Here is a 57,671-nt window from a genome sequence, read left to right as displayed (position 1 = left end):
CGTCGACGCGGGCGAACCCGGTGATGATGTTGCGGCCCGCGGTCTCGCCGACCTCGTGGAACGCGCCGTCGTCGAAGATACGCAGCAGGATGTCGTGCATGTCGTACGCGGCGTTGTCGGAATTCGGGATCATCGAGTTCAGCTCGAGGTCGCTGTCCGTGAGCTCTGGCTCCAGACCAGGGTTCACGATCGGCGCAGGCTCCTGGCAGCTGGTCGGCAGGTAGCTCAGATAATCCCGCACCCACTCGAACGCGGCGACCTCGTCCTTGGCGACGTGGTGGATGTTGCCGTATTCGGCCTGGCTGCGCGCGCCGCCGAGCTCCTCCAGACTCACGTCCTCGCCGGTCACCTCCCGGATCACTTTCGGCCCGGTGACGAACATGTACGCCTCTTCGGTCGCCACCACCACGTCGGTGTTGATCGGGGCGTAGACGGCACCGCCCGCGCACTTGCCGAGGATCATCGAGATCTGCGGGACCAGACCCGACAGCGGCTCCTGACGCCGCCCCAGCTCGGCGTACCACGCCAGCGAGGTCACCGCCTCCTGGACGCGCGCGCCGCCGGAGTCGTTGATGCCGACCACCGGGCAGCCAACCTTGGCCGCGTACTCCAGCATCCCGGCCACTTTGCGGCCGAACATCTCGCCGACCGAACCGCCGTAGACGGTCTGGTCGTGCGAGAACACCGCCACCGGTCTGCCTTCGACCAGGCCATGGCCGGTGACGACGCCGTCGCCGTAGAGCGCGGCCGGATCGCCCGGCTTGCGTACGAGCGCACCGATTTCCACGAAGGTGCCCGGATCGAGCAGCATGTTGATCCGATCGCGGGCGCTCGGGATACCCTTCTTCGCCCGTTTGGCCACCCCCGCCTCACCCGCCGGCTCCTGCGCCAACTCCAGTCGCTTGCGCAGGTCGGCGAGTTTCTCGGCCGTAGTGCTCACTTCACCCCTTTCGCCTCGATCACGGCGAGTTTCGCGGTCAGGTCGGCCCCGATCTTCCCGATCCGCGGTTCATCGATGATCTGCAGGTGATCACCCGCGATGTGGATGATCTCCAGGTTCGTCAGATAGTCGTCCCAGCCGCCGTTCGGCACCCGGTCGCCGAAGCGCGGCTCGAGCTCGATCATGCCGTCGTGGTAGCGGTCGGCGAGGTAGAGCACGACATTGCCGTCGTAGTGGGACGGTTGGGTCCTGGCGAGATGACGGCTGTCGATCCACGAGGTGCGCTGGTGCTCGAGTACACCGCCGGGAATCTTCGCGCCACTGATCTTGATCAGATCGCTGATCATCTTGAACTGCTCTTCGTCCGAGGCCCCGGCCAGCGTTTCCAGCTGGTCACGATCCAACTCGCCCTCGACGCCGTAGGTCTTCTTCGCGAAAGCCTGGTAGCGCTCGATCCGGCGCACCCGCTCGTCAGGGCTGCTGTCCTCCCCCTCGGTCGGGATGGCGAGATCGATCAGGCCGACCACCCGCACATCCGCGCCCTCGGCACGCAGCAACTGCGCGGTCTGCATGGCCAGCACCGCACCGAGCGACCATCCGTAGAGCACGAACGGACCGTCACCCTGGATCTTGCGCAGCTCCGGAAGGTACTGGCGAGCCCGCTCGTCGATGGAACCCTCGACCCGCTCGAAGCCGTACATGGGTGTGTCCGCGGGCAGGCGCTTCAGCAGCGGCTCGTAGACCAGTGTGTTGCCGCCGGACGGATGGAACACGAAGACCGGCACCGCAGTCGAGCCTTCCGGCCGCGCACGCAGCGGACGAACGAAACCGTCCACATCGGCGCCACTGTCCTCCAGCTCGCGCACGATGTCGGCCAGCTGCTCGATGGTCTCGCAGTCGAGCACGTCGTCGACGGTGACCTCGGCCTTGACCCGCTCACTGAGACGCGCCGCCAGCCTCTCGGCGGTGTCCTCGTCCAAGATCGGCAGGGTGTTGAAGATCCCCCCGGCCGACTTGCCGGTCACCACCGCCCAGGTGGCGAAGGTCAGGCGTTCGGCGGCGTCGCGCGGCGGGACGTCGTCCTCATCGGCAGGCTGGCTGCCGCCGAAGACCGCGGCGGGCGTGGCCGGAGCCGCTGCCACCGCGGGAGCGGGCTGTGAGACCAAGCCCGAGTCGGCTTCGGGCGCAGCGCTTTCCGGCGCCGCGGCAGCGGTGTCCGATGCCGCGGCGGCCGGGTCCGCGCCGGTGGCGAGGGCAGCCCTGGCCGCGGCCATGAAATCGCCGTCGACGGTCAGCTCGCCCGAGCCACCCGCGGCTTTGTCGGCGGCCTGCTTGTCAGCCATCGCCTGCACCTCGTCGCGGTGTTCGATGGCGTAGCGCAGCACCTTGCCGACCTCGTGGAGGCTCGCGTCACGCACGGCCTGAATCTGCAGCTGCGGGATGTCGAACTCGTACTCGACCCGATTCTTGATGCGCATGGCCATCAGCGAGTCCAAGCCGAGCTCCATCAGCGGGATCTCCATCGGCAGGTCCTCGACCGCGTAGCCCATGGACTCGGCGACGATCAGCGCGAGCCGGTCCTCCACGGTCTGCGTGCCGTTCGGGTCCCACCGCTCGCCGAAGGTCTCCACGATCTCGATGTCGGCATCGCCCTGCTGCACCGTAGTGGCGGCCGGGACCGACTCGGCCACAGCGGGTTCCGGCAGCGGCACCGGGTGGATGGGCTGACCCGAAGTGACCACCGCGTCGAACAGCAGCCGGAATGCGGCGCCCTCATTGGCGTGCACCTGCACCGACGCGCCGCCTGGGTGTTGGGTGAGTGTCGTGGTGAGCGTGCCCGAGGCCGGGATCGCGCCGCGCGGGATCGAGGCGCCCGGCGACACATCGCTGAGCACCTGCGCCGCAGCGGAGTTCACCAGCGCTACCAGATCGGTGACGGACGACGCCCGCACCTCCCAGACATGCCTGCCGTCGGGCAGCGCGACGTGCGCTCCGGGCAACCGGCCGGTGCCGCTCGCAGACATCTTCGCCTTGGGCCAGTATTCCTTGCGCAGGAACGTGGTTCGTGGAATGTCGGCGTAATCGCCCGTGGCCAGCAGCGAGGGCAGATCCACCGGGTGGCCGTTCACGTAGAGCTGAGCGAGTGCGGCGATGACACCCGCGGACTCGTCCTCCTTGCGCTTGAGCGTCGGGATGAGCTGCGCGTCGTGCACGCCCGCCGCGAAGGTGGTACCCAGAACCTGCATCAGCGCAACGGAATTCGGCGCCAACTCCAGGAATGTGGTGTGCCCGGTGTCCACCGCGAGCCTCACCGCGTTGGTGAAGTACACGCTGTGGCGCATGTTCTTGACCCAGTAGTCCTCATCGTGGACGGGGTCGTGACCGGGACGGATGTACTTCTCCTTGTGCACGGTCGAGTACAGGCCGTGCTTCAGCTTGGTCGGCTCGATGCCCGCCAGCTCCGCGGCCAGCTCGCCGAGCAGCGGATCCATCTGTGAGGTATGGCCCGCGCCGCGCGTCTGCAGCACGCGGGCGAACTTGCCCGCGGCCTCGACCTGCGCGACGATCGCCGCGACCTGGTCCTGCGGACCGCCGATCACGGTGTTGGTCGGCGCCGCGTACACCGCTACCTCGACATCCGGGTAGTCCGGCAGCAGCTTCGCGACGTCCTCGGCGCTGTACTCGATCAGCGCCATGTTGCGCACATCGTCGTCGCTGATCATCTGCTCGCCCTCGCCCATCAGGCGGGAACGGGCGCAGATCACACGAACCGCGTCCTCCAGGCCGAGACCGCCCGCGATGTAGGCGCCCGCCACCTCGCCCATCGAATGGCCGACCACGCCTTGGGGTTCGGCACCGTGCGCGCGCAGCAGCGCGGCGAGACTGATCTGGATGGTGAAGATGCCGACCTGCGAGGTGCCGACGTCGTAGTCCTGGCTGTCGTCCAGAAACATCTCGCGCACCGAGTATCCGGCCTCGTCCTGAACCAGCTCGTCAACCTCGTCGACGGCCTTCGCGAAGATCGAGTTCTCCAGGTAGAGCTGCTTACCCATCTTGCGGTGCTGTGCGCCGAAACCGGCCAACACCCACATCGGACCCATCGCGGCCGGGGCGTCGGCGGTGAACACGCCGGGGCCCGGCTTGCCCGCGGCGATGGCCCGCAGTCCGGCGATCGCTTCCTCATGCGTCTTGGCGAGCACCACACCGCGTGAGCGCCAGTGGCTGCGCTTGGCCAGCGAGCGCGCCACGTCGGCCAGCGGGGTCCGCGAGCCCGCCTCGGACTCCAGCCAGTCGGCCAGCTCGGCGGCGGCGCGGCGACGACGCGAGGGCAGGTAGCCCGACACCGGCAGGATCATCGGCAGCGGCTCGGTGCGCTCGGTGGTCCATTCGGCGACGGACGAGGCGGTCTCGGCCTCCGCGACGACGGCGGCGGCTTCCGCGACCACGTCGGTGGTCTCGTCGTCCAGCGCGACCTCGACGTCGGCGACCTCGGCCACCGAGGCGGGCGCGGGGGCCGCGCCGTCGGTCGCACTCGGCGTGTACTCCTGCAGCACGACGTGCGCATTGGTGCCGCCGAACCCAAAGCCGGAGATGCCGATGGTGGCGGTGCCGCTGTAGCGCGGGAATTCGGTCGGCTCCGTGACGACCTTCAGGTGTGCCTGGTCGAACGGGATATAGGGGTTCGGCCCCTCGTAGTTGATGTTGGGCGGCAGCACGTTGTGCTGCAACGCCATCACCACCTTGGCCAGGCTCGCCGCACCCGCGCCGGACTCCAGGTGACCGAAGTTGGTCTTCGCCGAGCCGAGCAGTGCCGGCTTGTCGGCCTCACGGCCGCGGCCGACCACCCGGCCGAGCGCGTCGGCTTCGATCGGGTCGCCGAGCAGTGTGCCGGTGCCGTGCGCCTCGATGTAGTCGACGGTGGAGGGCACGACGCCCGCGTCCCGGTAAGCCCGACGCAGCACGTCGGCTTGGGCGTCGGGGTTCGGGGCGAGCAGGCCATTGGAGCGGCCGTCGTTGTTGACCGCGGAGCCCTTGATGACGGCCATGATCCGGTCGCCGTCGCGCTCGGCGTCGGCGAGTCGCTTGAGCACCACCAGCCCGGCGCCTTCGGAACGCACCATGCCGTCGGCGTCGGACGAAAACGCTTTGATCCGACCGTTTTTCGCGACCGCCCCCACCGAGTCGAAGCCGAGCGTAGCCATCGGCGCGAGCAGCATGTTCACGCCGCCCGCCAAGGCGACGTCGGCATCGCCATCACGGAGCGCACGCACCGCCTGGTGCACCGCGACCAGCGTGGACGAGCACGCGGTGTCGACGGCGACCGAGGGGCCGCGGAAGTCGTAGAAATAGGAGACGCGGTTGGAGATGATGCCCGACGAGCTGCCGGTCAAGCCGTACGCGGCGGCCGACGCGGGCGCGGACGGGTCCTCCTCGCCGAGCCCGAGCGCGGCGATCAGCATGAAGTCGTTGGTCGAGGTGCCGATGAAGACACCGACCGGCTCGCCCTTGAGGTCGCTCGCCGGAATCCTGGCGTGCTCCAACGCCTCCCAGGTCAGCTCCATCATGAGGCGCTGCTGCGGATCGACCCGCTCGACCTCGATCGGCGACATCGCGAAGAACTCCGCGTCGAAGCCCTTCACCACATCCTGGTCGAGATAGCCACCGAGGCTATTGCCCTCGGCGATCGCCTTCGCCGCCACCGGGTCACTGGAGAACTCGGCCCACCTGCCCTCGGGAAGCTCGCGGATAGCGTCACCGCGTCCGATCAGGAATTCCCAGGTCGACTCCGGCGTGGTGCCCGCGCCGGGCAGCCGGGTGGACATACCCACGATGGCGATGTCATGCGCAGCGCCCGGCGTGTAGCCCGCGGTGTAGAAGGCGTCGTCGGACGATTCCTCCGGCGCCTCCGGCTCACCGTTGATGATCCGCTCGGCGAGCGAGGCGATGGTCGGATGCTGGTAGGCGACCGTGGCCGTCAGCATCACGCCGGTCAGTTCCTCGATGTCACCGGACAGGGCGATGGCATCGCGCGAGGCGAGCCCGAACTCCTCCATCGGCCGGTCCACGGTGATCTGCCCGATCGGCTGTCCGGTCGCTTCGGAAACCCACCGTCGCAACCACTCGCGCAGCTCCGCCACCGACAGGTCGGTCTGCGCGCCGTCCTTCGTGGACTCGGCCGAACCCCCGGCTGCCGCGGGGGCGGGTGCTTCGGCGGGTAGGGTCTCGATCGTCTGGGTGGGCGTGCCCTCGTTGTCAGCCATCAATTCCTCAAGCTACCTGTCTGCGTACCGGGCGTACCGTGAATTGTCGCTCGGCGCGTGGGAGGGTCGGCGCCGAGCATCGATGGTCGGTCCGAGGCCGCCCTTGGCAATTACTCTTCCGGTGCATCGGGAAACGCCTGCTGGGCGTAACCACCCCGCAGTGTTCCCTCCAGATAGGCGGCCTTGCAGGCCCGCCGGGCGATCTTGCCGCTGGATGTGCGCGGAATCGAACCTGCGGGTACCAGCAGGACATCGCGAACGGTCACGCCGTGGCGCAGCGAGACGGCGGCCCGCACCGCGTCGGCGATCGGCAACGGGTCGGCCTTGCCCGCACCCGGTCCGCGCTCGGCGACGATGACCAGCTGCTCGGAGGCGTCGTCGGCGTCGAACTTCAGACCGGAATGGCTGCCCTGCTCGAACACCTCGGCCGGGAGCTGGTTGGCAGGCACCGAGAACGCGGCGACGAAGCCGGGCCGCAGCGCCTTGCTCGCCTCCTGCGCGGAGAACTCCAGGTCCTGCGGGTAGTGGTTGCGTCCGTCCACGATCACCAGGTCCTTGACGCGACCGGTGATGTAGAGCTCGCCCTCGAAGTAGACGCCGTAGTCGCCGGTGCGCATCCAGTTCGCGTCCGGCTCGGTGCCGTCGGTGTGGCTGCCCTCGGTCAGACGCTGGGTGACCTTGTTCCGGAAGGTCGCCGCGGTCTCGTCGGGACGACCCCAATAGCCGATGCCCATGTTGTTGCCATGCAGCCAGATCTCGCCTACCCGGCCGTCGGGCAGCTCCTGGCCGCCGCCCTCGGCGTCGACCGACTCCGGATCGACGATGGCGGCCCACTGCGAGAGCGCGACATAACCGCAGGACACCTGGGCGATCGCGTTCTCGACTGTCGACTCGACCTTTACCATGCGCCCCGCGTTGAGCTCATTGCGGTCGACATAGGTGACCTTGGCCTCGTCTTCGGCCTTGGTGGCGGAGACGAACAACGTCGCCTCGGCCATGCCGTAGCACGGCTTGATGGCGGTCTTGGGCAGACCGTACGGGGCGAATGCCTCGTTGAACTTCTTCATCGACGAGGTCGTGACCGGCTCGCTGCCGTTGATCAGGCCGATGACGTTCGACAGATCCAGCGACTCGCCGTTCTTCGGCAGGCCGCGCGCGGCCGCGTGCTCGAACGCGAAGTTCGGCGCGGCGGCGAAGGTTCCCGCGCCGTCGTTAGCGGCGGCCAGCTCCTTGATCCAGCGATAGGGGCGGCGCACGAACGCGCTCGGCGACATGATGGTGATGTACTTGCCACCCACAGCGGGCAGGATCACCGTCAGCAGGCCCATATCGTGGAACAACGGCAGCCAGGTGACGCCACGCGAGTTCCAGTCCAGGTTGATCGCGTCGACCATCTGCAACAGGTTGGTGCCCACCGCACGGTGGGTGATCTCGACACCGGCCGGCACCCGGGTGGAACCCGAGGTGTACTGCAGGTAGGCGATGTCGTCGACCGCGACGTCCGGGCGCACCCAGCTCTCTCCGACGCCGTCCGGGATCGCGTCCACGGCGATGATGCGCGGGCGTTGCGCGGCGGGCAACGAGCGGAAGAACTGCCGGACCCCGGCCGCCGAGGAGCTGGCGGTCAGGATGGCCGAGGGCTCACAGTCGCCGAGCACAGCGTGCAGGCGATCGGTGTGGCCGGGCTCGTCCGGGTCGAACAGCGGCACCGAGATGGTGCCGGCGTAGATCGCGGCGAAGAAGGAGATCACATAGTCCAAGCCCTGTGGAGCGAGGATCGCGACCCGGTCGCCCGGGTTGGTCACCTGCTGTAATCGAGCGGCCACCGCGCGCAGCCGGATACCGAACTCACGCCACGTCAGCTCCTGCGCCTCGCCGTCGCGCTCCCGCGAGTAGTCGATGTAGCGATATGCCAGGGTGTTCGCGTCGTTCCGGGTGTGCTTCTCGACGTGATCAACCAGGGTGTGATCCTCGGGAATGCGGATGTTCCCGGTTTCGTCCAGGTAGTCGTCGAAAGTCTCTTCCATTCCTTCTTCTCCTCCGAGGCACACGCAGCAAGACGGCGAGATCGCCGCTGTTACCTGTGTGGCCCCGACTCGCTTTCGCCCGCGGGTTGCTCCAAGTGCAGAGCCGGCCTGCAGATTTTGTGCGGTCTGCGCGGTGACCGCTATCGGCTAGATTTACTCAAACCAGAGTCATGTTACAGAGAAGACCGGCTCACTCGTCCCGCAGCAGGGGAATCACGGGGGCGAACGCGTCCATCTGAGTGGGAAATACACCCACGTACGACATCGAGGTGAGGTCGCGCACACGTCGGATCTGCTCGGCGATCTCTTCGAATGTGCCGATCGCCACATAGGGGGAGTTCAGGATGTCCTCGACGGACAGCTGAACGTCCACCTCGAGATTCGGGTGCAGCCCCCTATCCAACGCCGAAAGCGCCATCTCCGCGGTCTTCTCGCGATCGTCGGTGATCACGACAGCGGTGATGGCCCAGTTCAGCTCGATGTCGGCGAACCGGTCACCGGCGGCCTCCTTGATCAAGTTCACCTTTTCCACGGCCTTCTCGATGGTGATGCCGGACAGCAGGCCCTTGCCGTTCTTGGTGGTGACCGGAACGACGGAGACGATGTCCGCGTGCTTGGCTGCCAGCCGCAGCATCTTCGGACCGCCGCCGCCGGTACAGATCGGCGGGCGCGGACCCTGCCGCGGCCGTGGCGTGCCCTTGATGCCGCGCACCTGGTAGTGCTTGCCGTCGAAGGTGCACTCCTGGCCGCGCAGCAGCACGTCGAGGATGGTCAACGCCTCGTCCAGCTTCTCCAGCCGGATGCCTGGCGACTCGTAGGGGAGGCCCGCGTTCTCGAACTCTTCCTTGATCCATCCCGCGCCGAGACCGACCTCGAGCCGGCCCTTGGACAGCACGTCGATGGTGGCCAGGTCCTTGGCCAGCACGACAGGGTGCCGGAAACCGTTCGCCAGAACAGAGGTTCCCAGGCGAATCTTCTCGGTGGCCTGGGTGAGTGCGCCTAGCGCGGCGATCGGTCCGATCTGCTCACCGAGGTGGTCGGGCACCACGAAGGTGTCGAAGCCGTACTCCTCGGCCTGCTGCGCCGTCTGGACGAATTTGCGGGCACCGCCCTCCTGCTTGTTTCCCTCGCCCGCCGCCGCGAAGCGGAACGGGCGCAACGGAGTACCCAGCGCGGTCAACGCAGCATCCGCTTCACGGCTCGCCGTGGTGGCCGGTGCGGTGCCGTTTCGAGCGACCCGCAAGCGATCGCTAGCGGCGGCATCTGTCATGAACTCATGCTCCTGGCTGTGGGGAAAATCGGGCGCGACGCCGGTGCGTACGGCGTTGCCCGGCGTCGCGATCACCAGCGCACTTTACAGCGTGCTGCCCGACTCGAGTTGCGCTTGTCACGCCATCCGCCTGCGGGGTATCTCACGTGCTGTGAATTCTCACGGATGCGGCGGATGCGGCGCTGTCTCGATGAGACCGTCGACCCAGCCGGCCGTCCACTGTGTCGCGGTGGTGCCGTCGACGTCGACGACGAAGCCGTTGTAGAGGCTGTGCACCGGATTGCCCACCGCGCGGACCAGGGTGTTCAGGCTGACCACGACGTTCCACGGGCTCAGCGCCTCCCTCGGTGCGTCGCAGATCAGATCGCCTGGCGCGCAGATCGTGTAGGTACGGTCGGCCAGCGAGCCGAAGCCCCCTTGACGCGGACCGGTCATCGTGATGCCCGGCACGTTGAGCCCATTCAGCGCGACTTCGGCACCCACGCCTGGCGGGGGCGTGCCGATCTGGATCGCCTGGCCCGGCCCCGTGTCGCCGGTACGCCTGCCGTCGGCGATCAGCATCACGCCGAGCACAAGGTCGGCGGGCACCGGGCCGTTGTCCGCACCGATCTGCGCGGCGATATCGCCCGCGATCACCGCGCCCTGGGAGAACCCGGCAATCACATAGGTGGTCAGCGGGCACTCCTTGTTGCGGGCGACCATCGCGTCGACCATCCGCTTGGTTCCCTCGGAGCGGCTGTTGTTGTAGGACTGCTGGCCGTCCGGCGGAATCGCGATCGGGTTGGAGAACTGCGCGACGTACGGGACGGTGTACACGTCCAGCCGCTCGTGCGGGAACTGCTGCGCAACCGGATCGGAGACGTTGAGCATCAGCGACAACGGGTTCGCGGCCGGGTTGTGCGGATCGTCGTAGCTGTTCGACTCCCAGGTGCCTGGCACCGAAACCATCTGTACGTCAGGACAACTCGCAGGCTGTGAGGTCGGTCGCTCCGGCGGCTTCGGTCCCGGCTCCGGCGGCCGCAACCGCCCCGCGAGCAGATACCACAGCAGCAGGGCGACAAGGATGATCAGCACGACGACGCCGATCAAGATCAAACATCCCGCCCGCTTGGACCGGCGGGACGTCGAACGGCTGCGCACACTCACTGGCAGTACGTCGCCTTGGCGGCGGAGATGTAGATCTGCCCGGCCCGCTCGACCGGCATCTTCGCCGGATCGAAGGACGGGTCCGAACCGGCCATCGCGGTGACGAAGGTCATCAGATCCTGATCAGACGCGCCCGCCGCGGTGCCCTGGCAGACATACGCGCCGATACTCAGCGCGATGTCGGGCGTGGCGGGGGTGATGCCCTGCTTCTGCAGCTCGTCGATGAACCTCTTGTCCTTGTCGGTGAGCTTCGAGGTGTCCGCGGGCGGAGCGGCCTCGGTAGGCACCGGCTGCGGCCGTTCCTGCGCCTCCGTGCTCGTGGGCGGCTGCTCCGGCGCGGGCTCTCCGGTGGCGATGGCGGTGGTCGACGAGGTGGCCTGCTGCGTCGCCGTCGTCGTGCGGGACGGCGTGCTCGATACGGTCGAATCATTGTCACCACACGCGGTGAGCAGGCCGGTCGCTGCGATCGCGGCAACCACGCCGACTACCTTTCCACGGGTCCGATGCATGAATTCTTGTCCTCGATCTGTTCGCGAAGCGGGTCGGGTCGACCACCAGGCTACTGTGTTTGATTTGCCGCGCCTTCGGCACTGCGTGTTCGCGGCTGTGTTTGATTTGCCGCGCCTTCGGCGCGGCGTGTTCGCGGCCCCTTCATGGCTCGCGTCCGAGCGACCGCCGCTGGCGACTTCGTCGCGGACGCGTCGGCCGCTCGGACGCGAGCCGGGCCGCGAACGAGCAATGCTCGGTCTCGCTGCGCTCGGAATTGGGAGGCCGGCCGAGTGGTCGCGCTAGCAGACGATCGTTTCGGTGGGACTGACCGCCCGCGCAGCGCTGCGTGCTCGCAAACCCATTACCGCTGACGACTAGGTCGCGAACACGTGGGCCGCCTAGACCCGGGCCGGCCGCGAACGAGCAATGCTCCGTCTCGCTGCGCTCGAAACGGGGAGCCCGGCCGAGTGATCGCGGTAATAGTGGGGTGGGCTACGCCGGACGGCGCTGCGTGTTCGCGACCCCCTTGCGCCTGCGTTTGTGCAGCTGCCACTGGCGACTGGGTCGCGGGCGCGTCAACCGCCCGGACGCGAGCCGGGCCGCGAACGGGAAATAGCTCGGTCTCGCTTCTAACGAAAGTTGGGGTGATCGGGGCTGGCGACCGCGGTTCGGGGTGCCGCCCGGATGGTTGGTGGGTGGCCGTTCCGAAGGCGAGATCGAGGCGCGATTTTCAACCTTCACTGAGGGCGGCGAAGCACCCGAATGCTTGATTCGGGAGGACGATGCGGTGCGTAGGGAATAACGCGATATCGACTCGCAGCGGCGGGTGATTGCAGCTCATGCGTGCTGGCCATTTCAGAAGCGCATCTCATCCTTTAACAGACCGGTCTGTATTCAGATGCTGTGAACTTCCGGTGCGCCGTCGCGCACCGTGATGAATCCGGCTTGGAAGTTCTGCTGCACACCGCCAGGAATGGGGAACTGGTCGCTGATCGGATACCCGAGCTTGCCGTTCTCGTATCCGGCGTCGCGCCAGGCGTCCAAGATCGAACCGTTCTGCACGGCCCAGGCACCCGATACCGGGCTCCAGTAGACGTTGCCGCCCTCGAAGCAGCTGAACCGGCCGAGATTTTTCAGCGGCTCTTCCTCGGCGACCGGGAACCCCAACCAGCTGTTCTCATAGCCCATTTGGGCGTACTTGCCCAGGATCAGGCCCTGGACGCGATGCACACCGGTCTTCTCGCTGTAGTAGAACGGGCCGTTCTCGAAGGCCTGCACCGCGCCGGCGTTGTTCGGCGTCTGGACCTCCGGTGCTATCGGGTAGCCCGCAGGGCCGCGCTCGTAGCCCTGCCTGCCCCATTCCTCCAGGATCGCGCCACGCACCGCCTGGACGCCGGTCTGCGGCGTCCAGTACAGCGAGCCGTTCTGGAAGGTCTGCAGCCTGCCACGGCCGTCCGGCAGCGGGCGCTCGTCGCCGGTGGGCAGCCCGAGCAGCCCGGCCGGCCCCATGGCGGCCTGGTACCCGCCGCCGATCATGCCGCCCACCGAGTGCGCGCCGCTGCCAGGCGAGAAGAACACCCGGCCGCCCTTGAAGTCCTGCGCCACCCCACCGGCCACCTGGTACTCGCCGGTGAGACACTCGCCGAGCCAGCCGTTCACGGCAGCCGCCGCGTCGATCGCACCAACCGCCACGCAGGCGGGCTTGCCCGGGTCGACACCGAGCGCGGCCGCGGCATGTGTCCAGGACTGGCGCATTTCGAAATCCCAGTACGGCCAGGAGTGCGTGCCGGACGAGCGGTAGTTCACCTGGGCCGGAATAGCCAGCTTGCCCAGCTTGGTCACAAAGTTCTGCGAAGTGAGTCGGGACAGGAGCTCCAGGCCCATACCCGCGACGTTGGTGCTCAGCCCGGGGATGCCGGAGGCATGGTCGTAGGGACCGGTCGCGCCGCTGCCACTGGAGATGTAGAGGCTGACCCCTTTCAGCTTGTCGGCCAGCGTGTACGGGTCGTGTCCCTCCCACTCCGAACTCGTCGGCGGACCCCACATGGCGGCCGAGTCGAATCCGCCCGCGTCGCGCATAGCGAACTGGATAGCCTGCGGCATGCCCAGTGTCGTCGTGGTCAGGAAACCTGAATACGCGGCGGCGTACCTCACGAAGCCGGGATTGCGCGCGGCGAGGAACATGGCGGCCGTTCCGCCCATCGACAGGCCCTCCATGCCACGCACCTCCGTTGCCCGCCACTGGCTCTCGAGCAGCGGAGGAAGTTCCTTGGTCAGGAAGGTTTCCCACTTGTAGTTGTGGCCGTTGTTCGGCTCGAGCCAATCGGAATAGAAGCTGGCCTGGCCTCCGACCGGAAGCACGACGGTGACGTTCTTGTCGGCGAAGAAGTCGACCGCGCCCGCGTCCTTGGTCCAACCGCTCTCGTCGTTGGCGGCGCGCAGGCCGTCAAGCAGGAGCAGCACCGGGAATCTGGCGTCCGGACGGGTGTTCCAGTCTCTTGCCAGCAGCAGCTGCACCTGAATCGGCGACCCCATGGACGGCGAGGTGACCCACAGCGAGACCCTCCGGTCGGTGAGCCACACGACCTTCTCCACAAGCGGCGGAGTGGAAGTCACGGTGGGCTGCGCGGCGGCAGGGGCGTCGACGGGCAAACCCGCGGCTAGCAATAACACCATGGCGGTGGCGAGCAGCATGAGCCGCCCGCGGGCCGGACGAGCACCGCGACGTCCGCGCCTTTCCCTATTACCGCATGTAATCCCTGCCACAAGAGCTTTGTACTCCCGCACTGGCGTTGTTTCGGGAAGACACGCGCTGCGAGCAGACCGCGTTGCCTGATTTGCTGGGCAAGGAATCCGCGTGCTCGTGCCGAAGGCTATCGAGCAGGTTCGATCGAGCCTGCCCCGAAACGCGATTCAGGCCGCACCGAAACCGGTGCGGCCTGAATACGCGAAGCGGCGAACTAGGTCACCAGCCGCCGGTGGCGTCCAGGATCATGTTGCGCGAGGCGAACAGCTGACTCTCCCAGTACTTCCAGGTGTGGGTGCCCGCGGCCGGGAAGTCGAACCGGGCCGGGATGCCCAGCGAGTTCAGACGGGCCTGGAACGCGCGGGTGTTCACCAGTGAGAGGGCTTCCAGCCCCATCGCGGTGCTGGTGTTGAACACGCCGACCGCCGAGTTCGGCTGATCATACGGACCCGGCAGGCCGCTGGCCGCCGAGATGTACATCGGCAGGCCCCGCAGCTGCGGCGCGAACACGAACGGGTCCATCCGCAGCCACGCCGGGCTCCACGGCGCAGCCATCGAGTCGACGTTGAAGCGGCCCGCGTCCAGCATCGCGATGCGGATCGCCTCGCGCATGCCCGGCGCGGAGATGTTCAGGTAGCCGGAGTAGGAGGCGGCGAACTTGAACTGGTCGCGGTGGTAGGCCGCGAGGGCCAGCGCCCCGCTACCGCCCATGGACAGACCGGCGACCGCGTTGTTGGTGCGCGAGACGCCGTAGCCCTCCAGGAAGGTCGGGAGCTCCTTGGTGAGGAAGGTCTCCCACTTGTACGTGGTCTTCTGGCCGTTCAGGTTCGACGGCGCGTACCAGTCGGTGTAGAAGCTGGACTGGCCGCCGACCGGCATCACCAGGGTGATGTTGTCGTTGCCGAACTGCTGCATCGCGTTGGTCTCGAACGACCAGGCGTTGCGGTCGTCGCGCGCCCGCAGACCGTCGAGCAAGTAGAGCGCCGCGTTGCCGCCACGCGAAGCCCACTGCACCTGGACCTTGATCGGACCCATGCTGGAGGGGACCATCAGGTCCTCGTAGCCGCCCGCGGGAGACCGCAGCACCGGCGCGTGTGCCGACGGCGCCGCGGTGGCAACAGTCGGGATCACCATCCCTGCGGCGATCGGTAGCGCCACTACAGCGGCACCAACAGCCAGAATTCGATTACGCCAACCACGAGGTGCGCGTCGCCGTCCCGATTTGGTTCTCTTCGGCGCGGCCGCCCTGCCGAAACGCATGAATTCTGCTCTCTTTCTGCTGTCGTGGTGCCGCTCGCCACTTCGAGGGGCGGAAGCACCCGTGCTGCCAACGAGACACACGTCACGACGCACCGGATCCCGACATTCCGGTACTAGCGACGGCGCTACAACGTTCTGGTCACACTTGCGCTCGGTGGACGATATTCGACACCTCTCGCCTAAGCAAGGCCCGGGGCTTTCAACTGCCGAAATCCGCCCGTTCGCAGTATGTGATGGTGCGGTGACCCTATCGCGTTCTCGCGGTGATGTCGTGTTGGAACCCAAGATATTCCATTCACGGCGGGAACGGTCACTTACCCCAGGATTCGCACTCAGGTCGGACAGCATCTCGAACATTGGTCCTGCGTGGTCCCGCTCCGCTGGAGCACCGACGCGACTTCGCAGGATTCATCGGCCTAGTTCCGGTTCCGAGCGAAGTGAGACCGAGCTTTGCCCGTTCGCGGCCCGACTCGCGTCCGAGCGACGTAGCGCATGCGACGCAGTCGCCGGTCTCGATCGCTCGGACGCGAGCCAACAAGGGCCGCGAACACGCCGCGCCGAACGCGGCCAATAACTCAGCCGATGTTGGCGGATAGATCCGGGAGCATCCTGAGGGCCTCTTCGGACCAATTGTTCCAGGCGTGGACGCCGTAGGACGGGAAGGAGTAGACAACGTTGCCGCCACCCAGCGTCCCCATTCGAACCTGGAACGCGCGGGTGTTCGCCAGCGCCAGCGCCTCCAACTCCATGCCGTTGAGGGTATTGAAGCTCGGCTGGTCGGTGGCACCTGGCAGACCGCTCGCCGCGGCGATCCACAGGCGCGTGCCGTTGCGGACCAGGTTGGGCGCGAAGACGAACGGGTCCATGTGCAACCACTGCGGACTCCAGGGCGGCGCCATCGAGTCGACGTTATAGCCGCCCGCGTCCATCATGGCCATGCGAATGGCCTCACGCATGCCCGGCGCGGAGTTGTTCAGGTAGCCGGAGAACGAACCGGCGAAGCTGAACTGGTCCGGATGGTAGGCGGCCAGCGTCAGCGCGGCGCTGCCGCCCATGGACAAGCCGAAGGCGCCGTTGCGGTTCGGATTGAACCCGAGCCGGTCGCGCAGGGCCCAGCGCAGATTGTTGGTCAGGAACGTTTCCCACTGGTACCGGTAGCTCTTGCCAGGCCCGCCGGCGAACCCGTCGAGCCCGCCGGAGCCGGTGCTCGAGCCACTGCCTGCCGGGACGCCGAAGAACTCGCTCGGCGCGTTCCAGTCGGCGTAGAAACTCGACATTCCACCGACTGGCATGACCACGTTGATGTTCTGGCCGGCCAGCACCTCGGGGATGTTGGTCTCGATCTCCCAGCCGTTCAGGTTCTCCGGTGCCCGCAAGCCATCCAGCACATAGACGACGCGGTTGGTGTTGCCATCCGCGGCACGCAGGACCCGGGACTTGATCGGGCCCATGCCGGAATCGACCCAGAAGTCGAAGGCCGCCGGGTTGAACGCCGCCGATGCGGTGGCGCCGGTGCCCATGACGGTCGCGCCGAACGGCAGCAGCATCGCCGCCGCGATACCGATAGCCGATCGCCGCAGCCATGAACCTGTTGACCTATCGAGCCCGCGTCTCCCGCGCGCACTGTGCATCACACTCGACCCTTTCGCTCAGGCGGCCGGGTCGGCAAATTTCTAGCGATCTCCACCGGCCCCTCATCGGACACCGAAATCCCGACGTCCACCAAGAACGGACGAAACGACCTCGGTGCATGTTCTTCGTGTATCAATCGAAAACGGATGCCTACATGTTGCTAGATGGTGATCCCTGCCACAACTACCGAGAGGTCTTCCGCTTCATATTCGTTGTAAACAGAGTCGCGGACGACTGTGGAATACGAAAGACCGCCCGATGCACAAGCACACACCGAACGTTCTTTCTCCAAACACCGACCAACTCACACCGTCGGGTGCGCGCCTTACGAGCACGTTTGCGGCATGTTTCTCGAACCCTCGGTCGCAAGCCGAAAAGGCCGCCGAACAACGCGCCGAAGGTGCTGCAAAACAAACACAGCGTCCTACAAGCACGTTCGCGGCCCGTTTGGGGTCCGAGTGACCGAAGCGCATGCACCGCACCTGTTGGCCTCGGCCGCTCGGACCGAGCCACAAAACGGCTGGAAGGCCACTGCGGATATTCGAAAGACCGCCCTGCACACAAGTACACAGGGCGGTCCTTCACGGACGGCGCCGACCAACTCAGCCCCGTCGAGTGCGAGTCTTACGAGCACCGTTCGCGGCCCGTCTCGCGTCCGAGCGATCGAAGCGCATGCGACGCAGTCGCCAGTCCCGATCGCTCGGACGCGAGACTTCCCGGGGCCGCGAACACGCAGCGCCGCAGGCGCTGCAAAATAGTTCAGCCGATATTGGCCGACAGATCCGGGATCATCCGATACACCTCGTCGGCCCAGTAGTTCCAGTTGTGCACTCCGACGGCTGGGAAGTCGTAGGTGATGTTGCCCGCACCCAGCGTCAGCATGCGGACCTGGAACGCACGGGTGTTGGCCAGCGCCAGCGCTTCCAGACCCATCGCGTTGACGGTATTGAAGCTCAGGCCGTCCGCCCCGCTCGGCAGACCGCTACCCGCGGAGACCCACAGCCGGGTGTTGTTGGCCTTCAGCTGCGGCGCGAACACGAACGGGTCCATCCGCAGCCACTGCGGACCCCACGGTGGCGCCATGGCGTCGATGTTGTAGCCACCCGCGTCCAGCATCGCCACGCGGAGCGCCTCGCGCATGCCCGGCGCGGAGATGTTCAGGTAGCCGGAGTACGAACCGGCATAACGGAACTGTTGAGGGTGGTAGGCGGCCAGCGTCAGCGCGGCGCTGCCGCCCATGGACAGGCCGAATACACCGTTGCCGTTCGGGTTGAACCCGAGCCGGTCGCGCAGCGCCGAGCGCAGGTTGGTGGTGAGGAACGTCTCCCACTTGTAGGTGCTGGACTTGCCCGGGCCGCCCACGGAACCGGTCAGCAGACCGGAGCCGGAGTTCGCCGAACCGGTCGACGAGGAGCCCGCGCTGCCGAGACCGAAGAAGTCGCTCGGAGCGTTCCAGTCGGCGTAGAAGCTGGACGGGCCGCCGACCGGCATGACGACGTTGATATTCCATTTGGTCAGCTCGCGCGCGACCTCGGTGTCGATCTCCCAGCCGCTGAGGTCGTTGCGCGCACGCATGCCGTCCAGCGCGTACACGACGCGCCCGGTGTTACCGTCGGCCGCGCGGAAGACGCGCGACTTGATCGGCCCCATCTCGGAATCGACCCAGAAGTCGAAGCCGTCCGGATTGAGAGCGGCGGACGCCGGAGCGGCAGGGCCTGCCACCGACACCCCGAGCGGTAGCAGAACAGCCAGCGACACCAGCATCGAACGCTTGAGCCGGGCCCCTGCTTTTCGAGTATTCAGACGTCTGATCACGCCTCGCATCAGTTTCGACCTTTCGTTCTACGGCGACCGTGGCAGCCGTCCACACGATAACCCGCCGATTCCCACGATCAGCGGACGCCACAGCTGAGGCGTACGCATCGCAGCCTATCGCGGCATCGATGCCTGGACGTTATCAAAACGAAATAAAGCGGTGCACGCCACTTTATCGGATTCGTCAATGGAACCGCTGGGCCCACCGTGAACGGTGAGCCCAGCGGGGTCCGGATCAGCGTGGCACGACCGGCTGGGGAAACGGATCGACCAGCCCGCAGCGCTGAATGTCGTACTTCGGCACCCGATCCATCCGGTACTTGGCGAATCGCAGCGAATTGCGCAGATTGTGCTGGAAGCGCTCGAACGTGAGCGGGTCGCGGTAGGAGATCATCAGCGCCTGGGTGCCCGGGCAGCCCATCGCGGTGCGCGCCTGGGTCACCCACTTCTCGTCCAGGTACCAGGGCATCCACGGTTTCCTGTCCACCATGCCGGTGTCCACGACGACCCAGTCCGGGTACAGGCTCTTGTCGTGCCCGATCCGGCCGTCGGTGAGCCGGTCGGTGTGCGCGGCCAGCGGGTAGGCCAGGCCCATCGGATCGATCACCTGGACGTTCAGCGGAACGTTCATGCTGGTCATCCCGAGATTCAAGAAGTAAACCGAGTGGCCGACGCCGCCGACGGGGATGGGCTGCGGCGGTGGAGCGACATACCAGAACATGAAGGAAGGCGAATTGAGCAACAGCCCGCCGTTCGGGGTGGCCGCGATGTCGTCGACCATCGCGCGGATGCGCGGGTAATCCAGGTAATCCTCCGCCAGGATCGGATGGTCGTGACCGGTGTTGAGGACGTAGTAGACGCGCTCGTCGACGATGCCGGTCGAGGTGATCTTGGTGCCGGTCTTGATCGCGGTGGTGCCGGCGGCGAACAGCGCCCAGCCCGCGGTGCCGACGAGCGCGAACAGGATCACCGCGAAGGACCAGTCAGCGGCCGTCGCCCCGCGCAAGCCGCCTTCCGGCAGCCGGATCGGGATCACCGCGACCGGAAGCAGCAGGAGGAACAGCTGCGGAAGCAGCATGCGGCCGTGCATGAAGTCGCCGCCGACGCGCAGCGCGTAGACGGTCAAGATGAATCCGCTGAACAGCACAAGCGTGACCACTGCGCCCGGCGAGCGCAGTCGTTCCCGAACCCGCTGCACCGACCAACCGCGCTCTTCGTCCGCGGCGTGCTCGGACGGCGCCCCAATTCGCTGGGAACGGGCGCGCGCCGCGACCACCCCGCCGATCAGCAGCACCAGCAGCGGTACCCACAGGAAGTAGGGACCGACCAGATTCCAGAGATAGGTGAAGCCCTGACTCCACTTAGCGCCGCCCGCGTCCTTCGCGACCGCGGTGTTCGGATAGGGCAGGCCGTAGTAGCCCATTCGCCAGATCTGGTAGCCCAGCGGAACCAGCCCGGCCACCGCGACGATCACCACGCGCAGCACGATCGGGCGAATCCTGCTCTCCGGCATGGGTGCAAGGAAGATCATCAGCAGTGCCAGTGCGCCGACGAGCGTCATCTCGGGACGGATCAGCGGCGCGAGCCCGGCGAGGAAGACCAAGCCGAGCAAACCGGGCAGCCGAACCGATTTCGCCTGGCTCCACCGCATCAGCTGCCACCAGAGCAAGCCGATCCAGCAGATCACCAGGCCGCTCTCCAGGCCGGAGGTGACGTAGTCCCTGGCCGGGGGTAGCGCGATGTAGACGAGCACCCCCGCGGGCAGCAGCAGACCCGACCCGGTCCCGCCCCACAACCGGGACGAGCCGAACATGGCGAACGCCACCGCGGCCAGCGACACCGTCAGCGCGACGCCGAGCACCACGTACTCGAGTCGCGCCTGGGTCAGCCAGCTGAAGAACCAGACGAGGTAGGTCCATGCGGTACTGGTGTTGGTTTCGACGCGCTCGCCCTTGTTGAAGACTGGGCCGTTGCCCGCAAGCAGATTGCGAACAGTCCGCAACACGATGAGGCCGTCATCGGCGATCCAGCGCCGCTGCCAGCCACCGACCGCGAAAAGGACAACGGTGAGCGCGATCCCACCGACGAACGTGGCTTTGGATAGACGTGCGAACCGCAATGCGGAGGGCATGAGCTCATCAGCCGGCCGCTCCCCCGCGTATTCCGTTCGCTCCGCTACCAGCATCTCGTCAGGTGAGATAGACAGCGACACCTACCGCTCCGATCCAGGCAATTGCGAGGAACTGGAGGATACGGTCCCCCAGCGCGATCTCTTCGGGCTCACCGGCCTCGCCACCATCGACGTCGACCGCGTAACGCAGGATTGCGATGGTAAACGGAATCATCGAGATCGCGAACCATTCGGTGTGATTCTTGCCGTCCTGCTCGAACGCCCACAGCCCGTAGAACACCACCACCGCCGTCGCGGCCAGGGTCCAGATGAAGCGCAGGTATGTCGGGGTGTAGTACTCGAGCGACTTGCGGATCTTCGCGCCGGTGCCCAGCGCGATCTGCAGTTCGGCGTAGCGCTTGCCCGCCGCCATGAAGAGCGAACCGAAAGCCATGATCAGCAGGAACCACTGCGAGAGCGGGATGCTCGCCGCCGCGCCGCCGGCCACCGCGCGCAGCAGGAAACCTGAGGACACAATGCAGATGTCCAGCACGGCTTGGTGCTTGAGGCCGAAGCAGTAGGCCAACTGGATTCCGATGTAAATGGTCATCACCACGGCCAGATGCCATGAAGCCAGGAACGACCCCGCGATCGCCCCGGCCAGCAGCACCGCCGAGAGCAAGTAGGCCAGGTTCACCGGGACGATGCCGGCAGCGATCGGCCGGAACCGCTTGGTCGGGTGCGCCCGGTCGGCTTCCACGTCGAGCGAGTCGTTGACCAGGTAGATGCCCGACGCCGCCATGCAGAACACCACGAAGGCGATGCCGACATGGGCGAGCACGTCCACGTCGCTGGCCGTGCCCGCGGCCAGCGGCGCTGCGAGCACCAGGACGTTCTTCACCCACTGCCGCGGCCGGACAGCCTTGAACAGACCGCCGGCCAGCGTCTTGGGCGGACCCTTGACGGCGGCCTCGGCTAGGTCGGCGCCGGTCGGCTCTTCACTCATGTCAACCAAAGCTCTTTCTTGTGCGGTCACTATCAAGTCTCTTTTCGGCGGCAAGCAGGGCAGCGGCGGACGCGGCACCGAGCGCGGAACCGGCGAGCACGTCGGAGGGATAGTGCACCCCGAGAACCACCCGGGATAGCAGCATCGGGGGGACGAGCACCGCAGGCAAGGGTAGCCCGGTCAATCGGCCGAGCAACACGGCCGCCGCCGTGGTCGAGGTCGCGTGCGAGGACGGGAAGCTAAGTTTGCTCGGGGTACCCACGTTGACCTGCACCGATGGATCGTTCGGGCGAGGCCGCCGGACGATGCGCTTGATGACGATCGAGGCCGCGTGCGCGCCGACCGCGCCGACCGCGACCCCGGCCCACTGCCTACGCCGTGGTTTGTCCACCAGCCAGCCCGCGGCGGCGATGCCGACCCAGCCGAGCGCGTGCTCGCCGAAGTGCGACATGCCGCGCGCCGCGGAGACCACGGTGGGTTTGCTGCCGAGCGCGGCCTGCACGGCGTTGATGACGGCGACCTCGGGTGATACCTGCTCGCAGCACGCCGCTGGTACCGCGGACACCGGGCCGCCGTGGCCGTTCGCGCTCTGCGGCGGCCGGACCGCCGCCGCGTCGTCGGCCGCGTTCGCTCCGAGGCTCACCGCTGTCCACCCTTCGTGTCGTCGCCGATGCCGAAGACCTTCTCCCAGGCCGCCGTGCTGGTCAGCTGCGGATGTGCGGCACGGTAGCGCTGCTGCATCTCCGGGAAGCGAGCGGCCAGCTCTTTGCGCAGGCGCATCGCCTCCTTGAACAGACCGAGCGCTTGGCGCGGATCACGTTTGCGATAGACCACGCCTCGACCATCCGCTGTGGTGACAGTGACGCCGTCGACCTGCGAGAGCAGGAACCAGCGTGCGTCCAGCGTCGGCACGTTCAGCTGCGGGGTCTCGTGATGTTCAGTGTGGGCCGAGCGGAAGTTGTGCACTACGCCCTTGGCCAGCCGGACCACCTTGGCGATCGGGTTGGCCGGCTCGCCGACCGCGCTGACGCCGATGTGACTGGCCAGCGGCAATTCGGTGGACGAAGGCAGGATCACCGCATCCGGGTATTGCTTGCGCAGTTCGTGCACCGCGCCGAGCGCGCTCGGCAGCAGCTGGAACAGCCGTTCGGGGCCCGCGAGGAAGTCGCGGATGGCCAGGTTCTGGATCGCGACCGTCGAATACTCCAGGCACAGTAGGTGTTTCAGGGTCGCCTTGATCGTGTTGACGACCATCGCGCGACCGCTACCTGGCAGGTGCAGCGAGGCTACCACCAACCGGTTACGCAGGTGGAAGTACGCCTGCCAGTCGATGGCGTCGTCCTTGTCGCTCCAGGCCATGTGCCAGACGGCGGCGCCGGGCAGGGTGACGGTCGGGTACCCGGCGGCGCGGGCGCGCAGGCCGTACTCGGCGTCGTCCCATTTCAGGAACAGCGGAAGAGGCTGGCCGAGTTCCTCGGCGACCCGGCGTGGGATGACGCAGGTCCACCAGCCGTTGAAGTCGACGTCGATACGCCGGTGCAGCAGCTTGGAGTTGTCCCGGTCCTTGAGCGGGTACTTCGAGAAGTCGTGGTCGTACTCGACGTTCGGCGCGGCGGTCCACATGAAGATGCCGCGGTCGACGACCTCGCCCATGACGTGCAGGTGCGAACGCTCCTGCAGGTTGAGCATCTGGCCGCCGACCAGAACCGGCGACTTCGCGAACCGGGCGAAGGCCAGTGCGCGCAGGATCGAGTCCGGCTCGATCTCGATGTCGTCGTCCATGTAGACGATGTACTCGGCGTCGGTGGTTTTCAGCGCCTCGTACATGACCCGGCTGTAGCCGCCGGAACCGCCGAGGTTGGGCTGGTTGTAGATGGCCAGCCGATCTCCGAGCGCCGCGGACGATTCCGCGAAGCCGGGCTCGTCGACCACCTTTTCGGTGCCCTGGTCCGGAATGATCACGGCCTTGATCTTCTCCAGCACCAGCGGGTCCGAGCCGAGGGCGGCAAGGGTTTTCACCGCGTCGGTGGGCCGGTTGAAGGTGGGCATGCCGACCGCGACGCTGCCTTCGCCCGGCGCCTCGACCGGCGCGTACCAGCCGCCGGACAGCAGCGTGACCGCCGTATCGGTGGTGATGTCGAACCAGATCCAGCCGCCGTCCTCGAATGGGCGGAGGTCGGCCTCGAACTCGACGACAACCGAGTCGGTACCCGCCGCGACCGCGAACTCCTTGCCCTGCACGTGGATTCGCGAGCCGTCGGCCTTCGAGCGGTACACATCCACGCGCCCGTGTCCGGCCAGTTCCAGCCGGAGCACGACCGACTCGAGGATGCTCCAGCGCCGCCAGTAGCTCGCGGGCAGCGCGTTGAAGTAGGTGCAGAACGAGACCTCGGATTCCGCACCGACCGACAGCGACGTGCGGGTGGTGGCATGCGCACGGCGGGCGTTGGTCGCCGACTCCTCGACGTAGAGGGTCCGCACGTCGAGCGGCTCACCCGGCCGGGGCAGGATGATGCGCTGCAGCAGCGAAGTCGCACGGGTTTCGATGGTCATGTCTTCCAAGATGGATTGGGAGGTCATTCTGCTCCTGCATTGTTGCGGGATGCCCGCACCCGGACGGCTTCGGTGCGCAGGGCTCGGTGCGTGTGGCTCATCGTCCGGTGACTCATCTGGCCTCCTGGTCGTCCACGAGCGGCGCCCCGTCTTCCAGGTGCGGCCGCAGCACATTGTCGAACGTGCTCAGTGCGCTACCGATCGCCATGTGCATATCCAGGTACTGGTATGTGCCGAGGCGACCGCCGAACACGACCTTCGCCGTCGCGGTCTCGTTCTTGGCCAGGTCGCGGTAGGCCAGCAGCTTGGCCCGGTCCTCAGGGGTGTTGATCGGGTAATACGGTTCGTCACCGGTCTGCGCGAACCGCGAAAACTCCCGCATGATCACGGTCTTGTCGGTCGGGTAGTCGCGCTCGGGGTGGAAGTGGCGCGGCTCGATGATGCGGGTGTAGGGCACGTCCGCGTCGTTGTAGTTCATCACCGAGATCCCCTGGAAATCGCCGGTCGGCAGCACCTCGGTCTCGAAATCGATGGTGCGCCAGCCCAGCTCGCCCTCGCTGTAGTCGAAGTAGCGGTCCAGCGGGCCGGTGTAGACAACCGGTGCGTCCGGGCTCTCGGCCCGCAACTGGTCACGCACCTCGAACCAGTCGGTATTCAGCCGCACCTCGATCAGGTCGGAGGCGGCCATGTTCTCCAGCCACTTCGTGTAACCCTCGCGGGGCAGACCCTCGTAGATGTCGTTGAAGTAGCGGTTGTCGAAGGTGTAGCGCACCGGGAGGCGAGTGATGTTGCCCGCGGGCAGTTCCTTCGGATCGGTCTGCCACTGCTTGGCGGTGTAATCGCGCACGAACGCCTCGTAGAGCGGGCGGCCGATGAGCGAGATGGCCTTCTCCTCGAGGTTCTGCGCGTCCTTGGTCTCGATCTCCGAGGCCTGCTCGGCGATCAGCTCGCGCGCCTCCTCCGGTGAGAAGTAGCGGCCGAAGAACTGGGAGACCAGACCGAGCCCCATCGGGAACTGGTAGGCCTGTCCCTTGTGCATCGCGACGACGCGATGCTGATACCCGGTGAACTCGGTGAACTGGGTGACGTAATCCCACACGCGCTTGTTCGAGGTGTGGAACAGGTGTGCGCCGTACTTGTGGATCTCGATCCCGGTTTCCGGATCTGGTTCGGAGTACGCGTTACCGCCGATGTGATGGCGGCGGTCGATCACTAATACCCGTTTGCCCAGCACGGTGGCGGCGCGTTCGGCAACGGTCAGCCCGAAGAATCCGGAGCCGACGATGATCAGATCGAACTGTGAGGTGGAATTGACGGAGTTACCCGGGGACGATGCGACGGTCACGGGAGCCCAGAGTATCCGAAGTCTCCGCCGCGTCCGGGTGGAGTCGGATGCGGCGGTGGGCGGCGCTGCTCCGGCGGACGGTTTCGCACCGGGGGCATCCAAATTTCGCCGGATGTTTGCCGAACATTGTACCGGCCGCCTGTGGGCGGCGGTTTACTGCTCGCCCCAACTGATCGCACGTCGAGTTCGCGGCCGTCCGGGATGCGAGCCGGCGGCCGATCATGCCGCCCGCACCGACTGGATCGCCGTGCTCGACTACGGGCGCGGATCGCGAAATTCCGCCCGCACGCCGCCACTGGACCGTTGGCCGCTGTGGGCAGCGGTAACCTCACCTGGTCGCACACCCGAATCGTCGAGGCCACCACCCATATCGCTCCCGGCGCCTGGCGCCGCAACCTCGCCCTGATCCTCGATGGACTGCGCGCGGTGGCTGCCCACCCGCTGCCGGTCCCCCCGATCACGGAAAACCAACTGATGCACGCACTCGGACGCGGCCCCTCCGGCGACGACCGATCATAAACGGCGGCCACGGTCGGGCACCGCGTCGAAGCGGATGAGTCCGTCTGCGAGATGTCACCGGTGCGGTCGAGGCCGCGGCGCCGATGGATGGTGGCCACACTGCGGGAAGGCGAGAGCGCTTGCGGGGCGGCCGAGTTCGTCGCCGACGATGCCGAAAGCGAGCGCCGCTGGGGGTGCGGAATGGCCGTCGGCCGGTACGCGTCCTGTGCGTACCGGCCGACGGCCAGGTGCGGTCTAGAGTCGACGCTCGGCGTAGACCTTCATCGCGTCTCGCACGAACTCCGCGGTGCCCGCCCCATACACGTCATAGTTGGCCGCGAATCGCAGGTCGGCGACATACATCTCACCGAGACCGACGAAGGCCTCCTTGACGACAGGGCGACCCTGCCAGCCGATCCCGATCCAGTCGTGATGGCGCTGGGCAATGGCCTGCACCTCGCCGCTGTCGGGCGCGAGCCCGGCGGCGTGCGCCCGGCCGTAGTCGGCGGCGATGTCCAGGTGGGTCTGCTGGAACGTCTTCTTGTCCGCGTCGGAGATCGAGCGCCACCAGCGGTCGCCGCTCTCGTAGGCGTCCTTGCCCCAGCGTTCGATCACCTCGTCGCTGTATTCGGTGTGATCGAAGCCGTCGAAAACTTCTGCTGCCACGAGTTGTTCACCTCTTTCCGTCTTCTGCAGCGTGATGTGGACCGACTCGATCCGGCGCCGGATCCGATCTTGTTCCTGCCGAAGCAGTTCCAGGTGTGTGCGCAGCGCGGCGGCGGTGTCCTGTTCTCCGGCAAGAACTTCGGCGATGACCGGAAGGCCGAGGCCGAGTTCCCGCAGCAACAGGATGCGTTGCAACCGCACGAGGGAGCCCTGGTCGTAGTAGCGGTACCCGTTGGCGCCGACCCGGCTGGGCGGCAGCAGCCCGAGCTGCCCGTAGTGGCGCAGCGTGCGACTGGTGGTACCGGCCGCCTTCGCCAAGTCCTGAATGGACCATTCTCCGGTGACCGTGGCCATGACCGTGTTCTCCCTTCTGCTCTCGTCGGTGCAATCAGCATGCAAGTTGACGCTACGTCAAGGTCAACCTCTATTTCGGATGCCAGCGCATCGGAACAGGCGCGGGTGTGACCGGCTCCTCGGGCCCCCACCGATTGGCCGAGCATGGTGCCGACGGGTCGAACAAGACCTCAGGTGGTTCTTCGACGAGTTCGACATGATTTCTGGGAGTTCGACGTGCCGGCCACACTGCGGCGATCCGGCGCCGACGACCTCACCGCGGGCGCGCAGCTCGAGGTCGCCATGGCGACCGAGGGCGCGATCACCAACCGGATCGGTCGGCTCGAGACCAAAAGCCTCCGCCGGACCGACTTTCCTGCGATGAGTGGCACATCGCTGTGGCAAACGTCGAGAGATGCCTCCGTGGTGTGCCGCTCGTCCGCCAGGCGTCAGGGGTGGTGGGCGGGTCCCATGGAGCTGGAGGGGGTCGGCCGCGCAGCACTGGGCGAGACCGCGCTGGTGGGCGGCGTCGCGTCACTTTGCGTAACCGAACCATTGGACGGGATCGCACCAGCAGCCGTAATCGAATTAGCAGAGGACGCACCAACCGGCGGCACCCCACCAACCGGCGGCACCCCACCAACCGGCGGCACCCCACCAACCGGCGGCACCCCACCAACCGGCGGCACCCCACCAACCGGCGGCACCCCACCAACCGGCGGCACCCCACCAACCGGCGGCACCCCACCAACCGGCGGCACCCCACCAACCGGCGGCACCCCACCAACCGGCGGCACCCCACCAACCGGCGGCACCCCACCAACCGGCGGCACCCCACCAACCGGCGGCACCCCACCAACCGGCGGCACCCCACCAACCGGCGGCACCCCACCAACCGGCGGCACCCCACCAACCGGCGGCACCCCACCAACCGGCGGCACCCCACCAACCGGCGGCACCCCACCAACCGGCGGCACCCCACCAACCGGCGGCACCCCACCAACCGGCGGCACCCCACCAACCGGCGGCACCCCACCAACCGGCGGCACCCCACCAACCGGCGGCACCCCACCAACCGGCGGCACCCCACCAACCGGCGGCACCCCACCAACCGGCGGCACCCCACCAACCGGCGGCACCCCACCAACCGGCGGCACCCCACCAACCGGCGGCACCCCACCAACCGGCGGCACCCCACCAACCGGCGGCACCCCACCAACCGGCGGCACCCCACCAACCGGCGGCACCCCACCAACCGGCGGCACCCCACCAACCGGCGGCACCCCACCAACCGGCGGCACCCCACCAACCGGCGGCACCCCACCAACCGGCGGCACCCCACCAACCGGCGGCACCCCACCAACCGGCGGCACCTGGGTCACCTTCGGGTCCGGCACCATCTGCAGCAACGTTGTGAAGTCGACGACCCGCGCGCCGAGCGTCGGCGTCGCGATGATGACACCGTTGGTGTAGTTCCGGTAGGTCCCCGCTTGCTGCGGCAGGATCATCTCCGGTCCGACCGGTTGCCCGACCGCACTGTTCGCGCCGCCGATCCGCCGGTACTCGGCATCGATCATCGACTCGGTGATCGGCGCTTGCGCGCGCGGGTCCTCGGGCGCGGCGGTGGCGAACAGGTCACTGGGCGCCGGGCCTACATCGAAGGTGTAGATGTCCGCGGGCTCCCCGCCGTCAGGTGCGGCGGAGTACTCCGATCGGAGGATCCGCCCGTCGCGCAGCAGTACCATGCCTGTGGTGGTGGCGACTGCCGCGGTCGCTCGCGGATCCTCCTTCGCGGTGCCGGGGTACACCTGACAGTCGGTGGTGTCGCACGTCTGCGCGTACGGATACCGCTGCTCGGCAAGGGTGTACGAGCGCGCCGCGATCGCCTGCGCGCGCAGCGCCTCGGCCGCGCCCTCGTCCGCCCAATCAGCCTGCACCTCGGCCGGGACAACGCCGAGTACATAGTCCTCGACATCCACCTGATTGACCGTGCGGGCTTCGCCGTCCTCGGTGGCCACGCCGAGCGTGCCGCGGTAGGCCGGCCCGCCACACAACGTGAGATGTTCCGCGGCCGGCCGATTTGGAAGAAGATCGACCGGATAGGCCCACGGATCGTCGGTCGCGGTCTGCCACAGCACGTCGCCGTCGCAGCCGACCGTCACGACCACGTTCGCGCCGCCGTCGGGCAGCGGTGTCAGATGCGCGGCCTGATCTGGCGCGAGTTCGCGGCCCGCCACCCACAGACCGGCATCGGCATAGACATCCAGCGATGAGTCGTCCTGCTCCATGAGCCGGACCCGGACGGCGTTCGGCGGGATGGCGCCCAGGGCCGCTCCGGGGTAGTAGTGCGCGAGGATTCGTTCCGCGCCCCACCCGTCGCGCGCGCTCTCGAAGGCGCCGACCTGGCTCATGCCGCGTCCGTGCCCCGGTCCGGCCACGGTGCGGTAGGGCTCGTCACCCCACCAGCCCCACAGCAGGGACACGATGCCCGCCAGGAGCACGGTTCCGCCGTTGACCAGCACACGGCGCGGCGAGAAAGTCGATTGCACACGGGCCCGCCACCGTTGCCTCGATGGCGGGCGTTTGGCTTGCTCATTCCGGTTCCGCGTTCGTCGCATCCGTTCACTCCCACTTTCCGGGACCGGTCGGCACATGTCGGCATGTCGAACGAGCCGGTCGCAATACGAGAGCTACATTCGAGCAATCATAATCCTCGACCAGAGGTTTAGGCGTGTGACAATTGTGGCTATTGTGATTGTTGATGCGTCAAGAAGCAACCCTGATTGTGCTCATGGTCGTTGGTTCGACCTGATTGGAGACACTCGTGCGGTACCGCAAACCGAAACGCTCCTACGTGCTCCCGGTTGTCACCACCCTCGCGGTAGCAGCGCCGTTCGGCGCGCTCACGCTCGGTGATTCGACCGAGTACCGCACCGCCACCGACGACAACCTGGCCGCTGTGCCCGCCCAACTCGCCGAGGTCGTGCTCAACAGCATGCCCGACATCGTGCTGCCGCTGCGCGAACTGACCGGACTCGACCTGCCCGATCTACATCTTTCCGATCTGCGCATGCTGCCGATTCCGACGTCCATTCCGGTTCCGCAAGGACTCCCGCTACCACCCGGTGTGCAACTACCCGAAGAAATTCCCTTGCCCAATCTGAATACCGGCCAAACCTACGGCCAGAACATTCCTTCGGGTCCGATGCCCAACAGTCAGAGTTCGAATCCAGAACAGGCTCCGGGGGGTGTACGTTTCATCGCCGACCCCGCCCAGCTGGAGCCGGGCACCACCCCTGACACCCCTGCGCTGTCTCCTGGCGCCGTGCCGCCCGAGCTGATGACTCAGGTCGGCGCTCAGGTGAAAGAACTGTCCAGAGACATCCCGTTCAGCATGGTCGCGCTCACCGCCAAGGAGTTGGACAACACCAAGGCGACGATCCGCGCTCGGCAACCCGACGGCACCTGGGGCCCCTGGTACGACACCGAACCGGTCGACACGCACCGCACCGACCGCTCCGGCAAGGGCGCCACCGACGGCACCGAGCCGATCTACGTGGGCAATACGAACGCGGTGCAGGTACTGGTGACCCGCAAACAGACCGCGCGGCAGACCCCCACCCCCCTCGAGCAGCCCGCCCTGCATTCGGACGACCCGGCGCAGCACTCCGCCGACGCGCTGACCGCCGTGCTCATCGATCCGGGGCGCGGTGCCATCGACGGCTCGCTCGACAACGTGGCCGCAGCGCTGCCCGGCAGCGGGCCGAACGTGATCACCCGCGCCCAATGGGGCGCCGACGAATCGATCCGCTGCGACGAGCCGACCTACGACGACGATCTCGGTGGCGTCACCGTGCATCACACCGCCGGTCGCAACGACTACAGCAAATCCGAATCTGCGGGCATCGTCCGCTCGATCTACACCTACCACGCGAAAACGCTCGGCTGGTGCGACATCGGCTACAACGCGCTCGTCGACAGGTACGGCCAGATCTTCGAGGGCCGCTTCGGCGGGCTGGACCGCCCGGTGCAAGGCGCACACGCGGGCGGGTTCAACGAGAACACGTCCGGTGTCGCGCTGATGGGCAACTACGAATCCGAGCAGCCCACGAACGAATCGCTCACTGCGATCGGCAAGTTCATCGGCTGGCGCACCACAGTCGCCGGACTGGACCCCAAGGGCTACACCACGATGTACTCCGAGGGCACCCAGTTCACCCCCTACCCACAAGGTGAGGCCGTGCGGCTGCCGATCGTCTTCGCGCACCGCGACGTCGGCAACACCAGCTGCCCCGGCGACGCCGCTTACGCGCTGATGGACCGGATCCGCGACCTCGCCGCCGGCGCCCCTGGTGCATCCGGACCGAACAGCCAGACCCCGCCGCGCGGCCAGACCGACCTGGCGGCCCTCGCCGCGCTGACCACCAAACTGCTGGACATGGTGCACGAGAACATCATCGCCAGGCACTGGTCGGCGACCGGCGGCCCGAACGGTCCGCTCGGCGGCGCGCAGTCGGACGTGCTCCCTGCGGCGCAGGGTCAGCAGTACGCCAAATTCACCAACGGCTATGTCTACACCGCACCGAACGGGCAGGTCGTCGAGGTGCTCGGCACCATCCTGGACCGCTTCCTCCAGCTCGGCGCCGACGCGGGCATCCTCGGTCTCCCGACGACGAACGCGTACCCGGTCCCGGACGGTCAGCGCGCCGACTTCCAGTACGGCTCACTGATTCTCAACCAACTCACCGGAATCGTCACCACGGTCTGGAAGACCTACAACGACACCTACCAGCAACAGGTGAACCGCAACCGGAACGGTGCGGTGGCAGGTCCCGCTCCGGCAGGGGTTCCGGCCCCGGACGGAGCCCAAGCTCCGACTGCCCCTACGGGCGACCCGGTACCCGCGGTCGACGCGACTCCGGATGGCAACCAGACTACAAACGGTGCCCAGTCACCCACTGGCCCCGCATCGGCGAACGCGGACACCCCCGCCCCGGACCCTGCCGCAGCACCCACCAGCTCAGCCCCGGATGGCCAGACACCGGACAGCGCCCAATCACCCACCGGCCCCGCATCGGCGAACGCGGACACTCCCGCCCCGGATCGTGCCGGGATAGCACCCGCCGACTCAGCCCAGGACAGCCGGACACCGGATGATGTCCAGACACCGGCTGGCCCTGCGCCGGTAGCTGTCGCCCCGGCGGGTACCCCGGCACCCGCCGGTGAGCACGCCCCGTCCCCCGAGGGCTGAATTACCGACCCCGCACAGCAACACCCTCTTCGGAGCCCGCCGCCAACCAAGCGCGCGGGCTCCGAATGTTTCTGGCTCAACACCCACCGACCTCGAGCAGCCCGTCCCAGGTTCCGTCCCGCACGCCATGCATCGGCGTGGAGAAGATCAACCGTGCTCCAGCACCCCCACTGCGAGACGCTGCGCGTTGACCGCGGCAACGACACCGCCCCCGCCGCACGCCGTCTCACAGCCGCTTTCGAGCGAGAGACCGAGCATCACCCGTTCGCGGCCCGGCCGCGCTGCAAAAACAAACGCTGCAAAAACACGGCCGCGCTCGCATCTGTAGGAGCCGACGCGTCCGCGACGAAGCCGCCAGCAGCGGCCGCGCGTCCACCGCCCACTTCAGCAGCCGCAAACGCCCGGTGCCGCAGTCCCCCACCCAACGCGACCACATCGGCCCAACCCCCGGTTCCGAGCGCAGCGAGACCAAGCATTGTCCGTTCGCGGCGCAGCCGCGGCCAAACAAACTCAGACCCACCAGCGTTCGAGGACCCGGGCCACACCGTCGTCGGAGTTGGATTCGGCGATCTCGTCGGCGGCGGCGAGGGCTTCGGGGTGGGCGTTGCGCATCGCGACGCCGTGACCTGCCATGGTGAGCATGGGGACGTCGTTGGGCATATCGCCGAACGCGATAATGGTGTCGGCCGCCACTCCGAGGCGCTGCGCGACCACCGCGAGGCCCGATGCCTTGCTGATGCCTGGTGCGGACAGTTCGATGAGCCCGTGCTCGGTCGAGTAGGTGATATCGGCGCGCTCCCCGATCAGCGGTGCGAGCACGGTGCGCATGTCGGAGCTACGCGCGCCCGGTAGGCGGACCAGCATCTTGATGGCGGGAGCGTCGATGACCTCCTCGCGGGCGACGGAAGTGTCGTCGGGATTCAGCCAGGCGTGCTCGTATTGTGGCGAGCTGACGAACTGCGGCGTCACCGCGTCGTGCGCGCTCGCACCGACCCGTTCAGCGGCGAGACCGCAGCCGGGCAGCGCCCATTCGGCCAGGTCCGCGAGCCAGCCGAGCGTCGCCACGTCCAGTGTCATGCTGGCGAGCACCCGATCGGAGGCACTGTCGTAGATCACCGCGCCGTTGCCGCACACGCACAGCGGCGCGTACCCCAGCCCGTCGACCACCGGGTCGATCCAGCGCGGCGGACGCCCGGTGGCGAGCACGAACGGCACACCGTCGGTGATCAGCGCGTCCACGGCAGCCCTGGTCCGTGCGGTGACCTGCTCGTCGTGATCGATGAGCGTCCCGTCCACATCGGTGGCCACCATCTTCGGCTTGGGCAGGTGCAAGAGCGTCACCTATTCCATCCTGCCGGACGACCCGGCCGCCCGGCTCACCGCCAGATCGATGTGGACATGCCCGGACACCGCGTGCCACACGCGTACGCACCCGCATCCTTATGATCGGGGGCAATACCGACGCTGGCCCGCCAGCCGAAAGACCAGAGGACTGATGACCGGCTTCCTGCTACGACGCGCGCTCAACTATGTCGTGCTGTTGCTGCTGGCTTCGTTCCTGACGTTCAGCCTGGCGTCACTGACGTTCCGGCCCCTGGACAGTCTCGAACAACGAAACCCGCGACCGCCACAGGCAGTGATCGATGCCAAGGCCGAGGAGTTGCACCTCAACGATCCGATCCCGCAGCGCTACCTCACCTGGATCAAAGGCATCCCACACGGTGATTTCGGCACCACGCTGGCGGGCCAACCGGTGAGCGAGGAGCTGCCGCGTCGGGTCGCGGTGAGTCTGCGGCTGCTGATCGTCGGTTCGCTGGTCGGCACGGTGCTCGGCGTCCTGATCGGCGCGGCGGGGGCGATCCGGCAATACAAGTTCAGCGACTACTTCACAACGGTGGTGTCGCTGCTCGTGCTGAGCACGCCGGTCTTCTTGCTCGCCACGCTGCTGAAATACGGTGCGCTGGAGATAAATTCGCTCACCGGCTCGCAGATCTTCCTCTATACCGGCGAGACGTCGGCGAGCAAGATCGACGGTTTCTGGCCGCAGCTGCTCGACCGCGTCCAGCACCTGATCCTGCCCACGGCGGGCCTCGCCCTCGGTGGTATGGCCGGCTACAGCCGCTACCAGCGCAACGCCATGCTCGACGTACTGCAGAGTGATTTCATCCGCACCGCCCGCGCCAAGGGCTTGACCCGCAGCAAGGCGTTGTACAAGCACGGCCTGCGCACCGCCCTGATCCCGATGGCGACGCTGTTCGCCTACAGCCTCGGTGGCTTGATCACCGGCGCCACGTTCACCGAGAAGATCTTCGGCTGGCACGGCGTCGGCGAATGGCTGGTCGACTCGATCAATGCCCAGGACCTGTACGTGGTGGTGACGGTGACCGCGTTCGCAGGCCTGGTTGTGCTGGTGTCGGGTCTGCTCTCCGACATCGTGTACGCGATTCTCGATCCGAGGGTGCGTGTGGGATGAGCCACAGGCCCGTAGGCGGCAGCCCACGTAACCACGTAGGGCCCGCGAATCCCACCAGGGAAGCAGCATGACAGAAGCCGAAATCATCGTCCAAGGTGCGCCCAAGGTCACCGCGACCGGGCGGCGCAAGCTGGTCTGGCGGCGTTTCCTGCGCAACAAGTCCGCCGTCGCCGGCGCGTTGATACTGATCGCGCTGTTCGTCGCGAGCTTCGCGCTCCCGCCGTTCCTTGCCTACGACTACCAACAGTTGGACTACACCGCGCTGCTCAAACCGCCGAGTCCCGAGCACCCCTTCGGCACCACCCAGATCGGCCAGGACGTGCTCGCGCAGACCTTGCGTGGGATGCAGAAGTCGTTGGTCATCGGCGTCTGCGTCGCTCTGTTCTCCACCTCCATCGCGGCAACCGCCGGCTCGGTGGCCGGGCTGCTCGGCGGCTGGACCGACCGCGCCATCATGTGGCTGGTCGACCTGCTGCTCGTGGTACCGAGCTTCATCATCATCGCGCTATTCGCGCCGCGCACCAAGGGCAGCGGATCCATCCTGCTGCTGATCGTCCTGCTGGCCTGCTTCGGCTGGATGATTTCCGCGCGCATCGTGCGTGGGCTGACGCTCAGCCTGCGTGACCGCGAATTCGTCAGGGCCGCACGGTATATGGGCGCACCGACCCGAACGGTGATCCTCAGCCACATCATCCCGAACATCGCCTCGATCCTGATCATCGACACCACGCTCACCGTCGGCTCGGCGATCATGGCCGAAACCGGGCTGAGCTTCCTCGGTTTCGGTGTGCAGCCGCCGGATGTGTCGCTCGGCTCGCTGATCGCGGCGGGCACCAAGTCGGCGCTGACCTACCCGTGGCTGTTCCTGTTCGCGGGTGGTCTGCTGATCGTCACGGTGCTGTGCGCGAACCTGGTCGGCGACGGCCTGCGCGACGCGTTCGATCCCGGCGCGAAGCGGGCTCGATCGAAGAAGAAGGCGCACGCATGACCGGTCAGGGCCCGGAGGCGGCAGCTCGCGTCACCACGCAGGGCCCCCGGTCATGCGAAAAACCACACCGCATGACCGGTCAGGGCCCGGAGACGGCAGCTCGCGTCACCACGCAGGGCCCCCGGTCATGCGAAAAACCACACCGCATGACCGGTCAGGGCCCGGAGGCGGCAGCTCGCGTCACCACGCAGGGCCCCGGTCATGCGAGAAAGGACACCGCATGACGGGCGCAGGCGCAACCGAGAAGGTCGCGGTCGAGAAGAGCTCGACGACACCGCTACTGGAGATCACCGACCTTCGCGTCTCCTTCCCCAGCGAGGAGGGCCCGACCGACGCGGTCCGCGGCGTCACCTATAGCGTGTCCGACGGCGAGGTACTGGCCGTCGTCGGCGAATCCGGTTCGGGTAAGTCGGTGTCCTCGCTGGCGGTGATGGGCCTGCTACCTGAGCAGGCTCGAGTGAACGGCTCCATCCGGTTCCGGGGGCGTGAGCTGCTCGGGCTCGGCGACCGCCAATTGTCCAAGCTGCGTGGCAGTGCCATCAGCATGGTGTTCCAGGACCCGCTGTCCGCGCTCACTCCGGTCTACCGGGTGGGAGATCAGATCGCGGAAGCTCTGCTGGCGCACGGTGCTGTGGGCAAGGCCGAGGCCGCGAAGCGCGCGGTGGAGCTGCTCGACCTGGTCGGCATCCCCGACCCGGAGATGCGGGCCAAGGCATTCCCACACGAGTTCTCCGGCGGCCAGCGCCAGCGCGTGGTCATCGCCATGGCGATCGCCAATGATCCGGCGCTGATCATCTGCGACGAGCCGACCACCGCGCTCGACGTGACGGTGCAGAAGCAGATCCTGAACCTGCTGCGCAAGGCGCGCGACATCACCGGCGCGGGCGTCATCATGATCACCCACGACATGGGTATCGCCGCCACCCTCGCCGACCGCGTCGCGGTGATGTACGCGGGCAAGATCGTCGAAACCGCCACCACCGCAGAATTGTTCAGCGCACCACGGATGCCGTACACCGTGGGGCTGCTCGGTTCGATCCCACGCATGGACGGTCCCCCGCGCCGACCGCTGATCCCGATCGTCGGCGCGCCGCCCGCTATGCACGCGCTACCGCCGGGCTGCTCGTTCGCACCGCGCTGCCCGATCGCGATCGACGACTGCCTGGCCGCCGAACCGCCGCTGGAGAAGACCGACCCCGGGCATGCCGCCGCTTGCGTCCGCACCGCCGAGGTCGGCACGGACGCGCTGTTCGAGGCCTACCGTAGTGAGATCTCCGAGCCGGAGGCCGAGGCGGAAGTCGAATCGCAGGTGGTGCTGCGGGTCTCCGACCTGGTGAAGACCTTCCCGATCACCTCGGGCGTGGTGCTGCGCCGCCGCAAGGGTGAGATCAGGGCGATCGACGGCATCAGCTTCGAAGTGCGGGCCGGTCGCACGCTGGCGCTGGTGGGTGAGTCCGGCTCCGGCAAATCCACGACACTCACCCAGATTCTCGATCTGATCCGTCCACAGGCCGGGGCCATCGAGATCATGGGCAGCGATGTCGCGACGATGAGCAAGGCGCGCAGGCGCGAGATCCGCAGGAGGATGCAGATCGTCTTCCAGGACCCCACCGCCTCGCTGGACCCGCGCCTGCCGATCTTCGACGCCATCGCCGAACCGTTGCGCATCGACGGGCGTCCACGCACCGAAATCGCCCGCCGGGTACCGCAATTGCTCGAACAAGTCGGCCTGCGTTCCGAACATGCCGACCGCTACCCCGCGGACTTCTCCGGTGGTCAGAAGCAGCGCATCAGCATCGCCCGCGCCCTCGCGCTGGATCCGGAGCTGCTCGTCTTGGACGAGCCGGTGTCCTCGCTGGACGTGTCGATCCAGGCCGGCGTGCTGAACCTGTTGCGCGACTTGCAAACCGAGCGAGCGTTGTCGTACCTGTTCGTCTCACACGACCTGTCTGTGGTGCGCAACCTCGCGCACGACATCGCGGTCATGTACCGCGGCAGGATCGTCGAATACGGCACCGCGGAGCAGATCTTCGCGGAGCCGAAGCACGAGTACACGCGGGCGCTGATCGACGCCGTGCCGGTCCCGGCCGTCAGCCGTTAGGGAGGAGAGCGCGATGCGGATCCGAACGAGCCGCGGCCGCACCCGATCACGCGCGGTGCGCTTGGCGGTCCCCGTCGTCGCATTCGGGCTGGTGGTCGCGGGCTGTGGCTCGGATGGCGCTGATGCGGCCGAGGGCCTTTCCGACACGCTCGGCGCCACCAGTGACATCAATCCCCGGAACCCGGACGAGGTGCGCGAGGGCGGCAACCTGCGGCTGACCACCACCACATTCCCGGCGAACTGGAACACGCTGTCCAACGACGGGAACGACGGCGAGATCGCCGATATCGAGCGGCCTTTGGTTCCCCGCGCGTTCCGTACCGATGCCGCAGGGCAGCTGGCCGTCGACACCGACTACTTCACCGACGTCCAGCTGACCAGCACCGACCCGCAGCAAGTCACCTACGCCATCAACCCGAAGGCCGTGTGGTCCGACGGGACCCCGATCACCTGGGAGGACATCCGCTCCCAGGCCAACGCGCTCAGCGGCGCCGACAAGCGCTTTCTGATCGCCATCACCAGCGGCTTCGACCGGGTCGACAAAGTCGAGCGCGGCGTCGACGACCGGCAGGCGATCATCACGTTCAAGCAGCACTACGCGGAATGGCGCGGGCAGTTCGCCGGAAACATGTCGCTGTTCCCCAAGTCGGTGACCGCCGACCCCGAGGCGTTCAACCACAGCCTGGTCGACAGTATGGGTCCGACCGCGGGCCCGTTCGTGGTCAAGTCCACCGATCGGGCACAGGGACGAATCGTGCTGGGCCGCAACCCGAAGTGGTGGGGCGACAAGCCGAAGCTCGACACCATCACCTACAGCGTGCTCGATCACGCGGCGTGGGTGGGCGCGCTGCAGAATAACGAACTCGACGCGGTGCGTCTGGCTACGATCGACGACGTGAAGACCGTCCGCGCCACCTCGGGACTGGCCATTCGCCGGGCACCGGGTAATCGCTGGCGGCACATCACATTCAACGGCGCCCCCGGCTCCATCCTCGCCGATCCGAAACTGCGTGTGGCGATCTCGAAGGCCATCGACCGCCAAGGCATCGCAACCGCCACCCAGAACGGACTGGTGGAGAACCCGAAGCCGCTGAACAATCACGTCTTCCTGCAGGGACAGGAGGGCTACCGCGACAACAGCCCCGGCTACGACCCGGCCTCGGCGGCGCGCGAACTCGACGCACTCGGCTGGAAACTCAACGGAGACGTCCGGGAGAAAGCCGGCCGCAAGCTGGTCATCCGTGACGTCATGTACAACGACCCGACCTGGGTGCAGATCGCGCAGATCATCCAACAGAACCTGGCCGGGATCGGGGTCGGCCTGGTGATCGACACCAAGCCGGGCGCAGGCTACTTCACCGATGTCATCCAGCCCGGCGACTTCGACGCCGCCCAGTTCGTCTTCATGGGCGACGCGTTCCCCCTGAGCAGCATCCCGCAGATCTACGGCTACCACCCCGACGACCTACAGGGCAATTACGGCCGCATCGGCTCGCCCGAACTGAACGCTTTGATCGACCGCACCCTCTCCGAACTGGACCCGGCGCAGGCCATCGACCTGGCCAACCAGGTAGACCGGGCGGTCTTCGAGGAAGGTCACTCGCTGCCGCTGACCCAGTCCGAAGGAAACGTCGGCGTCCGCGCCGACATCGCCAACTACGGGTCCCCCGGGCTCGCGTCCTACGACTACACCAAGATCGGTTTCCTGAAGTAGAAACGCAGCAGCGCTGCGGGAAGGAGCGAACCATGCGGATTCGTTCACTGACGACACGACTGGCGGTTGCCGTGGTCGCGATCGGACTGGTGGCTACCGGGTGTGGCTCGGACGACGAGGACGCACCCGCGGGCTCGTCCGCCTCGCTCGGCACCACGAACGACATCAACCCGCGGGATGTCGGCGAGCTGCGCGACGGCGGCAATCTGCGCCTGGCGCTCTCCTCGTTTCCGGCGAACTGGAACACCTTGTCCAACGACGGGAACGACGCCGAGATCGGCGGACTCGAGCGGCCGCTGATGCCGCGGTCGTTCGCCACCGATGCGGCGGGTGAGCTCTCGATCAACACCGACTACTTCACCGACGTCCAGCTGACCAATACGAATCCCCAACAGGTCACCTACACCATCAATCCGAAGGCCGTGTGGTCCGACGGCACCCCGATCACCTGGGAGGACATCCAGTCCCAGGCCAACGCGCTCAGCGGCGCCGACAAGGCGTTCCTGATCGCCAACAACACCGGCTTCGACCGGGTCGAAAAGGTGGAGCGCGGCGCCGACGATAGGCATGCGATCATCACGTTCAAGCAGCACTTCGCCGAATGGCGCGGGCAATTCGCGGGCAATACCTTCCTTTTCCCCAAGTCCGTCACGGCTACGCCCGAAGCGTTCAACAAGAGCCTCGTCGACGGCATCACGCTGACCGCGGGACCGTTCCTCGTCCAGTCCACAGACCGGGCGCAGGGACGAATCGTGCTGGGCCGCAATCCCAAGTGGTGGGGCGCGACCCCTAAACTCGACACGATCACCTACAGCGTGCTCGATTCCTCCGCTCAGCTCCCGGCACTGCAGAACAACGAGATCGACGCGGTCGGCCTCGGTACCCGCGACGACCTGAAGACCGCGAAGAACACGCCCGGCATCGCGATCCGGCGGGCGCCGGGCAACTCCTGGAACCACTTCACCTTCAACGGCGCACCGGGGTCGATCCTGGCCGATCAGAAACTTCGCGTGGCCATCTCGAAGGCGATCGACCGGCAAGGCATCGTCACCGCCATCCAGAACGGCCTGGTCGAGAACCCGAAACCGCTGAACAACCACATCTACCTGCAAGGACAGGTGGGCTATCAGGACAACAGCCTCGGGTACGACCCGGCCGCGGCCGCCAAGGAACTCGACGACCTGGGCTGGAAGCTCGATGGCGACGTCCGTGCGAAGGACGGCCGCAAGCTGGAGATCCGCGACGTCATGTACCAGGACGACACCTGGGTGCAGGTCGCGCAGATCATCCAGCAGAACCTCGGCGCGATCGGCGTCAAGCTGAACATCGAAACCAAGCCGGGCAAGGGCTACTTCACCGATGTGATCCAGCCCGGCAACTTCGACGTCGCGCAGTGGACCTGGGTTGGTGACCCGTTTCCGCTCGCGAGCCTGACCCAGATCTACGGATACAACCCGAACGACCTGCAAGGCAACTACGGCCGGATCGGCTCGCCGGAACTGAACGCGCTGATCGAGCAGACGGTGTCGGAACTCGACCCGAAGAAGGCGAGAGAGCTGGCGAACCAGGTCGATCGCACAGTGTTCGAGGAGGGCCACTCGCTGCCGCTGATGCAGTCCGCGGGCAACGTCGGGGTGCGCGCCGACTTGGCGAACTACGGCGCGGCGGGCCTGGCGTCCTACGACTACACGAAAATCGGCTTCTTGAAGTGAGTTTCGGATCCGGCCACCCGTTGGCCTATCCGATCACGGTGACGATCGGCGCTCTGGTGGTCTGTGCCGCCTGGGCGCCGTTCGCCACTTCGGACCAGGTGGCGGCGATCGCGGCCGTCGCGCTCGGCGTCATCGGATACACGGGGTATCGGATCGGCGTTGCGCGGGGCCTGCTTCCGTCCTGGCGTTCGGGAACCGCACGAACCGTGCGGGTTACCCGCATCCGCCAGCAACACCGCTTGCTCAGCCGGTCGTGGTTGCAGGTCGGCGGCACGGGTCGGCCACGCTGGCTCCCGGTCTACTTCGACCCGGCGCTGGCCGCCCTCACCGAAACCCAGGCCGAACTCACCGGCCGCACGATTCACATCGCCGGGCACCGCTTGTATCCCTCCGGGCGCATCCGCGACGTGGAACCGCCCGGCCGCCTGATCGACAATCCCAGCCGCCCAGACCCCGATGCGCCCGCGCTCGCCGCGACCGCCACCCGTCTGCGCCGCCGCCTCCTGCTCGACGCACAATCCACCGTCGCCGCCCCGTTCGCCGCACTTCTGTGGGTCTACCTCGACAATGGTGGCTTTCCCGCGTTCCTGGGCGCCACCGCGATAGCCGCCGCCACCACCGTATGGCTCTCGGCCATCCGCGGCTCCGACCCCACCTGAAGCGCAGCCGACGGGTTTCACCACGCGGCATTGTCAGTGCAGGCACCGCACTTATACCCGCACAGAACAATCGAGATCGGAAGCGAGCCATTTTGGCCGACCAATTGGTCTGACCACTTGACCTCCTTACCAACAGTGGCGCACAGTAGACGTATGGCGTTGCAACCTGTGGTCAAGCGGTCGGTGTCGGCGGATGTTTTCGAGCAGATCGCCGCCGATGTGCTCAGTGGGGAGTTGGCGCCCGGTGCGACGCTGCCCAGCGAGCGGCAGTTGGCGGAGGCGCTGGGGGTGTCGCGGCCCGCGGTGCGGGAGGCGCTGCAGCGGCTGGCGGCGGCCGGGCTGGTGTCCGTGCGGCAAGGAGACGCGACAACCGTGCTCGATTATCGACGCGGGGCGGGGCTCGAGGTCCTGCCTCGGCTGCTCGTGCAGGCCGGCGAACTCGACCCCGCCGTGGCGCGCAGCATTCTCGAGGCCCGGCTGCACAACGGACCGAAGGTGGCGGAGTTGGCCGCGCGACGGGCAGGCGCGACCGGGGCCGACGAAGTCGGGGCGCTCCTGAACGCCTCCGTCGAAGCGCTTGCCGCCGAAGAAGATCCAATCGCCCAGCAGCGGCAGGCGATGGAGTTCTGGGATCACGTCGTCGACGCGGCCGATTCGATCGTGTTCCGGCTGATGTTCAACATGTTGCGCGCCGCCTATGAACCGGCGCTCGCGGCGCTGGCTCCGATCATGTCCGCCGAGGTGGGCAACGTCGAGGCATACCGCGAACTGGCCGCCGCCATCGTGGCGGGACGGCCGCATAAGGCCGCCACCACGGCTCGTGCCCTGCTCGAACCGGCGACCACCGCTCTGATCGAGGTCCTCGGCGGACCCTGATCACGCGCACCACCTAGGAAGAACCTTAACGCTTCTCTCGCTTGACGGCGGGAGATTTCACGCTCCGACCGCAACCCAACCAGCCACCTGAAGGAGGTGATCGGATTGTCTGACGTCATCAACACGTGTGTGGCCGCGCTCTGCCACAGCCAGAATCACTCTGGCGGCGTTCCGGTCCCGACAGGTGGTGTACTCGCAGTCGCGGCATCGGAAGGTTCGTTCGGCGAGTTCGAGGTGCTGCTTGGCTCTCGCGAAACACCTCGAACACGTCATCGTCGTATAGGCGGGCCGCACCAACACCACCTTCCGGCCGGCCCGCGTGGCACGCTCGATCAGTTCGGTCTTCGTCACGCCGATGGCCGCGTCGGCAGCCTTGCGGGCCATCGTGGACTTAGCAAGGAACTTCGGGGTGAAATCCTCCACCGCGATCAGATCATGATGGTCGACAACGCTTTTCGCCCACACCCGCGCATCATGTCGGGTTTGGCGGGCGGCTTTCTTGTGCAGCTGGGTGGCCTCGCGGGCGGCGCACTGGTACCGCCTGGATTGCGGGCCGCGTTTGCCGCGGCGGCGTCTGGCCATCTTGCGTTGCGCCCGGGAAAGTTGGGCGGCACAACGTGCACGATGTCCGCGATAGGGCAGATCGAACGACGGGTCGGTGGTGGTGGCCGTGGCACGCACACCCCAATCGAGGCCGATACCGCCCTCTGCCACCGGCGCGGGATCGACAGTACGGCGGACGACGAACGACGCATACCAATGCCCGAGCGAATCCCGGAAAACACGCACACTGGACGGCTCCGACGGCAACTCCCGCGACCACACCACCGCAATACTCACCCCCTTCGCCAGCACCAGCCGCCCGTCCCGGAGACTGAACCCGCGCTTCGTGTACTCCAGCGACGGCCGGGTCCTCTTGCGGGGTTTGAACCCAGGCCGACCCCGGCCCTTGACGGTGAACGACTGATCGAGCGCTCGCGCATAGGTGCGCAGCATCTGCTGTTGGACGACTTGGGAACCCTCCCGCAACCACGCGCTACGCGAGCGAGCCTCGGTCAGCAACTTGCTCAACGTACCGAACGTCGGCCTGTTTCCCGACTTCTGCTGGTAGACAGCCTCATTCCACAAAAACCGGCAGCGATGCCACTCAGCTTCCAGACCAGACTCCACGATGGAACCAAGCCGTAACCGATAGCTGTACCGCACCACCTCCTCCATGCCCGCGAATCTAGCCGACACCACCGACACACCACCCCGACACAAGAAACCGCGAAAGGAGGACGGCGCCTCCGCACCCTCGCGAACGAGGGAGTCTCCGCGCCGCACACCTGATGACGAAACCCAAAGCATCCGAACCGGATTCGGTGGAGGCGGACGCTCGGGCGCGAGCGCGCCGGGACGAGCGGGCACTTCGCCGCGGACTGACTCTCGGCCAAGCCTTCCGCGAATTCCTCCGTCATCCCTCACCGTGGATGATCGGAACCACACTGGCCGGCGCGCTGGCCGGCCGGATCGTCGTCGGCGACTGGCAGCCGACCGACCTGCTGGTGCCCGCGGTGATGCTGGCATTCTTCCCGGCCTTCGAGTGGATCGTGCATGTCACCGTCTTGCATTGGCGTCCGAAGCAGCTCGGGCCGATTCCGATCGACAGCGAGCTGGCCCGCAAACACCGTGAACACCATGTGGATCCGCGCAACATCCCGCTGATCTTCATCCCGACGAAGACGCTGTCGGTGCTGGTCGTCGTGCTGATCGCGCTGGCCGCGTTCGCCTTCCCTCGCCTGGGCCTCGGGCTGACCTTCCTGATCACCATCACACTGCTCGGCCTCGGTTACGAGTGGACGCACTATCTGGTCCACACCGACTACAAGCCGAAAGGCTCGCTGTACCGCGCGGTGTGGCGCAACCACCGCCACCACCACTACAAGAATGAGCACTACTGGTTCACGGTCACGACCTCCGGCACCGCCGACCGCCTGTTCCGCACCTACCCCGACCCATCGACGACCGAGAGCTCCCCCACCGCCCGCCACCTGCACTCTGCCTGACCCCGGCCGATGTCCGCACTTCCGCAGTGAGTGCGGACGTCGGCCGCCATTCGGTACGGCACCTTCGGTGGCCGCGGTGACTACCGCCGACCGAGCCCGGTCCGCACGAACCCATCGTCGCGGACCGGGCTTTTCGTTTGGATACCCACGCTTGACAGATCTATACCCTAGGGGGGTACCGTAGAGACACGACAAGGCGGCGGCAACAACGAGGAGAACCACCGTGAGCACAACCACCCTGACCGTCACCGGGATGACCTGCGGTCGCTGCGCCACCTCGGTCCGCGACGAGATCGGCCGCATCCCCGGCATCGCCGCCATCACCGTCGATCTCGCCGACCGCCGGGTGACCTTCGAGGGCACCGGCCCGGTCGAGCGCGGCGACCTCACCGCCGCCGTCGTCCAGGCCGGCTACTCGGTCGCCGACTGAGCCCGAACGGAGCATTCGATGAACGCGACGACCAAGTTCGCCGGTTTCGCCCTCGGCCTTGCCGCGGTCTTCGGGACAGCCCTGGCGATCGGCGCGGCGATCGGCCCGGAGCCCGCCCACGATTCGACCGCACACGCGGACGGGGCCGCACCCGGCGGATCCCGCTCCGCCGACGTACCTGGAGGAATGCTGGCCACCGACCGCGGATACACCCTGCGGCTCGACACCACGCAGACCACCGCGGCCCCGAATGTCCCGCTGCGCTTCCACATTCTGAACCAGGACGGCGCACCCGTCACCCGCTACGTGCGCAGCCACGACAAGGACCTGCATCTGATCGTGGTCCGCAGGGACATGGCGGCCTTCCAGCATGTGCACCCCGTGCTCGACGGCAACGGAAGCTGGAGCGTCCCCCTCGACCTCACCCGATCGGGCGACTACCGAGTGTTCGCGGACTTCACCCCGGAGGGCGGCGACAACCTGATCCTCGGCGCCGACCTGCGCGTCGCGGGCGGATACGACCCGCAACCACTGCCCCCGGCGGCCACGAGCACCACGGTCGGCGGCTACACCGCCACGCTGGACGGCAGCGTCATCCCCGGGCAGGCCTCGAAAGTCACCGTGTCGGTGCAACGCGAGGACAAGCCAGTCACCGACCTCCAGCCCTATCTCGGGGCCTATGGCCACCTGGTTGCGCTGCGCGCCGCCGATCTCGCCTACCTGCACGTCCACCCCGACGGCCACCCTGGCGACGGCGTGACCGCGGCCGGACCGGGCATCACCTTCTATGTCACGGCGCCGAGCGCGGGCGACTACCGACTGTTCCTAGACTTTCAACACGAGGACGTGGTCCGTACCGCCGAATTCACCGTGACCGTCGCGCCGAACACCACCACACCGGCCGCCGAACCGGCGCGCGCCGAACAGAGCGGCCCGCAGCCCGTACCGAGCGGCCACGGCCACTGACAGGCACCACCTGCCTGACCCACCTCACCCGCACCACGCAGAATGGAGCGCCCGATGACCACCGCGACACAACCACCCACCGCCGGGCGGGTCGAATTGGTGATCGGTGGCATGACCTGCGCGTCCTGCGCCCATCGCGTCGAGAAGAAGCTGAACAAGCTCGACGGCGTCACCGCGACCGTGAACTACGCCACCGAGAAAGCTCGGGTCGATTTCACCGGCGATGTCTCTCCGGGCGACCTGATCGCTACCGTCGAGCAGGCCGGCTACACCGCGGCACTACCCGCCCCGCCCGAGCCGCGGGAAACCGCTGCCGCGGATGATCCCACCGCGGCGCTGCGCACTCGCCTGCTGGTCTCGCTGGCGCTGACGGTACCGGTGATCGCCATGGCGATGATCCCCGCGCTGCAGTTCACCAACTGGCAGTGGCTCTCGCTGACCCTCGCCGCGCCGGTCGTGGCATGGGGGGCGCTGCCGTTCCACCGCGCGGCGTGGACCAACCTGCGTCACGGCACCTCGACCATGGACACCCTCGTGTCGATGGGAACTCTCGCGGCGCTGGGCTGGTCGCTGTATGCGCTGTTCTGGGGCACGGCCGGAACCCCTGGCATGACGCACCCGTTCGAATTCACCATCTCGCGCATGGACGGCACCGGAAGCATCTATCTGGAGGCCGCGGCGGGCGTCACCACCTTTATTCTGGCCGGGCGCTTCTTCGAGGCACGCTCCAAGCGGCGCGCCGGTGCGGCACTGCGCGCCCTGCTCGAGCTCGGCGCCAAAGAGGTCTCGGTGCTGCGCCGTGCGAGCGACGGGCCCGAAGGAGGCGGCGAGCGTAACCACGCAGGGCCCCGGGAGCACGGCGATGGATACGGCGGCACCGAGCAACGAATTCCGGTGGAACAGTTGGCTGTCGGCGATCGGTTCGTGGTCCGGCCCGGCGAGAAGATAGCCACCGATGGCGTGGTGCTGGAGGGGGCCTCGGCCGTGGACGCCGCCATGCTCACCGGCGAGTCGGTGCCGGTGGAGGTCGGCCCGGGCGACACCGTAGTCGGCGCCACCGTGAACGTCGGCGGGCGGATCGTGGTGCGCGCGAGCCGGATCGGGTCCGACACCCAGCTGGCACAGATGGCGCGGCTGGTCGAGGAGGCGCAGACCGGAAAGGCACAGGCGCAGCGGCTGGCCGACAAGATCTCCGGGATCTTCGTGCCGATCGTGATCGCGCTGTCGGTCGCGACGCTCGGATTCTGGCTCGGCACCGGTGGTTCCGTGGCCGCGGCGTTCACCGCGGCGGTGGCGGTACTGATCATCGCCTGCCCGTGCGCGCTCGGGTTGGCAACGCCGACCGCGCTGATGGTCGGTACCGGGCGCGGTGCGCAGCTCGGCATCCTGATCAAGGGTCCCGAGGTGCTGGAGTCGACCAGGCGGGTGGACACGGTGGTGCTGGACAAGACCGGCACCGTCACCACCGGCCGGATGACGCTGCTCGACGTGGTCGTCGCGGAGGGCGAGGACACCAACCGCGTCCTGGCATTGGCTGGGGCACTGGAGGATTCGTCCGAGCACCCGATCGCGCGCGCGATCGCCAATGGCGCCCGCGAGCGGGTGGGCGAGCTGAAACCGGTGGAAGGCTTCGCGAACATCGAGGGCCTGGGCGTGCAGGGTGTGGTGGACGGCCACGCGGTGATCGTCGGGCGGGCCCGGCTGTTGGCAGACTGGTCGCAACACCTCGACGACGGCCTGGAACGGGCCATGCGCGCGGCCGAAGCCGAGGGCAAGACCGCCGTCGCGGTGGGGTGGGACGGCAGGGCACGTGGCGTGCTCGTGGTCGCCGACGCGGTGAAACCGACCTCAGCGGAGGCGATCGCCCAGCTGCGCGCGCTCGGCCTCACCCCGATCATGCTGACCGGCGACAACAACGCGGCCGCCGAAGCGATCGCCGCGCAGGTCGGCGTCGACGCGGTGATCGCGGAGGTGTTGCCGCAGGACAAAGTGGGTGCCGTCAAGCGGTTGCAAGCAGAGGGCAAGGTGGTCGCCATGGTCGGCGACGGCGTCAACGACGCCGCGGCGCTGGCCCAAGCCGATCTGGGGCTCGCCATGGGCACCGGCACCGACGTCGCCATCGAGGCAGGCGACCTCACCCTGGTCCGCGGCGACCTGCGTGCGGCGGCGGACGCGATCCGATTGTCCCGCAGGACACTCGGAACGATCAAAGGCAATCTGTTCTGGGCCTTCGCCTACAACGTTGCCGCGATCCCACTGGCCATGGCGGGCCTGCTGAACCCGATGCTCGCGGGCGCCGCGATGGCGTTCTCCTCGGTCTTCGTCGTCAGCAACAGCCTGCGACTGCGGACCTTCCGCTCAACCGCCCGGTAGCGAAACACCGGACGGGACGGCACACATATAGCCATCCCGTCCGGGCAGTCGCCAGAAGGTCTACACGTCGGCGCACATCCGCATGCGCATAACGACATGGGCCACAGTACCCGACGATCAGCCGGGGACGGTGGTCACCGCGACGAGCGAGGGCTGTATGAGCATCCCGTACACCTCGATCGACACGGCGCCGTTCGGCGTCTCGGTGGCCCACTGGGCGTGCTCGGTAATCCCTTGCCCGAGATACGCTTTCGCCCCAGGTGACCAGGTCACCGCCACCTGGCTGAGCGCGGGTCCGAGGTTCAGGTTCGCGATCGCGGTCGACTCGGCGTGGTCGAGATACACCTCGGTCCCACCGGGAAACGGATTCAGCGCCACCGCGGAGGCGGTCGCGCCGCCGAACGCCATGGCCGAACATCCTGCCGTCAGCGTGACCAAAACCGACATGATCCGACGATTCATCCGAATCCCCTTTGGCATAAGCACACGACATCGGCCGTCCGACCGGTCATGCCACCTTTGCCCAGCGCCATGCATTCAGCAAATCAATGTGATATTAGTCACATCAGAGAGCCCTCAGCTCGCCACCGCCACGTCCGCACCGAACGCGCTCGCATGGTCGGCAGCCCACTCGGCGTACGTGCGGGCGCGGCCAAGGATCTGGCGCACATCGTCGGTGACGATCGCGTTGTGTCCCGCGCGGACGTAGGCCTGACCCGCCAAGGCCCCGTCCGCGAATTCGGCGGACATTCCGGCCGTGAGCATATGCTCGCGCGCCTCGGCCTCCGGTATATCGACGACCTGCACCGGATGTCCGACGACGGCGGCCAGGGTCGCGGCCAGGTCGTGAGTACTGCGCAGCTCTGGGCCGGTGAGCGTGTAGACACGGCCCGCATGTTCGGCGGACAGCAGCGCCTCGACGGCAACCGCGGCGACGTCGCGTGGGTCGATGAAGCCCTGCCTGGCCCGACCGGTCATGTTCGGCACCGGGTTTCCGGAACGGATTGCTTGGGCCCAGCTCAGTGTGTTGGAGGCGAAAGAGCTGGGGCGCAGAATGGTCCAGTCCACGCCGCTCTCGCGCGCGGCCTGCTCACCAGGTAGATGCCAGGTCCCGACCCGGCCGAGGGTCACGTCGCCGGTGCCGATGGCGGAGAGCTTGACGATGCGGCCGATCCCCGCGTCGCGGGCCGTGGTGATCAGGGCGCGGTCGGCCTCGGCGTACTCCGGACCGAGCACTCCGACGACGAACGCGGCGTCGGCGCCTGTCATCGCTGCCGCGATGGACGCGATGTCCGTGTAGTCGCCCCGCACCACCTCGACGCCCGCCGGAACCTCGGCGCGACCCGGGTCCCTGGTCACTGCTCGGACCTGCTCGCCACGGTCGGCCAACTGCCGAATGATTTCACTGCCGATAGTGCCTGTCGCACCGGTGATCACGATCATGGAGACAACCGTGCCCCCGGAACGCCCAGGTCTCTAGGAAATTTCGGCACACCCGGCTCGGCGGCGGACTGCTTAGAGTGGATGAGTGACCGCCATGCTGCACCCGCCGCCCGTCGCGACTGCCGACTCGGTCGAAACGTCCGAGCTCGCGCCGGAGTCGCTGCGGCCATGGCTCGCCGAATTCGCCCGGATTCCGACGATGCTCGACCTGTCCGAGCCGTTGGCGCAAGTTCCACAGACGGCGACCACGATCGTGCTACGTGCCGAGCACGCCGGTACGCGCGACGCGCTCGTCGTCGGGCCGCAGACCAAGGCGACCTACTGGCGGCCGAACAAGCCCGCGGGATGCGTCCGCCTGCGTCTGGTGCCAGGCGCTGTTCGTTCGCTGCTCGGCGTGCCCGCCACGGACCTCACCGATCGGGCCGTGCGGCTCGAAGATCTGCCAGGCCCCGCCGCCGATCTCGCCGCCGAGCTGGTCGAACTCGCGCCGGACGAGATCATCCGGTACCTCGAGGACGAGCTGCCGCGTCGCATCGCCGACGATCCGGCACAGCGCGACCACCGCCATCTCCTCGCCGCCGCCGTGGCCGCCATCTCAGCCGACCAACCCGTTCCGGTGCCCGAACTCGCCGCGCGACTGTCGGTCAGCGAACGCCAACTCCGCAACCTGTTCGCCAGCGGAATCGGCGTCTCCCCCAAGCACTTCGCCCGCATCGATCGGGTACGCAAGGTCCTGTCCCATGCTGGAACCATCCCGTGGGCCGAATTGGCCGCCGCCAACGGCTACTACGACCAATCCCATATGTCAGCGGATTTCCGAACCCTGATGGGCGTCCCACCCACCATGTTCTTCCGCGGGCGCCTGCCCGCCCCTACCCCATGCAAGCCACTGAGCAAGCTGCACTGAGGGCCTGCATTGAAAGCCAGGCCGGTTCAAGAGTCGTCAGCCGCGGCGAACTCGGCTTCGACGGTAGTTCGGAGTCGGCACTCATCGTTTCCGCCTTGACCTTGACCCCGAGGTCACGGTTTAGCGTCCCGAGCATGGAAAAGACGAACACCCTGCACGGCCGGGCGGTACTCATCACCGGAGGAGGCACCGGGATCGGCCGTGCGACGGCTCGGCAGTTCGCCGCCGCGGGCGCCGACGTCCTCATCGTCGGCCGGACCGCCGAACGCCTGGCGGAAACGGCGGAACAACATCCGAATATCCGGACGTACGTGGCCGACATCGCCGCGCCGAATGCCCCAGTCGACATCGTCACCGCCGCACTCGACACGTTCGGCCGCATCGATGTCCTGGTCAACAACGCCGCGATCACGCGCCCGGCCCCACTCGGTGCGATCGACCGGAACATCGCCGAACAACAGGTCGCGACGAACCTCTTCGCCCCGGTGTTCCTCACCCAACACGCCCTGCCGCATCTGACGCCCGACAGCACGATCGTCAACGTCACCTCCAACTCGCCGCACCACGGCTGGCCGAACAACTCGATCTACGGATCGACGAAGGTGGCCCTCGACTTCCTGACCCATACGTGGGCTGTCGAGCTCGCGCAGCGCGGCATACGTGTCGTGTCGATAGCTCCCGGGATCACCGCGACACCGGTGCTGAGCCACACCGGTTTCTCAGACGAACAGATCGCGGCGGCGGGAAAGGAGCTTCGGGCCCGAATCCCCCTCGGGCGGGTAGCTCGGCCGGAGGAGATCGCATGGTGGATCGTGAACGCGACGCGACCCGAAGCCGGCTACCTCACCGGCACGATCATTCGCGTCGACGGCGGGCTCGGTGCGGGAGGATGAGAATAGAACGATGCTGATCGGAGAACTGGCGGACAAAGCAGGCACTACCATTCGCGCACTACGGTACTACGAGCAGCAGGGCCTGCTGCACCCCCGACGAGCGCCGAACGGTTACCGATCGTACGACGAGTCGACGGTCGCCCAGGTGAGCAACATCAAGCTACTGCTCTCGATCGGCTTGACCAGCAATGACATCCGTACCTTCGGACCTTGTCTCGATGCGGAAGTCACCGACGGCCCCGTCTGTCCAGCGAGCGCGCGGGTCATCGCCCGGCGGCTTACTGCGGTAGAAGAGAAGATCGCCGCGCTGGACGTCGTCCGGGCACGCCTCACCGAGGCGTTGACCAAGGCCCACGGCAAGTAGTGCTTTGATAAAGCCCGGCGGTCAAACCATGTTGACATGCCAGGCGTCGTGAGGTTCAGGGCAGTTGAACTCGCCATCCTGCACACCAGCGGTGAAGGCGTCTCACTCGCCAGGGGTGAAGGCCAACGCCGGGCCGGTCGGGTTCTTCGAGTCAACTCCCTCTACAACCTCCAGGATGAGTCGTCGGCTCTCGCCCTAGCGCCGCAGGTGGGGTCTCGGGGATACCCGACTGCGGTTGCGGTCCATGGATCACGTTGTCGCACTGCGGGATCGGCAAGATATCGATCCGCAAACCCCGCGCCAGGAAGATCGTGCAGGCCAGGCCGGTGAGGATGTCGTAAACCGGTTCCCGCACCACCTGAGCTCCTGCTACTGCTGGGCCGCGTCCTTGCGCGCGGCCTTGGCCTCCGCTTCGGCGGCATCCATGGCGTCCGCCTCCGCCAAGGTAGGGGCGCTGCCGCCGAGTCGGGCGGGGACCCAGTACGCGCCAGGTTCGTGCACGTAGTCCTTCTGGAGATCCAGCAGCATGTCCTGCATGGTCGAGCGCAGCTCGGCGGTGAGTTCGGCGGCGGGCTCGTACGGCTGGATCGGCTCGCCGACCGCGATCGAAACGGGAGTGTTGGTGCGCCCGAGACGTTTCGGGAAACCCTTGGTCCAGACCCGCTGCGCACCCCAGATAACGATCGGGATGATCGGCACCTCCGCCTCGGTCGCCATGCGCGCCGCACCGGACTTGAATTCCTTGATCTCGAAGCTGCGGCTGATGGTCGCCTCGGGATACACGCCGACCAGCTCGCCGCGGCGCAGATACTCGACCGCGGCCTGGTAGGAATCGGCGCCCGCGGAGCGATCCACCGGAATGTGTTTGAGCACTCGCATGATCGGACCGGAGATCTTGTTGTCGAAGACCTCCTTCTTCGCCATGAACCGGACGTAGCGCTTGGGAGTGCGCACCGGTAGGCCCGCATAGGTGAAGTCCAAGTAGCCGGTGTGGTTCACTGCCAACACGGCACCACCCCGCGCGGGAATATGTTCCTCACCCTTAACGGTGAACTTCAGACCTTCGAGGAAGAAGACGGTACGGGCCAGCCCGATGATCGTCCGGTAGACGGGTTCCACCATTCCGCTAGCGTAGTCGCTGCCTGTCCCCTCCAGCAGCACGCCGCCACCGCGCGCCGCGCCGGAGCGGAGACGGCGACCACCCCGACCACACGCCTGAGAGAAAGAGGATCGTCGCAGTGGAACGTGCCCGACCGAAACCGCTTGGACACGAGCGGAAAACGTGGGATCGAGATCGGGCGGCAACGTCGCGACCCCGCTCCTCGGACGGGGTGGCCGCGGCGTCGATCCAGTGCACGCAAACCGGACCTCGGATCGCACGGGCGCGAGGGGTGCTGCTCGGCGGCTTGGCGCTGACCGGCGCTGTCCTGCTGACCGGCTGCGACTCGGCCGTCGGTATTCCGGACGACAGCGCGCCGAGGGTGACCGCGCGCGACACGACGCCACCTCCCACCGTTCCGATCACCGTCCCACCGGGCACCTCGGCATTGCCCCCGGTTCCCGCCGACGCTCCGCCGGTCGGCGCGGTCCCCGGACTACCCGCCGCCGCGGCCGCCGTGCAGCGCTGGGCAACCGACCTGGCATCCGACACCGTTGCCGAATCGCAGGCGAAATGCTGGACCATCGCGCCGCGCAACGTGGCCGACATGTACGAGAACCAGCAGGCCATCCTGACCGCCCTTGCCCAGCCGGGCACGTCCACCCAGGACATGGCCGTCTGGAAGAGCCGGACCACCACGGTCGCGGTGGACCGTGCCGCGGTCGACAGCGGCTACGCCTGCCCCCGGGTCGCCGTGGCGGGCGCGGACATCGAGTACAACGACGCCGACGCCAGGCACACCGTGCGCCGCTATCTGGCCAGACTCGTCGGCGCCCCGCTCGACCCGGCCGACAAGGAAGGCGCCTACCCACTGATCTGCAAGGCGTCCCCGGCCACCTGGGATCCCACGGGGACCGGGCGCCCGGTCCCCGCGCCGCTTGCCGACAACCAGGGCATGCTTACCGGGACCACCAAGTTCGCCGACCAGGAGATCCGATCGGAGCAGCTGCGCACGAACTACCTCGCGGTGCTGGTTCCGGTGACCGACTCCTCCGGTGTGACACAGACCCGCACCTTCACTCTGCTGTCCGGTCCGGACGGCTACTGCATCGGCGACGTTTCGCCGTAACCACTACCCTGGTTGGCTGGTAACGGTCAGGAGGAGCAGCTAGTGCAGATCACCAGCGTCGGACACGCCGGATTCCACATCCGCACCGCGGCCGGGTCGATCCTTTGCGATCCCTGGGTCAACCCCGCCTACTTCGGTTCGTGGTTCCCGTTCCCCGACAACACCGAGCTGGACTGGGACGAGCTGGGCAATTGCGACTTCCTGTATGTGTCGCACCTGCACCGTGACCACTTCGACGCGGGCCACCTGGCGAAGTACGTCAACAAGAACGCGACCGTGTTGCTGCCGGACTACCCGGTGCCGGACCTACGGCGGGAACTGGAGAAGCTCGGCTTTCACGAGTTCGTCGAGACCGAGGACTCGGTCAAACACACGGTGTCCGGGCCGGGCGGCGAGCTGGACGTCATGATCATCGCGCTGCGCGCGCCCGCCGACGGGCCGATCGGCGACTCCGGGCTTGTCGTCTCCGACGGCGAGACCACCTGCTTCAACATGAACGACGCCCGCCCCGTCGACATGGACGTGCTGCACGACGCGTTCGGTCACATCGACATCCACCTGCTGCAGTACTCGGGCGCCATCTGGTACCCGATGGTCTACGACATCCCGGCCCGCACCAAATCGAACTTCGGCAAGCAGAAACGTCAGCGCGGCATGGACCGGGCGCGCAGCTACGTCGAACAGGTCGGCGCCACCTGGGTGGTGCCCTCGGCAGGCCCGCCGGTGTTCCTGGACGACGAGCTGCGCTACCTCAACGACGACCGCGGCGACGAGGGCAACATCTTCCCGGACCAAGTGGTCTTCCTGGAGCAGATGCGGATCCACGGCAACTCCGGGGGGATCCTGATGATCCCCGGTTCGGTCGCCGACGTGCGCGGCGCCGAGCTGACGCTGACCCACCCGAGCGATCCCGCCGACATCTACGACAACAAGGCCGAATACATCGAGCGGATGGCGCAGCGGATGGCGCCGGTACTGGTGACCGAGAAGGCGACCTGGGCCACCGCGGAGGGCTCACCGCTGGAACCGCTGAAGAAGCTGTTCGAGCCGATCATGGCGCAGAGCGATCTGATCTGCGCCGGCATCGGCTACCCGGTCGGCCTGGTGATCGGCGAGGAAACCGTGGTGCTCGACTTCCCCAAGCGGGTGGTGCGCGGCCCGATCGAAGGCGAGGGCAAGTACCGCTACGGCTTCCGTATCGCACCGGAACTGGTCCACACAGTGCTGCGCGACAACGAGCCGGATTGGGTGAACACAATCTTCCTGTCCACCCGCTTCCAGGCCTGGCGCATCGGCGGATACAACGAATTCCTCTACACCTTCTTCAAATGCCTCACCGACGAGCGGATCGCCTACGCCGACGGCTGGTTCGCCGAGGCGCACGACGATTCCGCCTCCACCGAACTCGACGGCTGGGAAGTCCAACGGCGCTGCCCGCATCTGAAGGCAGACCTGTCGAAATTCGGTGTGGTGGAAGGCAACACCCTCACCTGCAACCTGCACGGCTGGCAGTGGGATCTGGAGTCGGGACGGTGTAAGACGTCCAAGGGGCACGAACTGCGCTCGCACAAGCTGGCCTGAGCACACCCCGGCCTGACCGCCAGTTCCTCCGCGCAACACCTGCTCGTCGGCCCGGCCACACCTGCCACACCGGCGCGGCGACCACGACAGCACCGACTCAGGACTGCGACCGAGCGGCGATGCCGACCGCGACGAGGGTCAGCACACAGCCGATGATCGCGGTGGCCGACAGGCCGGCGCTGGTCGGGGTCAGGACGTCGAGGACGAGTGACGTCGTCAGCTGCCCCGCCACCGAGGTGAGGCCGAGGAGCAGGACACCAATCCAGCGGACGGTCGACGCGGCAAGAGCGATGAAGGCGACGCCGATCAACCCGCCGAGGTAAAGCCATGGCTGGGTGGGGAATTCGGCCGGACCGCCGGAGGTCGAGACCACTGCGGCTTCGATGACGATCAGCGCGATCAGGCCGACGCAGAAGTTGACGATGGTCGCCGAGAACGGCCCACCGACGGCACCAACCTTGCCATTCACTGCCTGCTGCCAGGCCAGGCCGATCCCCGCGAGCGCGGGCAGCACGATCAGCAGCGCGGTCGGTGCGCCGCGCAGCGCATCGGGGACAGAGAGGCCACCGGTGGCTCTGGTGTAGCCGAACCCGGCCACCAGCACCGCAAGCACGCTGAGCGCCGCACCGACCAGGCGCACCGCCGTTATCGGCGTGCGGCCGCTCGGGCCGAGTCCGAGCCTGTCGACGACCAGGCTGCTGAGCAACTGCCCCGCGACGGTCGCCACGGTGAACGCCGTGACGCCGATGGCCGCGACGGTGAGTCCCTGGCACGCGACGAAGAACGCGCCACACAAACCGCCGAGCAGCTGCCACGGCCGCAGCACGCCGTCGGACAACGCCCGCCGCACCTGCCGCGCACCGTCGCGCAGCCGCCCACTGAACGCGAATGCCACCGCGAGCACCGCGAGCCCGGTGCCGAAACTGATAGTGGCGGCGGCAATCCCGTCGTGCAGCCGCGCACCGAGCGCACCATTGATCCGCCCCTGCACCGCGACACCGGCGCCGATACCGAACCCGAAAAGCAGCCCGAGCCTCACCTCCGCGGTCATACCCCGCACGCTACCGACCCCCGCGACGAGTGACACATGGCTGAGCCAAACGTGTAGCCCTCTCCATTATGTGCCGCTCGGCGGCGTGGGTGGTCGTTGGGGGAGCCAGCGAGGGGTGCAGGCGGCTGTGGCGAGGATGGTGGCGCCTAGGAGGGCCAAGAGGGTGGACATGGAGCACCAGATGGTTGCCAGGGCGGCGAAGCCGAAGACCGCGAGGGCGACCATTTCGCCGAGGAGGCCGGACACCGAAGTGACCGTGGCTCGGGCACTGCCCTCGATGGCGTCTTGGAGGCGGGCTCCCGCAACGACTCCCGCGTTGTAGACGATGCCGTAGGAGATGCCGATCGCCGTGAATCCGAGGCCGGTCAGCAGATAGACGGCGTCGGGGCGTCGCGCCGCCAGCCCGGCGATCAGCGCGCCGCCGAGAAACAAGACACCCGCCACGCCAACCGCGGTCGCCATCGTCCGCCCCGACATGCCCTCGGTGCGGCCGGCCAGCACCGAACCGGTCAGCGA

Annotated in this window: 42 protein-coding genes (2 of these 42 only partly in view); 18 read left to right on the top strand and 24 right to left on the bottom strand. The window is 67.2% G+C overall.

Features of this window, described 5'->3' with window-relative positions; all coding sequences use genetic code 11:
- The 15 genes from OHB12_RS25720 to glf all read right to left on the bottom strand — a co-directional run.
- Nucleotides 1-940 carry the 5' portion of an acyl-CoA carboxylase subunit beta gene (locus OHB12_RS25720; protein WP_327111456.1) on the bottom strand. Its footprint begins 605 nt before the window's first position, so 940 of the gene's 1,545 nt are visible here — the first part of the coding sequence; it begins with the start codon at nucleotides 938-940; the stop codon falls past the left edge of the window.
- A complete protein-coding gene (gene pks13, locus OHB12_RS25715) occupies nucleotides 937-6,201 on the bottom strand; it encodes a polyketide synthase Pks13 (protein ID WP_327111454.1) in 5,265 nt (1,754 codons plus the stop codon). Before pks13 ends, OHB12_RS25720 begins: the two co-directional genes overlap by 4 nt.
- Before the next feature lie 110 nt (nucleotides 6,202-6,311).
- Entirely contained in the window at nucleotides 6,312-8,228 is a 1,917-nt protein-coding gene (gene fadD32 / locus OHB12_RS25710) for a long-chain-fatty-acid--AMP ligase FadD32 (RefSeq protein ID WP_327111452.1), read from the bottom strand.
- 190 nt (nucleotides 8,229-8,418) lie between these two features.
- The gene (locus tag OHB12_RS25705) at nucleotides 8,419-9,408 is read right to left on the bottom strand and encodes an LLM class F420-dependent oxidoreductase (RefSeq protein WP_327121455.1); all 990 of its coding nucleotides are present in this window, start codon (nucleotides 9,406-9,408) and stop codon (nucleotides 8,419-8,421) included.
- Between the two features lie 249 nt (nucleotides 9,409-9,657).
- Nucleotides 9,658-10,644: a cutinase family protein gene (locus OHB12_RS25700; RefSeq protein WP_327111450.1), complete on the bottom strand. Its 987-nt coding sequence runs from the start codon at nucleotides 10,642-10,644 to the stop codon at nucleotides 9,658-9,660.
- A complete protein-coding gene (locus tag OHB12_RS25695) occupies nucleotides 10,641-11,153 on the bottom strand; it encodes a DUF732 domain-containing protein (RefSeq protein WP_327111448.1) in 513 nt (170 codons plus the stop codon). The genes OHB12_RS25700 and OHB12_RS25695 overlap by 4 nt, the downstream gene beginning before the upstream one ends.
- Nucleotides 11,154-12,027: 874 nt before the next feature.
- Nucleotides 12,028-13,827: an alpha/beta hydrolase-fold protein gene (locus OHB12_RS25690; RefSeq protein WP_327111446.1), complete on the bottom strand. Its 1,800-nt coding sequence runs from the start codon at nucleotides 13,825-13,827 to the stop codon at nucleotides 12,028-12,030.
- 271 nt (nucleotides 13,828-14,098) lie between these two features.
- Entirely contained in the window at nucleotides 14,099-15,139 is a 1,041-nt protein-coding gene (locus OHB12_RS25685) for an alpha/beta hydrolase (RefSeq protein WP_327111444.1), read from the bottom strand.
- Between the two features lie 575 nt (nucleotides 15,140-15,714).
- A complete protein-coding gene (locus OHB12_RS25680; protein WP_327121453.1) occupies nucleotides 15,715-16,770 on the bottom strand; it encodes an alpha/beta hydrolase in 1,056 nt (351 codons plus the stop codon).
- A gap of 760 nt (nucleotides 16,771-17,530) precedes the next feature.
- The gene (locus tag OHB12_RS25675; protein WP_327111442.1) at nucleotides 17,531-18,595 is read right to left on the bottom strand and encodes an alpha/beta hydrolase; all 1,065 of its coding nucleotides are present in this window, start codon (nucleotides 18,593-18,595) and stop codon (nucleotides 17,531-17,533) included.
- A gap of 226 nt (nucleotides 18,596-18,821) precedes the next feature.
- On the bottom strand, nucleotides 18,822-20,771 hold the full coding sequence (gene zomB / locus OHB12_RS25670) for a flagellar motor control protein ZomB (RefSeq protein WP_327121450.1): 1,950 nt from the start codon (nucleotides 20,769-20,771) through the stop codon (nucleotides 18,822-18,824).
- Nucleotides 20,772-20,775: 4 nt separating this feature from the next.
- Nucleotides 20,776-21,702 (bottom strand): decaprenyl-phosphate phosphoribosyltransferase, encoded by a 927-nt coding sequence (locus OHB12_RS25665; protein ID WP_327111440.1) that lies wholly within the window; start codon nucleotides 21,700-21,702, stop codon nucleotides 20,776-20,778.
- Between the two features lies 1 nt (nucleotide 21,703).
- Entirely contained in the window at nucleotides 21,704-22,213 is a 510-nt protein-coding gene (locus tag OHB12_RS25660; RefSeq protein WP_442800137.1) for a phosphatase PAP2 family protein, read from the bottom strand.
- A gap of 128 nt (nucleotides 22,214-22,341) precedes the next feature.
- A complete protein-coding gene (locus tag OHB12_RS25655; RefSeq protein WP_327111438.1) occupies nucleotides 22,342-24,282 on the bottom strand; it encodes a glycosyltransferase in 1,941 nt (646 codons plus the stop codon).
- Nucleotides 24,283-24,367: 85 nt separating this feature from the next.
- Complete coding sequence (gene glf / locus OHB12_RS25650; protein WP_327111436.1) at nucleotides 24,368-25,600, bottom strand: UDP-galactopyranose mutase; 1,233 nt, start codon at nucleotides 25,598-25,600, stop codon at nucleotides 24,368-24,370.
- Nucleotides 25,601-25,912: 312 nt separating this feature from the next.
- Here glf and OHB12_RS25645 point away from each other — a divergent pair, with 312 nt between their 5' ends.
- Nucleotides 25,913-26,119, top strand: coding sequence for a hypothetical protein (locus OHB12_RS25645; protein WP_327111434.1), 207 nt, complete (start codon nucleotides 25,913-25,915; stop codon nucleotides 26,117-26,119).
- 234 nt (nucleotides 26,120-26,353) lie between these two features.
- Here OHB12_RS25645 and OHB12_RS25640 read toward each other — a convergent pair whose 3' ends face one another.
- Both OHB12_RS25640 and OHB12_RS25635 read right to left on the bottom strand, forming a co-directional pair.
- Nucleotides 26,354-27,118 (bottom strand): MerR family transcriptional regulator, encoded by a 765-nt coding sequence (locus OHB12_RS25640; protein WP_327111432.1) that lies wholly within the window; start codon nucleotides 27,116-27,118, stop codon nucleotides 26,354-26,356.
- A gap of 428 nt (nucleotides 27,119-27,546) precedes the next feature.
- A complete protein-coding gene (locus OHB12_RS25635) occupies nucleotides 27,547-29,646 on the bottom strand; it encodes a SpoIID/LytB domain-containing protein (RefSeq protein ID WP_327111430.1) in 2,100 nt (699 codons plus the stop codon).
- Between the two features lie 275 nt (nucleotides 29,647-29,921).
- Here OHB12_RS25635 and OHB12_RS25630 point away from each other — a divergent pair, with 275 nt between their 5' ends.
- Nucleotides 29,922-32,348 (top strand): N-acetylmuramoyl-L-alanine amidase, encoded by a 2,427-nt coding sequence (locus OHB12_RS25630; RefSeq protein WP_327111428.1) that lies wholly within the window; start codon nucleotides 29,922-29,924, stop codon nucleotides 32,346-32,348.
- Between the two features lie 510 nt (nucleotides 32,349-32,858).
- Here OHB12_RS25630 and OHB12_RS25625 read toward each other — a convergent pair.
- Complete coding sequence (locus tag OHB12_RS25625) at nucleotides 32,859-33,659, bottom strand: HAD family hydrolase (protein WP_442800136.1); 801 nt, start codon at nucleotides 33,657-33,659, stop codon at nucleotides 32,859-32,861.
- A gap of 184 nt (nucleotides 33,660-33,843) precedes the next feature.
- Here OHB12_RS25625 and OHB12_RS25620 point away from each other — a divergent pair, with 184 nt between their 5' ends.
- From OHB12_RS25620 to OHB12_RS25590, 7 genes are all read left to right on the top strand, one after another.
- Nucleotides 33,844-34,821 (top strand): ABC transporter permease, encoded by a 978-nt coding sequence (locus OHB12_RS25620; RefSeq protein ID WP_327111426.1) that lies wholly within the window; start codon nucleotides 33,844-33,846, stop codon nucleotides 34,819-34,821.
- A 67-nt stretch (nucleotides 34,822-34,888) separates the two neighbouring features.
- Nucleotides 34,889-35,809, top strand: coding sequence for an ABC transporter permease (locus OHB12_RS25615; RefSeq protein WP_327111424.1), 921 nt, complete (start codon nucleotides 34,889-34,891; stop codon nucleotides 35,807-35,809).
- A 220-nt stretch (nucleotides 35,810-36,029) separates the two neighbouring features.
- Nucleotides 36,030-37,910, top strand: a complete 1,881-nt coding sequence (locus tag OHB12_RS25610; protein ID WP_327111422.1) for an ABC transporter ATP-binding protein — start codon at nucleotides 36,030-36,032, stop codon at nucleotides 37,908-37,910.
- A gap of 13 nt (nucleotides 37,911-37,923) precedes the next feature.
- Nucleotides 37,924-39,624 (top strand): ABC transporter family substrate-binding protein, encoded by a 1,701-nt coding sequence (locus OHB12_RS25605; RefSeq protein ID WP_327111420.1) that lies wholly within the window; start codon nucleotides 37,924-37,926, stop codon nucleotides 39,622-39,624.
- Between the two features lie 32 nt (nucleotides 39,625-39,656).
- Nucleotides 39,657-41,336, top strand: a complete 1,680-nt coding sequence (locus tag OHB12_RS25600; protein ID WP_327111418.1) for an ABC transporter family substrate-binding protein — start codon at nucleotides 39,657-39,659, stop codon at nucleotides 41,334-41,336.
- Nucleotides 41,333-41,995, top strand: coding sequence for a hypothetical protein (locus OHB12_RS25595; RefSeq protein ID WP_327111416.1), 663 nt, complete (start codon nucleotides 41,333-41,335; stop codon nucleotides 41,993-41,995). Before OHB12_RS25600 ends, OHB12_RS25595 begins: the two co-directional genes overlap by 4 nt.
- Before the next feature lie 153 nt (nucleotides 41,996-42,148).
- Nucleotides 42,149-42,871 (top strand): FadR/GntR family transcriptional regulator, encoded by a 723-nt coding sequence (locus OHB12_RS25590; protein WP_327111414.1) that lies wholly within the window; start codon nucleotides 42,149-42,151, stop codon nucleotides 42,869-42,871.
- A gap of 57 nt (nucleotides 42,872-42,928) precedes the next feature.
- Here OHB12_RS25590 and OHB12_RS25585 read toward each other — a convergent pair whose 3' ends face one another.
- Nucleotides 42,929-44,089: an RNA-guided endonuclease InsQ/TnpB family protein gene (locus OHB12_RS25585; protein WP_327111412.1), complete on the bottom strand. Its 1,161-nt coding sequence runs from the start codon at nucleotides 44,087-44,089 to the stop codon at nucleotides 42,929-42,931.
- Between the two features lie 113 nt (nucleotides 44,090-44,202).
- Between OHB12_RS25585 and OHB12_RS25580 the strand changes: the two genes are divergently transcribed.
- From OHB12_RS25580 to OHB12_RS25565, 4 genes are all read left to right on the top strand, one after another.
- Nucleotides 44,203-44,919: a sterol desaturase family protein gene (locus OHB12_RS25580; protein WP_327111410.1), complete on the top strand. Its 717-nt coding sequence runs from the start codon at nucleotides 44,203-44,205 to the stop codon at nucleotides 44,917-44,919.
- 223 nt (nucleotides 44,920-45,142) lie between these two features.
- Nucleotides 45,143-45,349, top strand: coding sequence for a heavy-metal-associated domain-containing protein (locus tag OHB12_RS25575; protein ID WP_327111408.1), 207 nt, complete (start codon nucleotides 45,143-45,145; stop codon nucleotides 45,347-45,349).
- Between the two features lie 18 nt (nucleotides 45,350-45,367).
- Nucleotides 45,368-46,315, top strand: a complete 948-nt coding sequence (locus OHB12_RS25570; RefSeq protein ID WP_327111406.1) for a hypothetical protein — start codon at nucleotides 45,368-45,370, stop codon at nucleotides 46,313-46,315.
- Between the two features lie 54 nt (nucleotides 46,316-46,369).
- The gene (locus OHB12_RS25565; RefSeq protein WP_327111404.1) at nucleotides 46,370-48,688 is read left to right on the top strand and encodes a heavy metal translocating P-type ATPase; all 2,319 of its coding nucleotides are present in this window, start codon (nucleotides 46,370-46,372) and stop codon (nucleotides 48,686-48,688) included.
- Nucleotides 48,689-48,805: 117 nt separating this feature from the next.
- Here the strand turns inward: OHB12_RS25565 and OHB12_RS25560 are convergent, their stop codons facing one another.
- Both OHB12_RS25560 and OHB12_RS25555 read right to left on the bottom strand, forming a co-directional pair.
- Nucleotides 48,806-49,150, bottom strand: coding sequence for a hypothetical protein (locus OHB12_RS25560; RefSeq protein ID WP_327111402.1), 345 nt, complete (start codon nucleotides 49,148-49,150; stop codon nucleotides 48,806-48,808).
- A gap of 114 nt (nucleotides 49,151-49,264) precedes the next feature.
- Nucleotides 49,265-50,131 (bottom strand): NAD(P)H-binding protein, encoded by an 867-nt coding sequence (locus OHB12_RS25555; RefSeq protein WP_327111400.1) that lies wholly within the window; start codon nucleotides 50,129-50,131, stop codon nucleotides 49,265-49,267.
- A gap of 94 nt (nucleotides 50,132-50,225) precedes the next feature.
- Here OHB12_RS25555 and OHB12_RS25550 point away from each other — a divergent pair, with 94 nt between their 5' ends.
- The 3 genes from OHB12_RS25550 to OHB12_RS25540 all read left to right on the top strand — a co-directional run bounded on the left by OHB12_RS25550 (nucleotide 50,226) and on the right by OHB12_RS25540 (nucleotide 52,295).
- Nucleotides 50,226-51,038 (top strand): helix-turn-helix domain-containing protein, encoded by an 813-nt coding sequence (locus OHB12_RS25550; protein ID WP_327121444.1) that lies wholly within the window; start codon nucleotides 50,226-50,228, stop codon nucleotides 51,036-51,038.
- A gap of 134 nt (nucleotides 51,039-51,172) precedes the next feature.
- Complete coding sequence (locus tag OHB12_RS25545; RefSeq protein ID WP_327111398.1) at nucleotides 51,173-51,931, top strand: SDR family NAD(P)-dependent oxidoreductase; 759 nt, start codon at nucleotides 51,173-51,175, stop codon at nucleotides 51,929-51,931.
- 10 nt (nucleotides 51,932-51,941) lie between these two features.
- Nucleotides 51,942-52,295, top strand: coding sequence for a MerR family transcriptional regulator (locus OHB12_RS25540; protein ID WP_327111396.1), 354 nt, complete (start codon nucleotides 51,942-51,944; stop codon nucleotides 52,293-52,295).
- 369 nt (nucleotides 52,296-52,664) lie between these two features.
- Here OHB12_RS25540 and OHB12_RS25535 read toward each other — a convergent pair whose 3' ends face one another.
- On the bottom strand, nucleotides 52,665-53,414 hold the full coding sequence (locus OHB12_RS25535) for a lysophospholipid acyltransferase family protein (protein WP_327121442.1): 750 nt from the start codon (nucleotides 53,412-53,414) through the stop codon (nucleotides 52,665-52,667).
- 119 nt (nucleotides 53,415-53,533) lie between these two features.
- Here OHB12_RS25535 and OHB12_RS25530 point away from each other — a divergent pair, with 119 nt between their 5' ends.
- Together OHB12_RS25530 and OHB12_RS25525 are read left to right on the top strand one after the other, a co-directional pair.
- Nucleotides 53,534-54,523 (top strand): hypothetical protein, encoded by a 990-nt coding sequence (locus OHB12_RS25530; protein ID WP_327111394.1) that lies wholly within the window; start codon nucleotides 53,534-53,536, stop codon nucleotides 54,521-54,523.
- 42 nt (nucleotides 54,524-54,565) lie between these two features.
- Nucleotides 54,566-56,104, top strand: a complete 1,539-nt coding sequence (locus OHB12_RS25525; RefSeq protein ID WP_327111392.1) for a Rieske 2Fe-2S domain-containing protein — start codon at nucleotides 54,566-54,568, stop codon at nucleotides 56,102-56,104.
- A gap of 97 nt (nucleotides 56,105-56,201) precedes the next feature.
- Here OHB12_RS25525 and OHB12_RS25520 read toward each other — a convergent pair whose 3' ends face one another.
- Nucleotides 56,202-57,155, bottom strand: coding sequence for a DMT family transporter (locus tag OHB12_RS25520; RefSeq protein ID WP_327111390.1), 954 nt, complete (start codon nucleotides 57,153-57,155; stop codon nucleotides 56,202-56,204).
- A gap of 66 nt (nucleotides 57,156-57,221) precedes the next feature.
- Nucleotides 57,222-57,671, bottom strand: partial view of an MFS transporter gene (locus OHB12_RS25515; protein WP_327111388.1) — the 3' portion only. The gene runs 858 nt beyond the window's last position; 450 of the gene's 1,308 nt are visible here — the last part of the coding sequence; its start codon lies off the right edge, out of view; the stop codon is at nucleotides 57,222-57,224.

It is taken from the genome of Nocardia sp. NBC_01730, assembly GCF_035920445.1.
Taxonomy (GTDB): domain Bacteria; phylum Actinomycetota; class Actinomycetes; order Mycobacteriales; family Mycobacteriaceae; genus Nocardia.
This window is presented reverse-complemented; position numbering and strand designations above follow the sequence as displayed.

Bases quoted from the DNA above. Each gene is read 5' to 3' on its own strand.
- OHB12_RS25605 (WP_327111420.1), top strand. From the start codon at position 37,924: ATGCGGATCCGAACGAGCCGCGGCCGCACCCGATCACGCGCGGTGCGC.
- OHB12_RS25560 (WP_327111402.1), bottom strand. From the start codon at position 49,150: ATGAATCGTCGGATCATGTCGGTTTTGGTCACGCTGACGGCAGGATGT.
- OHB12_RS25610 (WP_327111422.1), top strand. From the start codon at position 36,030: ATGACGGGCGCAGGCGCAACCGAGAAGGTCGCGGTCGAGAAGAGCTCG.
- zomB (WP_327121450.1), bottom strand. From the start codon at position 20,771: ATGCTGGTAGCGGAGCGAACGGAATACGCGGGGGAGCGGCCGGCTGAT.
- fadD32 (WP_327111452.1), bottom strand. From the start codon at position 8,228: ATGGAAGAGACTTTCGACGACTACCTGGACGAAACCGGGAACATCCGC.
- pks13 (WP_327111454.1), bottom strand. From the start codon at position 6,201: ATGGCTGACAACGAGGGCACGCCCACCCAGACGATCGAGACCCTACCC.
- OHB12_RS25565 (WP_327111404.1), top strand. From the start codon at position 46,370: ATGACCACCGCGACACAACCACCCACCGCCGGGCGGGTCGAATTGGTG.
- OHB12_RS25585 (WP_327111412.1), bottom strand. From the start codon at position 44,089: ATGGAGGAGGTGGTGCGGTACAGCTATCGGTTACGGCTTGGTTCCATC.
- OHB12_RS25655 (WP_327111438.1), bottom strand. From the start codon at position 24,282: ATGACCTCCCAATCCATCTTGGAAGACATGACCATCGAAACCCGTGCG.
- OHB12_RS25665 (WP_327111440.1), bottom strand. From the start codon at position 21,702: ATGAGTGAAGAGCCGACCGGCGCCGACCTAGCCGAGGCCGCCGTCAAG.
- OHB12_RS25615 (WP_327111424.1), top strand. From the start codon at position 34,889: ATGACAGAAGCCGAAATCATCGTCCAAGGTGCGCCCAAGGTCACCGCG.
- OHB12_RS25520 (WP_327111390.1), bottom strand. From the start codon at position 57,155: ATGACCGCGGAGGTGAGGCTCGGGCTGCTTTTCGGGTTCGGTATCGGC.
- OHB12_RS25640 (WP_327111432.1), bottom strand. From the start codon at position 27,118: ATGGCCACGGTCACCGGAGAATGGTCCATTCAGGACTTGGCGAAGGCG.
- OHB12_RS25675 (WP_327111442.1), bottom strand. From the start codon at position 18,595: ATGCGAGGCGTGATCAGACGTCTGAATACTCGAAAAGCAGGGGCCCGG.
- OHB12_RS25555 (WP_327111400.1), bottom strand. From the start codon at position 50,131: ATGATCGTGATCACCGGTGCGACAGGCACTATCGGCAGTGAAATCATT.
- OHB12_RS25625 (WP_442800136.1), bottom strand. From the start codon at position 33,659: ATGGTGGCCACCGATGTGGACGGGACGCTCATCGATCACGACGAGCAG.
- OHB12_RS25550 (WP_327121444.1), top strand. From the start codon at position 50,226: ATGCTGCACCCGCCGCCCGTCGCGACTGCCGACTCGGTCGAAACGTCC.
- OHB12_RS25540 (WP_327111396.1), top strand. From the start codon at position 51,942: ATGCTGATCGGAGAACTGGCGGACAAAGCAGGCACTACCATTCGCGCA.
- OHB12_RS25580 (WP_327111410.1), top strand. From the start codon at position 44,203: ATGACGAAACCCAAAGCATCCGAACCGGATTCGGTGGAGGCGGACGCT.
- OHB12_RS25570 (WP_327111406.1), top strand. From the start codon at position 45,368: ATGAACGCGACGACCAAGTTCGCCGGTTTCGCCCTCGGCCTTGCCGCG.
- OHB12_RS25600 (WP_327111418.1), top strand. From the start codon at position 39,657: ATGCGGATTCGTTCACTGACGACACGACTGGCGGTTGCCGTGGTCGCG.
- OHB12_RS25695 (WP_327111448.1), bottom strand. From the start codon at position 11,153: ATGCATCGGACCCGTGGAAAGGTAGTCGGCGTGGTTGCCGCGATCGCA.
- OHB12_RS25685 (WP_327111444.1), bottom strand. From the start codon at position 15,139: ATGCGTTTCGGCAGGGCGGCCGCGCCGAAGAGAACCAAATCGGGACGG.
- OHB12_RS25590 (WP_327111414.1), top strand. From the start codon at position 42,149: ATGGCGTTGCAACCTGTGGTCAAGCGGTCGGTGTCGGCGGATGTTTTC.
- OHB12_RS25680 (WP_327121453.1), bottom strand. From the start codon at position 16,770: ATGCACAGTGCGCGCGGGAGACGCGGGCTCGATAGGTCAACAGGTTCA.
- OHB12_RS25690 (WP_327111446.1), bottom strand. From the start codon at position 13,827: ATGCTGCTCGCCACCGCCATGGTGTTATTGCTAGCCGCGGGTTTGCCC.
- OHB12_RS25620 (WP_327111426.1), top strand. From the start codon at position 33,844: ATGACCGGCTTCCTGCTACGACGCGCGCTCAACTATGTCGTGCTGTTG.
- OHB12_RS25545 (WP_327111398.1), top strand. From the start codon at position 51,173: ATGGAAAAGACGAACACCCTGCACGGCCGGGCGGTACTCATCACCGGA.